This window comes from Mesorhizobium sp. 1B3, assembly GCF_050958605.1.
Lineage (GTDB): Bacteria > Pseudomonadota > Alphaproteobacteria > Rhizobiales > Rhizobiaceae.
Genome location: NZ_JBJHDO010000002.1, coordinates 683373 through 741043, shown reverse-complemented (window position 1 = coordinate 741043; position 57671 = coordinate 683373). Strand labels below are relative to the sequence as shown.

Here is a 57671-nt window from a genome sequence, read left to right as displayed (position 1 = left end):
GCCGCTGGCCAAATCCTCCGTGCTGCTCTACGCGCAGGCCGATCAGGTGGTTGCACTGTTCGAGCGCGACGAGATCGATATCGCCGTATGGTATCCGGATCGCGCCGGCATCGCCGCCGCCAAAGGCCTGCCGCTCGCGGCCGCCTACCCTGTCGAGGGCGCGGTCGCCATCCGCCCGACCGTCTCGATTCCCAAGGGTACCGAGCAGGAAGAGCTGGCGCTCAAGTTCATCGACACCATCCTCGACGCCGACAACCAGAAGTGCTTCTCGGAGCACCAGTTCATCGGTCCGGTCAACAAAAACGTCAAGCTTTCGGACGAAATCTCGGCCATCGTTCCGACCGGCGAAGCGCTGGATAAGATGCTGTTCCTGAAACCTGATGAGATGGCCAAACGCCTCCCCGAGTGGACCCGCCGCTGGCAGCGCGAAGTTCTGCGCTAAGACCGGTTCGCCAGAGTTCGGGATCGCCCTGATACGCGGTGGTAGCCCCGTTCCAGCCAACGTTTGCCGGAGGCAGACACTCCCCTCCGGCTTGATGCCCCGATGCGGTTCAGGGCAATCCTCTGAGGTCGAATGAGCAACGTTTCCCTAGAGCATCTCGTGAAGCGCTACGGCAAGGTGTCCGTAGTGAAGGACGTGTCGCTGGAGATCGCCGAAGGTGAGTTCGTGTCGCTGCTGGGGCCATCGGGCTGCGGCAAGACGACAATCCTGCGCATGGTGGCCGGGCTGATAGAGCCGAGCGCCGGGACCATTACTGTCGGCGGCCGCGATATCACCCGACTGCCACCCAACAAGCGCAATGTCGGGCTGGTGTTCCAATCCTATGCGCTGTTTCCGCACATGACCGTGTTCGAGAACGTCGCCTTCGGCTTGCGCCGCAAGGGCGAAAGCGGGCCCGCGCTGACTACGCGGGTCGAGGAAGCGCTCGCCCTGGTACGGCTTGCCGGCTACGGCGAGCGCTATCCGCGCCAGCTTTCCGGTGGCCAGCAGCAGCGCGTCGCTATGGCGCGTGCTATCGCACCGCGTCCGAGCGTGCTTCTGTTCGACGAACCGCTGTCCAATCTGGACGCCAAGCTGCGCGACGAGATGCAGATCGAGCTCAAGCGGCTGCAGAGCGACCTCAAAATCACGACACTGTTCGTTACCCACGATCAGGCCGAAGCGCTGTCGCTGTCGGACCGAGTCTGCGTCATGAATGATGGCGTCATCCAGCAATTCGCTTCACCGGAAGAGATTTACCATCGTCCGGCCACCGCCTTCGTCGCCGGCTTCATCGGCAAGCCGAACCGGCTCGCCGCGACGGTCAAGGGCGGAACGGTGGAGCTTCCGGGCGGACTGGTGCTGCGCCCGACGAACCTCACCGCAAAGAATGGCGAGGCCGTCGAGGTGTTCATCCGTCAGGAAGCCGTGACCCTGTCCCGCGAGGTAGGCAAGGACGGGGAGGCCGTTCCCGGAACCATCGCGCTACGTTCCTTTTCCGGCGCGCAGGTGCAGTATGTCGTCCGGCTAGGCACGTCGTCTGAAATCGTCGTCGAGGTCCCTTCCTCCGGCAATGCGGCGACCCTTGCCCATGGTGAGGCCGTTTTCGCCCACATCAGACCACAGGACATCATTATCCTGCCTGGCGGGAAAAGCGCATGAAGTCGATGCGCACCGGAATTCTGCTGCTCTCGCCGCTGCTGTTCGTGCTGGTGGCCGCCTTTGTCGTTCCGCTGCTTCTACTGCTGCCGACGAGCTTTCAGGAATACCAGCCGGGCAGCGGCATAGCTCGGGATTCGTGGACGCTCGCCAATTATGCCCGCATCGTCACCGACGAGTTCTATCTCGAAGTGGTGCTGCGCACGATCGGCCTCGGCGCCGCAGTCACGGCGAGTTGCCTGCTGCTCGGATATCCGGTCGCCTATCTGATTGTACGCGGCAACCCGCGCTGGCGGCTGGCGCTGACGCTGCTGGTCATCTTTCCGCTGATGCTCAATCTCGTTGTGCGCTCGTTCGGCTGGATCGTGCTTCTGACTAATCGCGGCGTCGTCAACAACCTGTTGATCGACATCGGCTTGATCGAGAAGCCGCTGAAGCTGATGTTCAACATGACCGGCCTGATGATCGGCCTCACCCACATCTACCTGCCCTTCATGGTGCTGATGCTGGTAGCAGCGTTGCAGAACGTGCCGAGGGACGTTGAGGCGGCAGCTTCGACTCTCGGCTCCAGCCGCCTGCACGTCTTCCGTTCGGTAACGCTGCCGCTGACCGCGCCCGGCATCATCGCCGGCTCGATCCTCGTCTTCGTGCTCACCATCAGCGCGCTGGTGACTCCGCGTATGCTCGGCGGGCCGACCTATCAAGTCATGGCGACGCTTATCTATGACGAGTACATGCAGCTTCTCGACTGGCCGAGCGGCTCGGCGCTGTCATTCGCGCTGGCAATCTCCACCATCCTTATCATCTGGATTTCCAGCCGGATGACCAAACGCTGGGCGGGTTTGGCATGAACGAACAACAACCCGGTTTTGCCGTTTCCTCGCTCGCGCTGCTCGTGATCCTGTTCCTGCAGGTTCCAGTGATCGTGGTGATGCTCGCCTCGTTCAGCGAGACCTCGTACCTGACGATTCCGCCGCAAGGCTGGACGCTGGACTGGTTCAAGGAAGTGCTGACCGATCGTACCTACATCGACGCGATCTGGAACAGCCTTGTCCTTGCCGTCGGGTCGACCGTCATCTCTCTGGTGCTGGGCGTCGCCGCCTCCTATGCCATTTTCCGCAAGATGATACCTGTTTCCGAGGCTCTGACTTCCCTGTTGATGGCGCCTCTCATCATCCCGTCGGTGGTGATAGGCGTGGCGCTACTGCAATATTTTACGCTGGTCGGCATGCGCGGCAGCTTCTGGGTGCTGCTGATCGCCCATGTCGTCATCACCGTTCCCTACATCGTGCGCTCGGCGCTCGCGAGCCTCTCAGGCCTCGATCTTTCTGTCGAAGAGGCGGCGCGCGTGCTGGGAGCAGGCGGCATCACTACCTTTCGGCTGGTGACATTGCCGCTCATCAAACCGGGCCTCGTTGCCGGCGCGCTGTTCTCCTTCGTCACTTCGATGGAGAACGTGCCGGTAACGATCTTCCTGGCGGGGCCGAGGGACACCACCCTGCCCATCCTCATCTTCACCTCGGTGGAGATGGGCGTGAACCCGAGCGTGGCCGCAGTGTCGACGCTCCTTATCATCGGGACGGCTATCGTGCTGCTCGTCGCAGAGCGCTGGACCGGATTCCACCGCTTCGTTTGACGGATACCAGTATGCATCTGACCAGCAAGGGCTTTCCCCTTTTCCTCACCTTCGACCTCGATGCCGAGACGATGTGGACCGCGCGCGACCCCGACTACGCCAAACGTCCCATCCTGATGTCGCAGGGAGCCTATGGCTGGAAGGTCGGAACCGATCGCGTGCTCAACCTTCTGGCGCGGTACGGTCTCAAGACCACCTTCTTCATTCCCGGCATCATCATCGACCAACGCCCAGAGCTGATCGAACGTATTCTTGAAGGCGGGCACGAGCTCGCTCACCACAGCTATACCCACAACTGGATTCTCAACCTGACGCATGAGCAGGAACGAGAGGAGATGCAAAAGGGGTTCGAGACGATCAAACGGGTCTCCGGTCTCGCGCCGCGCGGCTGGCGCTCGCCCGCCGCCGAACTCAGCGACATCTCTATGCAGCTGATGTTGGAATACGGCTTCAATTATTCCTCCAACTTCTTCGACGACGACTCCCCCTACATCCATACCGTCGACGGCAAGCAGACCAAGATCGTCGAGTTGCCGTTCCGCTGGGTGCTCGATGACGCGCCGTTCTTCCAATATTCGATCGTGCTGCCCGGTCGCACCATGCAGGCCCCGTCGGCGCTGCTCGAAGCGTGGAAGGCAGAGTTCGACGTGCTCTACGCCGAAAAGCGCATGATGATGGTCGGCATGCATCCCGAAATGATCGGTCAGCCGTCGCGCATCGGCGTGCTGGAAAACCTCATCAAATACGCGCTGGAGCATGGCGATGTATGGATGGGACGCTGCGACGAGATGGTCGAGGACATGCGTCCGGGCCTGACCGGAGCAACTGCGTGACACCCCCCTTCGCAGGCCGCCGCATCCTCGTCACCGGCGGCGCGAAAGGCATCGGCAAGGCGGCTGTTCTGCGTTTCCTTGCCGGCGGCGCGCAGGTCGCCTGCCTGGACATGGATAAGACAGCGTTGGCCGAGATGGCGCAGCACGGCCTCGTTACGCTCGTGGCCGATGTGACCAACACCGCGTCGGTTGAGACTGCGGTAGCCGAGGCCGCAGCAAAGATGGGTGGGCTTGATGGCCTCGTCAATTCGGCCGGCGTCGATCTCGAATCCAGGCTCGAAGACATGACCGATGCGGCATGGGATCGGCTGATGGCTGTCAACCTGACCGGGCCGATGAAGGTCTGCCGCGCCGCCGCGCCTTTTCTCAAGGCAACCGGCGGCGGCACCATCGTGAACGTCTCGTCCGGCGCTGGATTGCAGCCTTTGAAGTTCCGCAGTGCCTATTCCGCGTCGAAAGCCGGCTTGCAGATGTTCTCCAAGGCGCTGGCGATGGAACTCGCCGAAGCCGGCATCCGCGTCAACGTCGTCTGCCCCGGCGCAGTCGAGACGCCGCTGTTCCGTTCCTCCATCGCCGAGGGCGAAAAGGGCGAAGCGCAACTTGAAGCTGTGCGCGCACGCTATGCGCTCGCCCGCATTGCCGATCCGGACGAAATTGCCGCCGGTATTGCCTTTCTATCGAGCGCCGAGGCCTCCTACGTCACCGGCGTGGCTCTACCGGTCGACGGCGGCCGCACTTTCCACTGAGGATACGACCATGCTGCAGACCGGTCGCTTCAAAGACAAGGTTGCCATCGTGACCGGTGGCGGCGGCGGCATTGGCGCGGGTATCGCCGAACGGCTGCTTGCGGAAGGCGCGCAGGTCGCCGTACTCGACCTCGACGCTAACCCGTTGAAGGCCCAGCTTGCCACCGGCAACGCCACTCGCCTGCTCGCTGTGGAGGGCGACTGCACCGACCTTGCGACCCTGGAAACCTTCCACGCCCGCGTCGTCGGCGAGTTCGGCCCGGTCGACGTGGTCGTCAACAATGTCGGCCAGAGCGGGCGCAGCCGCAGCGCCCAGTTCCATGAATCCAGCGAAGATGTCTGGCGCTTCGTGCTCGAAATCTCGCTGTTCAGTACGATGCGCATGTCGCGCCTGGTGGTACCCGATATGCGCGAGCGTGGTGGCCGCATCGTCAATATGTCGAGCGACGCCGCCTTCGTCGGCGACGCCGGGCTGGTCGACTACGCCTCGGCCAAGATGGGTCTTATCGGTTTCACCCGTTCGCTGGCACGCGAGCTTGCCCCATTCGGCGTCACGGTCAACGCGGTCGCGCCCGGCGCGATCCGTACCCGCGCGCACGACACGATGCCCAAGGAAGTCATCGATCGCATCAAGGCCAACACACCGGCCGGCATGGTCGGCGAGCCGGAGGACGTTGCCGCCGCAGTCGCCTTCCTCGCCAGCGACGAGGCGCGGTTCATCACCGGCCAGAGCTTGCTGATCGATGGCGGGCGTTGGATGATATAGGAGAACAAGCTTGTCCGAACTTGCCGACTTGACTGCCGCCGAGATGGCTGCGGCCATCCGCCGGAAGACGATTTCGCCGGTCGAGCTGACCGAGGCGGTGCTGAGGCGCATCGACGACCGCAAGGATCTCAACGCCTTCATCACCGTTACGGGCGACCAGGCGCTCGAGGAGGCGCGCGCCGCCGAGGACAAGGTCATGCAGGGTGGTGACCTGCCGCCCCTGCATGGCGTGCCCTATTCGGTCAAGGACCTGCTCAACACTGCCGGCGTGCGCACCACCATGGGCTCGCGCCTGTTCGAAGACAACGTGGCAACCACCGATGCTGTATCCGTAGCGCGATCGAAGGCTGCCGGCGCGATCCTCGTCGGCAAGACGACGACGCCGGAATTCGGCCACCTGCAGGCGGCGACCTCGCCGCTGTTCGGCCGCACGCTCAACCCTATCGATCCCAAGGTGACACCCGGCGCGTCCAGCTCCGGCTCCGCCGTTGCAGTCGCCACCGGCATGGGGCCGATCTCGCTCGGTACTGATGGGGGCGGGTCGAGCCGAATCCCGGCGGCCTGCTGTGGCGTCGTTGGCTTCAAGCCGTCGCTCGGCACCATCCCGCATCTGCAGCTTCCGGATTTGTTCGGCGCGAACTCCTATGTCGGGCCGATGGCGCGCACCGTCGAGGACGTAACGCTTGTGTTCGACGCTATCAGCGGGGCGGATTTCCACGATACCTACGGACAGGCGGCAACGCTGCTGCATGAGGGCGGCACGTCGCTTTCCGGCTTGCGGGTCGGCTACATCGCCGAAGGCGGCGCACGCGTCGAGCGCGAGACCGCCGAAATCACCGCCGCGGCGTTGAAGAAGCTGGAAGACGCGGGCGCGATCGTCGAGGAGGCCTTCATCGACTTCAAGTCCTACGAGCCGGTGTTCCTGACCATCCTGCGCGTCGGCCTTGCCGCGCGCACCGGCCCGTTGCTCAAGGGCCGCGAGGACCTCGTTAGCCAGACGCTGACCGACATCATCGCGCTCGGGAACGGCTACTCGGCCGTCGATCTGTCCAATGCTGTTTCGGAGCGGACGCGGCTTTTCCGCGAGTTTCAGGCGCTGTTCGAGCGGTTTGACATTCTGGTTTCACCGACATTGACCGCGCCGCCATTGCCCATCGGTGTCGATCCCAGCGGTGACATCGAGATCGACGGGGTCAATTGCGGTACGGTTCGTGGCGCGTGGTATCCGTTCACCTTCCCGCATAATCTGTCGGGACACCCCGCCATCACCATTCCATGCGGCAACACCGCCGCCGGCCTGCCCCTCGGTCTCCATCTGTGTGCTCCCTGGTATCGCGACCTTGCCCTCCTGCAGGTGGCGAAAGAGGCGCAAGCACTCCTCACATAAACCGGCAGGACCGTCGCCGAACGGCTTTCAACGACACCACGGAGGATCAGCATGTCGTTCAACAGCACCCTCAAGACGGCGCTCGTCGCCCACGCCCTCTTGCTGGGAAGCATCGGGCTGGCTCAGGCGCAGGCCTCCATCCCGGTAATGGACCTGCATACCGGCCCCAACAACGCGATCACAGACGTGCCGGGGATTCTCGTCGGTCACAGCACCCGCAAGGACGCGCAAACCGGCACCACGGCACTGATCTTCCCCGAAGGTGCGCTGATGAGTATGTCGCCGAGCGGCGGTGCACCCGGTACACGTCTGGGTGCCTTGTTGACCGCGCAGCACCAGGATTCACAGCGCGTCGTCATGCATGGTCTGACGCTCAGTGGCGGCAGCATCTACGGCCTCGACACCGCATGCGGCGTGGTGAAGTTTCTCGACGAAAAGGGATGGACCTATGGCGGCCGCGCCCACGTTCCGGGGGCGATCATTTTCGATCTCGGGCGCGGCGACGTCGATGCCCCTCCCGGACGCGGCGACAAGCCGTGTGAAGACGGCTACAACGCCGCCAGCAACGCCAAGGCGGGCCCAGTCGAGCAGGGCAGCGTCGGTGCCGGCACCGGCGCACGCGCGGCCGGCATGAAGAGCGGGCTCGGCACCGCCAGCGCCGTGATGGCGGACGGCACCGTCGTCGGCGCGCTGGTTGTCGTGAACCCGGCCGGCCGTGTCTACAACGTCAACGCCAATTGCGAGCTCTACACGCTGTGGCTCGAACTCGACGATGAGTTCGGCGACGTCAAGGTGCCGCCGAAGGGTTGCTCGACCTCACCGAAAGATGTCGAGTTGATCCGCCCCGGCGAGAACACCACCATCGGCGTGATCGCCACCAGCGCGCCGCTGACGGCCGGCCAGACCGAGCGTCTCGCCATCATTGCCAATGATGGCATGGCCCGCACCATCCGCCCGGCGCATTCCACCGGCGACGGCGACACTGTGTTTGGCGTGACGCTCGGTGACGATCCAGCTACGGTCGAGCAGAAGAGCTTCGTCGAGGCGGATCAGTTCCGCGACATCCTCTCGGTCGCCTCCGACGTATATGCGCGGGCGATTACCCATGCCGTGCTGAACGCCGATCCCGAACTGGGCGAAACATACTGCGTCCGCTTCCCCGGCGCTTGCGGCAGCAAATAGACGCAGCCCGCCTGTCCTGAACCTGACTCTCGCGAGGCGCTACGCCTCGCGGGAATTTTTGAGCTTCCGTGGCAAACTCCAGCGCGTTGCTCGCACTCTCTTCTGGCCGTGAATCGCGGAAGTGTTCTATGTCTTTCCCTACGCAATTCCTGACGGAAAACCGGTTGCTCTAGACCTCTATACCGGCCCGACGCAGTCCCTCGGTGAGCCGGTCGACCTGACCGGGGTCCTTGTAGGGGAGTATCCGCCTCAGCCGTTCGACCGAAAAATCGGGGCTGACTTCAAGCGTTTCCTGCCAGTAGCGGCGCGCTTCGTCCAGGCGGCCCGACAGGCCGTAGAGGCAGGCGAGATAGAAGCGCGTCATGTCGGAATGCGGCGCCAGCGACAACCGGCGCTTGAAGGCGATCTCCGCCTCGTCGAAGCGGCCCAGTGCCAAGAGGGCCCTGCCCAGGAAATGCAGGGAAAGATCGAATTGGGGATCCAGCCGATGAGCTCGCGTATAGAGCGCGACCGCATCCTCGTGCCGCCCCTGGAAATCCCTGACATTGCCGAGCGACGTGTAAGCGTCGGCCAGATTGGGCGCGAGCGCCATGGCGCGTTCCGCGGCTTTTTCCGCCTCATCCCAACGGCGTGTCCATGTGAGCACGATCGCAAGGGCGATGTGCCCCTGCGGCTCGGTATCGTCCGTTTCGATCGCCTTGCGCGCCAGCTCCGCCGCCTTGGTCAGGTTCTCCTCGGACGCGTTGTTCCACTGATTGACGTATTCGGCGAAATACATGACCGACAGCCGGCCGTAGGCCAACGCTACCCCCGGATCCAGCGCGATCGCTTGCTTCAGCATCGAACGTGCCTCGGCGGCGGCTTCGGGACGAAGCTGCAAGGCTACCTGGCGAGCGCGAACGAGAAGATCGTAGACCTCAGGATCGATCTTGCTGTGGGTCTCGCGCCGTGCCTCCTCACTGGCCGTGAGTTTCACCTCGAGCGCGGTAACGATCGTACGGGTGACTTCGTCCTGGACAGCAAAAATATCCTCGAGATCGCGATCGTATCGCTCGGCCCACAAATGCCCGCCGGTCTGTCCGTCGATCATCTGGGCGTTGATGCGAATGCGGTTGGCCGCCCTGCGCACGCTTCCCTCCAGCACATAGCGCACGCCAAGCTCCTGACTCACTTTGCGAACGTCATGCGCCTGGCCTTTGTAAGCAAAGGAGGAATTGCGCGCGATGACGAACAGTCCGGAAACTTTGGAGAGGTCGGTGATGATGTCTTCAGTGATGCCGTCGGCGAAATACCCCTGGTCGGGATCACCCGACATGTTGTCAAAGGGAAGAACCGCGATGGACGGCCTGTTGCGCGGGGCGGCATCCAGCGTCGGCGACAGGATTTCCGCCTGGACTGCCTCGGCGCCTTGCGGCGACCACATCCAGACGCGCAGCGCCCGCTCGATGTTCTTGACCTCGCGGTTGCCTCCATCGACAAAAGTCACGCCGATGCGCCCGCGTAAATGTTCGTGCACGCCGTCCGTGATCACAACACCGCCCGGTTCGGCGAGCCCCTCGATCCGGGAGGCGATGTTGACGCCGTCTCCGAAAAGATCGCCGCCTTCGACCATGACGTCGCCGAGATGCACTCCGATGCGCAGCAGCATTTGGCGGTCGGGCGGAGCATTTTCATTGGCGGCGGCCATGGCCTTCTGAATGTCGAACGCGCATTCGACCGCCCCCACGGCGCTCCCGAATTCGGCAAGGATCGCGTCCCCGATCTCCTTGAAGACCCGGCCCTCATGCCGCAGGACCAGCGGCTCGACTACGTCTCGCCACCGGCTCTTGAGTTCGGCCAGGGTGCCGGCTTCGTCCCTCTCCATAAGTCGGCTGTAGCCGACCACATCGGCGGCCAGGATGGCGACCAGCCGGCGTTGGACGCGTTCGTTGCTGTTCATCTGCGCACTATGTTCCGGGCCCCGCTCCATCACATTTAGTGACGCACCGTGTCGAAGTCCAACAGACAAATGCCGTGGAATGCCTATTTGCTGCCAGGAACCGCGTTCACGGTCCTGATTTTCGTAGCCAAAAAAGGAGATATCTGACAAATTTTTGCCGCAACCAATTGCCTTTGAACCGGTTTTAGCCAATGGCTGCGCCGAGCCCGTCACGGTGGTCGCTGTTCAACGGATAATGCTACATGAATGTTCAGTCTGACCCCGCTCGCCTGCAGCTTGCCCACGAACCGCTGCCGGCCGCGGCCGACGATCCCATACGCGCGACGTATCTTCATGAGGATAGCCTTCGCAAGCTCGGCGAAGCGCTGGCGCGCGGCGAGGCCAAGAACATCGCCGGGCCCGGGGCTTTCGATTTCCAGGCGCGGGTTCGCGACAACGCCAGCAAGATCCTCGCCGCCTATCGCGAGATGAATGACGCGCAAGCGCGGGGCGAAACCGTTACGCCTGCCGCGCAATGGCTGCTCGATAATTTCTATGTGGTCGAGGAGACGGTCTTCCAGATCAAGCGGGACATACCGCGCCGTTTCTACAAGCAATTGCCGACGATCACGCTGCCCAACGGAGTGACGGTTCCACGTGCCCTTGCCATCGCGTGGCTCTACGTCGCCCATTGCGACAGCGCAGTGTCGGAGCGGACCTTCGAGGCGATCGTCCAAGGATATCAGTCGGTCGAGCCCCTACGCATCGGCGAACTCTGGGCGCTGCCCTCGCTGCTGCGCTTCGTGCTCATCGAGAATCTGCGTCGGCTTGCAATGCGCGTCGTGCGCGCTCGCGAGATGCGCCGGATCGCGAACGACCTGGCCGACCGCCTGCTGGCCGCGGCCCCGGACGACGATCCGATCCGCATGCTGGGAGGCTTCACCCAGCACGCCCGCGACACCACCTTCGCCACCCAACTGCTCTATCGCCTGCGCGACGGTTCCCAGCAGGCCGGTCGTGCGCTGATCTGGCTCGAGGACGAACTCGAGAAATCGGGCTCGGACGCCGAGGAGGTCATTCTTGGCGAGCACCGCACGCTGTCCAGCGGCAATGTGACCACGGGCAACATCATCCGTGGCCTGCGCCTGATCAACGACATCGAATGGACGGAATGGTTCGAAGGGATCAGCCGCGTCGACACGCTGCTGCGCGAACAGACGGATTTTGCGACGCTCGATTTCCCGTCGCGCGACCAGTACCGGACCGCCATCGAGCAACTGGCGCGCCGATCCAACCTCGGCGAGCACGACGTCGCCACCCGAGCCATCGAGATGGCCCACTCCGCCGCGGATGGAGCCGGCGTGGATGTCGGTTTCTTCCTCGTCGGACCGCGCCGCCAAGAGCTGGAGGCCGAGCTGGGCTACCATCCGCCCTTCGGCAAGAAGCTGCTGCGCAGCTTCCGGCGAACTGGCTGGACAGGCGTCGTCGGGCCGGTACTGGTCATGACCTTGCTATTGCTGACCATGGCAGGTTCCGCCCTGCTGACGGCCGGCATTCCGCTGTGGGCCGTGACGACGCTGCTCGTCCTCTTCGCCGTCCCGGCGAGCGAAGGCGCGCTGGCCTTCTTCAACACCATCGTCCTTCAATTCCTGAAACCGAGCAGCCTGGTCGGTTACGAATACAAGGAAGGTGTCCCCTCCGACGCGCGCACGCTGGTCGTCGTGCCGTCGCTCATCTCCTCGCGTGACGACGTCGAGGAAAGCATGCGCAATCTGGAGGTTCACTACCTCGCCAACATGAAGGGCGACCTGCATTTCGCCCTGCTCTCGGACTGGCCGGACAGCCAGGAGGAGCAGACCCAGGCCGACCTGGAACTGCTGGCCTACGCGCGCGACTGCGTCGCGCAGCTCAACATGCGCTATCCGGAGCGAGGGCCGCGGTTCCACCTGCTTCACCGCCGGCGTCTCTACAATGAATCCGAGAAATGCTGGATGGGCTGGGAGCGCAAGCGCGGGAAGCTCCACGAGCTCGACCTGTTGCTGCGTGGCGACAGCGACACGACTTTCCTTCCCTCCGACACCCCCCTGCCGGAAAACATCGTTTACGTCATGACCATGGATGCCGATACGCGCATGACCCGCGATGCCGTGGCGCGTCTCGTCGGCAAGCTCCGCCATCCGCTGAACCGCCCCGTCATCGATGCCACGGGCAAGCGCGTGGTGTCGGGTTATTCGATCCTCCAGCCCCGCGTGACGCCTTCTCTCACGACCGGCGACGAGGCCTCGTTCTTCCAGCGCATCTTCTCAGCCAATCGCGGCATGGATCCCTATGTCTTCGCCGTCTCGGACCTCTATCAGGACGTGTTCGGCGATGGCACCTTCACAGGCAAGGGCCTCTATCACGTAGACGCGATAGAGGCCGCCCTGCAGGGCAAGATCCCGGAAAACGCCGTGCTCTCCCACGACCTCCTCGAGGGCGCCTATGCGCGCGCCGGACTCGTCACCGACGTCGAACTGGTAGAGGACTATCCGACGCGCTACGCGGTCGATGCGTCGCGCCAGCACCGATGGGCTCGTGGCGACTGGCAATTGCTGCCCTTCATCTTCGATCCCACTTCGGGTGTGCCAGCCCTGTCGCGCTGGAAGATGATCGATAATCTGCGCCGCTCGCTGACGCCGATCTTCTGGATCCTGGCATCGGTCGCTGGCTGGACCTTCCTGCCCTTTACGCTGGCTGCCCAGTGGCAGGCCCTGCTGATCCTCAGCCTGTTCATGGCGCCCACCTTCGAGATCGTCAATTCGCTGATCCCCGACGGGCGCGAGACCACGGTGCGCGCGCATTTCAGCTCGTTCTTCTACGAGTTCGCCCACGGCTCGGCGCAAGTGGCCCTGCGCGTCGTGCTCATGGCGCATTCAGCCTGGATGATGGGAGACGCCATCATCCGTACGCTGTACCGCCTCTTCGTCAGCCGCCAGAGCCTTCTGGAATGGCGCACAGCCTCGCAGGTACAGAAGAAGGGAGCCAACACGCTCTCTTCCTATTACGGCTTCATGGGCGGAAGCGTCCTGATCGGGGTGCTCGGTCTCGCCGTGCCGGTGATTGCCGACTCCACGGGCGCCTTCGTCGCCTTCATCTTCTTCCTGTTCTGGGCGGGGGCGCCGGCCTTTGCCTGGTTCATCAGCCGCTCGGCCGAGACCGAAGACCGGCTGCACGTGTCGCGCAGCGATCGCGATGTATTGAGGGGCATCGCGCGGCGCACCTGGCTCTTTTTCGAGACCTTCGTCACGAAGGAGGACAATTGGCTGCCGCCGGACAACTATCAGGAGATCCCCTACCCCGTTGTCGCACATAGGACCTCGCCGACCAATATCGGCGTCTATCTCCTGTCGATCATCTCCGCGCGCGACTTCGGTTGGATCAGCCTCGCCAACACGATCGAGAGGCTCGACCAGACGCTATCTACCCTGGAAAGAATGGAGCGCGAGCGCGGCCATCTCTACAACTGGTACGAGACCAAGACGCTCCGGCCGCTCTATCCCCGTTACATATCGAGCGTCGACAGCGGCAACCTCGCCGGGCACCTGATCGCTGTCGCGGCTGCATGCAACGAGTGGGCCATGGCCCCCGCCGCCTATCTGCAGGGCGATTTCGACGGCATGCTCGATACGGTCGCCATTCTCCAGGAAACGCTGGACGAACTGCCGGACGACCGCCGCCAGATCCGGCCGCTGCGCCAGCGCCTGCGCGACCGCATCGCCGGCATGCATCGGGCGGTGCGCATCATCCGCAACGAACCCGAGACGGCGGCGATCCGCACCATCAATCTTGCCGTGCTTTCCGGCGACATCCGCAAGCTGGCCTCGGCGATCCACGCCGAGACGAAATCGAAGGGATCGGAGCAGCTCCTGCTCTGGGCGACCAAGCTCGAGATGACCTGCGAGTTCCATGTCAGCGATGCCCATACCGACGAAAAGGGCGTAGAGGCGCTGCGCGCCCGCCTGCGCGACATCCACGACCGTGCCCGTCTCTTCGCCTTCCAGATGGACTTCTCCTTCCTGCTGCGGAAGGACCGCAAGCTGCTGTCCATCGGCTATCGCGTCGACGAGCATCAGCTCGACGAGGCCTGCTACGACCTTCTCGCATCCGAGGCTCGCCTCACCAGCCTGTTCGCCATCGCCAAGGGCGACGTGTCGACGGAACACTGGCTGCGGCTCGGCCGGCCTGTCACCGAGATCGGCTTCCGGGGGGCGTTGCTCTCGTGGTCGGGCTCGATGTTCGAATATCTGATGCCGCCGCTGGTCATGAAGGAGCCGCATGGCGGCATCCTCAACCAGACCAACAATCTCATCATCAGGAAGCAGATCAGCTACGGCCGCTCGAAGAGCGTTCCGTGGGGCATATCGGAAGCCGCCTTCAACGCGCGCGACCGCGAGATGACTTATCAATACACCAATTTCGGCGTACCGGGTCTCGGCCTGAAACGCGGCCTGGCGCAGAATACCGTCATCGCGCCCTATGCCACGGTGCTTGCCTCGCAATACATGCCCGCGCAGGCCGTCGACAATCTGCAGCGCCTGCGCGCCATCGGCGCCCTCGGCGTCTATGGCTTTCACGACGCCGTCGACTTCACGCCCACCCGCGTACCGGAGGGCCAGACTCACGCCGTCGTCTACAACTACATGGCGCATCATCAGGGAATGTCGGTGGTGGCGGTGGCGAATGTCGTCTTCGAAGGCCGCATGCGCGACCGTTTCCACAGCGACCCCGTCATCGAATCGGCGGAGCTTCTGCTGCAGGAGAAGGCGCCGCGCGACATCCCGGTCACCTTCATCGGCACAGAGACCGCCGAAGAGCAGGCTGCCGAGGTCAAGGAAGAGTATCCGGACACCCGGGTCATCCTCAATCCGGCGCATGCGCTGCGCGCCACAAACGTACTGTCGAACGGCCACTATTCGCTGATGACCACGGCCACCGGTTCCGGCTACAGCCGTTTCAACGAGCTTGCCGTGACCCGCTGGCAGGCCGATCCGGTGGAAGACAGGTCGGGCACCTATCTGTTCCTCACCGACACCGAGACCGGCGATTGGTGGTCGGCGACCGCCGAGCCGAAGCGGACTGCGGGCGAAGCGACGCAGGCGCTGTTTACCGACGACAAGTCAACCTTCATCAAGGCGGTCGGCACGCTGCGCACGGAAGTGGAATGCATCGTCATTTCCGAAGGCAATGGCGAAGGCCGCCGGATCAACATCATCAATGACGGCACGGCGGACCGCCATATCGACGTGACCTCCTTCGCGGAGATCGCGCTGGCTCCTGAGAGTTCGGACAGCGGCCACCCGGCCTTTTCGAAAATGTTCGTGGAGACCGAGATCGGCCGGCAGAATACCACGATCTACGCCTCTCGACGCAGATATTCGCCGAACGATCCCGACATCGCGCTGGCCCATTTCGTGTCCGGCGCCGCCATCCTGTCGCGAGAGACCGAGGCCGAGACCGACCGCAGAGCCTTCCTCGGCCGTGGCCGGACCATCTCCAACCCGGCCGCCTTCGATCGCGACGCCAAGCTTGGCGGCCATGAAGGCTTCGTCCTGGACCCGGTCATGGCGCTGCGCTGCCGCGTGCGCGTGCCGGCCGGCAAGAAGATCTCGCTGACCTTCTGGACGATCGTCGCCGCGCATCGCGCCGAGCTGGACGAGATGATCGGGCGGCTCGATCATGCCGAAAGTTTCCAGCGCCAGGCCATGCTCGCCTGGACCCGCTCGCAGGTGCAGACCCGACATATCGGCCTCAGCCTTGCCGATGCCGCCAATGTCCAGAAGCTCGCGCGCTACTTGATCTATCCAAGTCCCGCCATGCGCCTGCCCGGCGAGGCGATAGCCTCGGGGCTTGGCCGCCAGTCGGCCTTGTGGCCGATGGCGATTTCCGGCGACTATCCGATCTTCGTGCTGCGCATCGCCGACGTCGCCGATCTCGAGATCATCGCGGCCACCTTGCGCATGCAGGAATATATGCGCGCACGGGGCCTGCTCGTGGACCTCGCGATCGTCAACGAACAGGCAGCTTCCTACGTGCAGGACCTGCAGCAGGCGATCGACTCGCTCACCGAAAACAGCCGGCTCCGCGGCAAGGAACTCGGGCCGCGCCAGCATATCTTCGCCGTGCGTCGCGATCTGATGGACGAGAACTCCTACCGGACGCTGCTCGGCGTCGCGCGCGTCGTCCTGCATACCCGCAATGGCACGATCTTCGATCAGATCGAGCGCGCCGAGACCGCGGAGATCCAAGCCCGCCAGGCGGTTCCGCAACCCGTCGCGTCACCGGCGCCTGTGGACGACCAGACGCCGGCTCCCGCCGATATAGAGCCGGTCTTCGAGCACCCGACGCCCGATGGGACCGGGCTCGTCCGCTGGAACGGCTACGGCGGTTTCGATAAAAACGGGCGGGAATACGTGGTCCGGCTCTCCGGCGACCGCGCCACGCCCCATCCCTGGATCAACGTCATCGCCAACGGCAATTTCGGTTTCCACACCTCGGCCGAAGGCGCTTCCTTCACCTGGAGCCGCAACAGCCGCGACTTCCAGGTCACACCATGGACGAACGACCCGGTCACCAACCGGCCCGGCGAGGCGATCTACATCTTCGACCACGCCGATAAGAGCGTGTTCTCGCCCTTTGCCGCGGTGGCTCGCGATCCGGCTCTGGTCTACGAGGCTCGCCACGGCCAGGGCTTCAGCAGCTTCGCGACGAAGCGCGGCCCGCTCGCCGTCGAGCTGACTCAGGTCGTCGACCCGAAGGATCCGGTGAAAATATCGCGCCTCGCCATCCGCAACGCGGGCTCGGATCCGGTGCGCCTGAGGGTTTACGCCTACGCGGAATGGGTGCTCGGCATCAATCGCGCCAAGTCTGCCCCGACCATCATTCCAATGCGCGACGAGGCCACCGGGGCGCTGCTTGCCCGAAACGCCTACAGTCTCGACTATGGCGAACGCACGGCTTTCCTCGCAAGCGACGGCGACGTCCAATCCTTCACCGCCGACAGGCAGGAGTTCATCGGTCATGGCGGCGCCGTGGAACGGCCCGAAGCCGTGATGTCGGGAAGCGACCTTTCCGGCACGGTCGAACCTGGCCGCGACCCATGCGCCGCGCTTGCACGCGATTTGGAGATCGCCCCCGGCGAGGAGGCCACGATGTTGTGGCTGCTCGGCGACGCAGATTCATCCGAAGAGGCGGCGGAGCTGATCCTGCGGCATCGCGCCGTGGACTACGACAAGCGCCTCGCCGACAATCAGGCGGCCTGGGGCGGTTTCCTGGAAACGCTGCAGGTGGAGACGCCGGACGACGCGCTCAACGCGATGGTCAACTACTGGCTGCCCTATCAGGCCGTCGCCTGCCGCATTCGCGCCCGCACCGCCTTCTACCAGGCGAGCGGCGCCTTCGGCTTCCGCGACCAGCTTCAGGACACGCTGGCGCTGCTTCTCCACGAGCCGGGCCTGGCGCGGGCACAGATCCTGAACGCCGCCGGCCGACAATTCCCGGAAGGCGATGTGCAGCACTGGTGGCTGCCGCGGACCGGCGCCGGCGTACGCACGACCATCTCCGACGATGTGGTGTGGCTCGCCTACGGTGTTCACCGCTACATCAGCGTGACCGGCGACGAAGCCATTCTCGGCGAGGAGCTTCCCTTCATCGAAGGGCCGGCCCTGGCGGAGGGCGAGCACGATGCCTTCTTCACGCCCGAGGTGTCGGAAACCACGGCCAGCCTCTATGAACATTGTGCCCGCGGCCTCGATCTCGCCGTCGAACGCACCGGGCCGAGCGGCTTGCCGCTGATCCTGGGCGGGGACTGGAATGACGGCATGAACCGGGTCGGCGAGGCCGGCCGCGGAGAGAGCGTGTGGCTCGGATGGTTCCTGCTCAAGGCGCTTGCCGACTTCATTCCGATCGCGCGCGCGCAAAGGGACCTTGCCCGCGCAGTGCGCTGGCAAAAGCACGAAAAGACGCTCAAGAAGGCGTTGGAGACGGCCGGCTGGGATGGTCAGTGGTACCGTCGCGGCTTCTACGACGACGGCAGCCCCCTCGGCTCGAAATCGTCCGACGAATGCAGGATAGATTCGATCGCCCAGTCGTGGAGCGTACTTTCAGGCCATGGCGACGAAGCCCGTTCACGCACGGCACTCGCCGCCGCGCAGGACATGCTCGTCGACCCCGAGCTCGCCATCGCCAAGCTGTTCACGCCGCCCTTCTCGAAGACCGACAAGGAACCGGGCTACATCAAGAGCTATCCGCCCGGCGTGCGCGAGAACGGCGGCCAATACACACATGCGGCGGCATGGCTGGTCATCGCGCTGGCCAATAGCGGTAAGGTCGAGGACGCCTACCGGCTGCTCACCATGCTCAATCCCGTCAACCATGCCCTCGATGAAGCGGCGGCCGACAGGTACCGCGTGGAGCCCTATGTGGTGGCGGCCGACGTGTATGCCGGCGAAGGGAAACAAGGGCGCGGCGGCTGGACCTGGTACACCGGTTCGGCGGGGTGGCTCTACCGTGCCGCCGTCGAGGGCATTCTCGGCATCCGCCGCGAAGGCGACCAACTCATCGTCGAGCCCGCCCTTCCCTCGGCCTGGGACGGCTTTGCGGCCACGCTGAGGCTCGATGCTTCGATCTGTCGCATCCAGGTATCGCGAAAGGCCGGAAGCAAGGAGCTTACCGTCACCATCGACGGCAAAAAAGCTTCCAAGATCGTCCTGGACGGCAAAGGCGGCGAAAAACATATACTTGTGACGGTACCCGCATAGGTAGCGCAACCTGTGAATGCCAAAATCGAGGGCGCCGAACATTCTTTTGCCGCGCCCTCGTCATTTTTCTTTAAATTCAAACTCTTACCGATCACGCCAGATTAATGCGCGAATCGAACTTTTGTCCTGCAATCGGGAACTGAAACGAACGGCGGGCATTGTGCTGCCGATCCGCAGTACGTATGTGTAGAAATGGTGCAGTGCACAAGTTCGTGACGGGGTAATTGGGGTGTCTTTGCTTGAGATTTACTGGAGAGCGCTAGGTTACCTTGCCGCCGAAAAGCGCAAGGTGACGTTGATCTGTGGCGCCAACATTGCACTGGCGATCATCGCGATCGCCGAGCCCCTGCTGTTCGGCCGCATCATCGATGCGATCTCGCAGAAGGGCGAGGTCATGGAGACAATGGTCCTGTGGGCCGGCCTCGGCATCTTCAACATCATCGCCTTCGTGCTCGTCGCCCGTGGGGCCGACCGGCTGGCGCACTCCACTCGCGCGCGGGTGTTGTCACAGTCATTCGAGAAGGTCATCACCATGCCGCTTGCCTGGCACCACCAGCGCGGCACCTCCAATTCCCTCCACACGCTGCTGAGGGCCGTCGACGCCTTGTTCAGCCTGTGGCTGGAATTCATGCGCCAGCATCTTTCCACCGCTGTCGCGCTCCTCCTGCTCGTCCCTACGGCCATTTCGCTCGATCTGCGCATGTCGATGGTCCTGCTCGTCCTCGGCGGCATCTATGTCACGGTCGGCAGGCTCGTGATGAAGAAGACGAAGCAGGGCCAGACTTCCGTCGAGAGGCATTACCACCGCGTCTTCGCCCATGTCAGCGATTCCGTCAGCAACGTCTCGGTGCTGCAGAGCTACAACCGCATCGCGGAAGAAACGCGCGCCCTGGAGAGATACACCCATGAGCTTCTGAAGGCCCAGTTCCCTGTCCTCGACTGGTGGGCGCTGGCCAGTGCGCTGCATCGTCTCGCCGCGACCGTCTCGATGATGATCGTCTTGTTGATCGGCGCGCTGCTTGTCATGCGCGGAGAATTGCGCGTCGGCGACGTGGTGGCCTTCACTGGCTTCGCTACCTTGCTGATCGGCCGCCTCGATCAGATTAGCAATTTCGTCAACCAGATTTTCGAAGCAGGCGCCAAGTTGGAAGAGTTCTACCGGCTCGAGGATGCGGTTGCCGACCGTCGTGAGCCCGACGGCCAATGCGACATCGAGCGGGTCAAGGGTCATGTCCGCTTCGAGGACGTCAATTTCGCCTTCCCGAACTCGAATGTCGGCGTCGAAAACATCTCTTTCGATGTGCCGGCTGGTAAGACCGTTGCGATCGTCGGCCCGACGGGCGCAGGCAAGACCACGCTCATCAATCTGTTGCAGCGCGTCTATGACCCCGCCTCAGGCCGCATTCTCGTGGACGGTGTGGATACCCGTACCGTAACCCGCAAATCGCTGCGCCACTGCGTCGCGACGGTGTTCCAGGATGCCGGCCTGTTCAACCGCTCTATCGAGGAAAATATCCGGATCGGGCGCGCCGAGGCGTCTTATGACGACGTTCATGCCGCCGCCATCGCCGCGGCCGCGCAGGACTTCATCCTTGCCAAGAGCGAAGGATATGACACGCAGGTCGGAGAACGTGGCGGGCAGCTCTCCGGTGGCGAACGCCAGCGCATCGCCATCGCGCGTGCTATCCTGAAGGACGCACCGATCCTCGTGCTCGACGAGGCGACAAGTGCCCTCGACGTGGAGACCGAAACCCGCGTCAAGGAAGCCATCGACCGGCTGCGCGCGAACCGAACGACCTTTATCATCGCCCACCGGCTTTCGACCGTGCGTGACGCCGATCTGATCATATTCATGGACAAGGGTCGGATCGTCGAGAAGGGCAGCTTCGGGGATCTATCCGCCAGCAACGGCCGTTTCGCCGGCCTGCTGCGGGCCGGTGGCCTGCTCACCGACGACGAGGTCCGTCGCGTCGCCCACATCGCGATCAAGGAAGTCGCCTGAATCAGGCAAGGCGGCTCCCGCCCAGGGGGCTGCGATCCCACGGTAAAGCCAGAGCCTGCGATACAGGCCCTGGGGGCGGCTTGTGGCGGGTCAAACTCCTAACCGTTTCAGAGAGTTACCGCCTGTTATGGGAATTGACCGGTTTATCGGTGCAAATCATCAAAAAAGCCTTCTTTTCCGCCTCCTTTTTCTGATGTCGCGCGTTAAGTGTGACGCCCGCATGACGGCTGTATGAAAGTCGCATGACATTTTTGTCGCGTACCGAGGATATTGATTTGGCCAGGATCATTGCGAAAGCGCGGGAGAAAGATGCCGCACTCTGGCAAGACACCGCGCAGGGCTGGCACGAGGCTTGGCCTGTCCGTCTCGCCATATCCGCGACCATCGCGCTGGTTGTGTCGACTTTGCTCGCGTTTTCCATCGAATTCGTCGCCCGCGGTTCGTTCGCTTCGGCACTTTCTTTCTTTGCCGAGGCGCATCGCCCGAGTTGGACGACCATCGGCCTGTTCCTGCTGTTGACGCTCGGGCTCGACGGGCTCCTTGGACGTCGCTTCCAGTCGATGCTGATCGTTGCCCCTGCTCTGCTTATGCTTGCCTGGATCGGCCAGCAGAAGGTCCATTATCTCGGCGATCCGCTCTATCCGACGGACTTTCTTTATTACCGCCAGATCATCGAGTTGATGCCGCTGCTCGTTCGCGAGCGCCCGCTGACGGGATTGGCCATGGCGACGGGAGCCATCCTGGGTATGGCGCTCTTCGTTTTCGCCTGGCGCTTCTGGCGCGCGCGGTTCGCACCGATTTCGATGAACGGACGCGTGATGCGCATGGTCTTGGCGGTTCCGGCGCTGGCTTTCTTCGTCTCGATCATGGACTACGGCGCATTCTCCTGGACGCGCGACCGGCTCCACATTATCCCGATGATGTGGGACCAGCGGGAAAACTATGCCTTCAACGGCTTCACCCTGGCCTTCGCGCTGAACGTTCCCATGGCGCATGTTCCCGCTCCCGCAGGCTACACGCCGGAGGCCATCGATCGCATCGGCGCAGCGCCACGCGAAGCGGTGATATTGCCGGACGAAAAGCCCGACGTCGTGATCGTGATGAGCGAATCCTTCTGGGATCCGACACGCCTGCCCGGGATCAAGATCTGGCCGGATCCCATCCCGACCACCCGTTCCATGCAATCTGGCCATGTCTTCTCGCCCGAATTCGGTGGCATGACCTCCAATGTCGAGTTCGAGGCTCTCACCGGCTTCTCGAATGCGTTCCTGCCCTATGGCAGCATCCCCTACCAGCAATATGTGCGCGAGCCGCTTCCGTCGCTTGCCACTTTCTTCAGGAATCGAGGGTATCAGACGACGGCCATCCATCCCTTCACGTCCTGGTTCTGGAATCGTGGCGCCGTCTATCAGGCGTTCGGATTCGACAGGTTCCTGTCGGAAGAGAACATGATGCCACTCGCCAAGCGCGGCCCACTGGCATCGGATGCCGCCCTCACCGAGGAGATCATCCGCCGCGCGGATTCGTCCAATCGTCCGGCCTTCATCTTCGCCGTCAGTCTCCAGGGACATGGCCCCTACGAGCCGCATCGTTACAAGGATGTCAGCCACAGCGTGGTGGCGCCGGGCAAAAGCGTGAAGACGAGCGAATCGATCCTCACCTACGCCGAAGGTGCTTCCGACGCCGACAAGAGCCTTGCGAGGCTGATTTCATGGGCAAAGCACCGCGAGCGCCCGACCGTGATCGCGCTGTTCGGGGATCACCTGCCGCCGCTCGGGCCGGTTTATGTCGAAACCGGCTTCATGAAGGAACAGGTGGCGCCGCGTCGCGGCCCGGCCGACGAGATGAAGCGCAATCGCGAGACACCGCTGGTCGTCTGGTCGAACCGCGTCGGCAAGGTCAGGAAGATCGGCACGATCAGCCCCGCCTTCCTGCCGCTGCACGTGCTGAAAGCCGCCGGCATCCGCCATCCCTACTACACCGACTTCCTCGGCGACGTGCACAAGAGCTACCGTGTCGTCGACCGCAACCTGCTGCTGACGCGGGGCGGTGACGCCGTCGCCGACTGGGCTCGCGCCAAGGAGGTCGATCCGTTGATCGGGAATTATCGGTTGCTGCAGTACGACATGATGTTCGGCGACAAGCGCAGCATCCGGCAGTTCTTCCCGGAGATGCACAAGAATCTGCTGGCGTCGTCGTTCTTCTAGTCTTGTCGGGCGGGCAGGATGGTGATGTTTATCGCATAGGTGCGCCGCTTGGCAGAAAGTGTCGCCGTGTCGCCGGGTCCGAGCAGCACGGCGTCGCCCCTTTCGAGCTTCACCGTCCTGTCGCCGTCTTCGATGGAAAGCCCCTCTCCGTCGGCGATGAGAATGGACACCTCGCCGGCTTTCGCCAGGGGCAGCCTTCCCGAGACCTCGACAAGCTGGACCTCACTCTCGTAAAGCCCGCGCCGCGTCATGACGTTGAGGTCGGTGATGGGGCCGGACATCAACATCGCTTCGCTCGGAACATCGGCAGCAAATACGAATGGCTCGCAGCGGCGCGTCATGCCGAACGGCATCCGCCCCTGCACCTTCAGCGTGACGCCGAAGCCGTCGAGCAGGCATAGCGAACGGTCTACCCCGGGAAATATGGAGAATGGACCGTTTTGTTCGACGCGCGCCGTGCTGACGCGCCAGTGAAAGTCGTCCAATCCGGCATCGGGCGGGAAAACGGCGATCTCCGTGGTGATACCACCGCCGTTCTTCCACGGCATTTTCTTGTGATCGGTCGAGCGCAGAATCCGCATCACAATATGTTTAGACATAATCTCCCAAAAGGCAAGAAGCCATGACGGCCACCGCAGACAAAAGAGCCCCGGGCCAGAGAACCCAAGGCTCTTTCGCCGGCTTGCTTCTCGCTACTCCGCGGCCTCGGCAGTGCGCAGGATGCGGGCGCGCGAGGCAAGCGCCTTTGTGGCGTCGACCGACTCCTGAGCTGTGTACCAATACCGCTCCTTCAACTCGATGTTGAACAGGACACCTTCCGGGAAGGTGCATTCGGCCATCAGGCTTTCCCAGGGAATATCGCCCCAGCCGACGGGAAGGTGGAGGTCGCCATGGCCGTAGGCGAGCCTTTCGCCATCGGTGAACATCCAGATGTCGTCCTGGCGGCCGAAGCTGTCATGGACGTGAAGATGCCGCGCATTGGGAGCGAGCGCCTTGATTTCCTCGACGAAATCGGTTCGGCGGCCGTCGAAGTCGAGCTTGAGATAGGCATGGCTGAAATCGAGCGTCGCCATCACGTTGGGATGGCCGATCGCCTGCAACTCGGCGGCAAGCCGTGCCGGCGAGGAGGCCAAAGCCTTTCCCTCGAAACCGGCGAACAGCGTCTCCACGCAAAGGATCAACCCGTGCTGGCGCGCTATCTCCCCGCCCCTCGCCAGCCATTCGCGCTGGCGCTCATAGGCGGCCTCGACACCGTCGCCTTGCTGGCTCCGCACCAGGCCGGAGTGAACCACATAGTTCTCGGCGCCGACTTCGGCGGCAACCTCCAGCGACGCCTCGAGCACTTCGAAGTGCCGAGGCAGCCGCCAGGCCTCGTCCATGAAATTGATCGCAAGCGGCCCGTGCACCGAGTAGGCCACGCCACGGCCGGCGCAGGCGCGCTTCAATGCCTCCAGTTGCGGGCGGCGAATGCGGCCGCCGATGACGATATCCATATCATAGGTCGGCAGCTCGATCGCCTCGACGCCAAGTCCTTCGATCATGTCGAGCTCAGCGCCGAAATCGGAGAGATCGTTCGCGCGTTTGTGGGCGGAAATGCCGGTGCCAGTGGTGCCGTTGGCAAGCATGCAATTGGTCCTTTCGGTGATGAGAGGGACGGTCCTGGAATCGGACCAGCCAGAAGGGACCGTGGCGCCACCCCATGTCAGCCATCTTACGAATCGATGACGTTTCCTTGAAACCGGTCAGGCGCACCGGCACCAAGAGAAGCTCGACATCAGCCGGCAAATGTCATTGAATCTTCACGAAGCTGTCGTCGGACGAGGAGATGCGCTTCATGATCAATGCTTTGCCCATTGGTTTCGTCGCAGTTTGCGCCGCCTTGTGGACGGCGCCGGTTTTTGGGGGCGAATTGACCTCGGCCCAAATCCGTGCCGAGCTCGTCGGGCGCTCCATGGGTTGGTGGGAGCAAAGCGGGTGGTTCCAGGGCCATATCCTGTTTTCCGCAGACGGCTCGGCCGAGATCACCGTCGATCACCCTAACGTCACGGGAGATCGTGGCCGCTGGTTCATCAAGGGCGACGAACTCTGCACCGAATGGGGCGAGATTCGTGCCGCCGAAAAATGCTATACGATCGAACGCGGCTCGGACGGCCGCTTCATCACAAGCGGCGGCAACATCTTCGAAATCCGTGAAACGGGCGTCTGACACTTTTTTGTCCGCGCCGTCATCCGGCGTTGGATTGTCGTCATACTGTCACGGGATCACAACGCGACTGTCATCCGATCTCACTAGGGAGGCCACGTAGCGGGCGTGGTGCTCGTGCCATCTTCCTGGGGAGACGACGAATGAAAAGACTGATCCTGGCCGCGACGGCGGCCACTGCGATGGCCTCCGGCGTTCAAGCCGCCGAGCGCACGAAGTTCGATTTCTGGTACGGGCTAACCGGCGATCTCGGCGAAGTCATCGCCAAGCAGTGTCAGCTCTTCAATGAAAGCCAGGACAAATACGAGGCGGTCTGCACGGGCCAGGGCGGCTACGACAAGGCCGAGCAGAACACGATCGCAGCCTACCGCGCCAAGCAGCAGCCGACGATCGTGCAAATCTACGATGCCGGCACGGTCAATTTCATGCTGTCCGGCGCGATCTACCCAGCCAACAAATTCGCCGAGGACAACGGCCTCGACATCGATTGGAAAGGCTATTTCCCGGGTATCGCCAATTACTACGCGACCTCGTCCGGCGAGATGTGGTCGTTCCCCTACAACTCTTCGACGGCAGTGTTTTATTGGAACAAGGACGCCTGGGCGAAGATCAGCAAGAGCGACGCTCCCAAGACCTGGGCCGAGCTCGGCGAGGATCTTAAGGCCTTGAAGGCAGCAGGCGTCGAATGCGGTTTCGCCGTGGACTTCGACCCATGGATGAATCTCGAGCAGTTCTCCGCCATCAACAACATTCCGGTCGCCTCCATGGACAATGGTTATGGCGGGCTGGGCGCGGAACTGGTCTTCAACGAGACCCCATTTGTCGACCACATGAAGGACTACAAGGCCTGGCTCGACGCAGGCTACGCCAGGATCCAGACCCGGCAGACCGGCAAGCCCCTCATCCAGGCCTTCGCGGATGGCACCTGCGCTTCCACCACCTCTTCGATCGCCAATCACGGCACAGTCAAGAACACCCAGGTCGAAGGCCTCAACTGGGATGTCGCGCCGCTCCCGGTGATCGACGCTTCCAAGCGAACCAATTCGATCGTCGGCGGCGCTTCCCTATGGATCATGGAGGGCAAGTCCAAGGAGGAGTACGAGGCGGCCGCAGCCTTCATGAAATACATCACCGCGCCGGATACTGGCGAAAAATACATCTCGGAGAACACCGGCTACATTCCCGTGACCACCAAGGGCTTCGAACTGCTCAAATCCGAAGGTTTCTACAACGACCCCAAGCACGCCGGCCGCGAGGTTGCGATTGAATCGCTTACCGCTTCGGAAGTCGGTCCGCTGTCGCGCGGTATCCGGCTGGGCAACTTCACCTCGATCCGCGCCGAAGTCGTCGCCGAGATCGAGGCTGCCTTCACCGGACAAAAGGACGTGCAGGCCGCCGTCGACGCTGCTGTCGAGCGCGGCAACCAGATCCTGCGCCGCTACGAGCAGACCTTCAAGGGCGCTGCCCTGCCCTGACCCCCGATCGGCAGCCGCGGGCACTGCTTCGGCAGTGCCCGTTTTTACAGGCGAAAGGCAAGGAGCTCCCGCTTGGAAAAGCGCGTCACCTTCTCCAATCTGTGGTTGGCCGCGGCTTTCATCGCGCCGCAGATCATCCTCATCTTCGTCTTCTTCTACTGGCCTACCGGAGAGGCTCTCTACTGGGCCGTCACCCTAGAGCCGCCCTTCGGCGGCGCCAACGAATGGGTCGGTTTTCAGAATTTCAGGAACGTCTTCGAGGATCCGAAGTATTGGGGTTCCGTTCGCGTGTCCCTGGCCTTCGCCTTCTTCGCCACCGCCCTTTCCCTGGCCATCGCCGCGATGCTCGCACTCTTCGTCGACCGCCGCTTGCCCGGCCACCAGCTTTATAAATTCACCTATTTCCTGCCTTATGCGCTCGCTGCTCCGGCCGTCGGCCTGGCGTTCCGCTTCATCTTCTCGCCGGAGGCCGGTCTCGTCTCGGCAATCAATCGGGTCTTCCCCGATCTCTGGAACCCGGCGCTCGACGGTAACGATGCCTTCATTCTGATCGTCCTGGCACAAGCCTGGATGATGGTCGGCTACAACTTCATCTTCTTCCTGGCGGCGCTCCAGTCGATCCCGCGCACCGTGACGGAAGCCGGCGCGATGGACGGCGCAGGGGTCCTACGCCGCATGTGGGACATCCAGTTGCCGCTGATCACGCCGACGCTGTTCTTCCTGATCGTCATCAACATCACCGACAGTTTCGTGAATTCCTTCGGCATCGTCGACATCACCACCGCCGGCGGTCCGGCACGCGCGACCGATCTCATGGTCTACAAGATCTATGCCGACGGCTTTCAGGGCAAGGACTACTCGCTCGCGGCCGCGCAATCGATCGTGCTGATGCTTCTGATCATCGCGCTGACCTTCGTCCAGTTCCGCTATGTCGAGCGGCGGGTGCACTACAGCTAGGGCGGGATGACAGCCATGATCGAACGCACGCCAATTCTCGATTTCCTGACCCATGCGCTGCTGATCTTCAGCCTCGCCGCCCTGCTTGTTCCGCTCTGGATCGTGTTCGTCGCCGCAACGCACGACTTCCAGACGGTCAACCAAGTGCCGATGCCGCTCCTGCCCGGCGGCCACTTCTTCGAGAATATCTCCGCTGCTTGGGACCGGGGCAATTTCGACCGGGTGATGCTCAATTCGCTCATCGTCGCGGGTGGCGTCACCGTCGGCAAGATCGTGATTGCGGCACTGTCGGCCTTCTCGATCGTCTATTTCAGCTATCGGCTGCGGATGGTCATGTTCTGGCTGATCTTCATCACCCTGATGCTGCCCTTGGAAGTGCGCATCGTTCCGACCTATGCCGTCGCCGCCGACGCATTGCGGCCGTTCCAGTCGATGCTGAACTTCATCGGCCTCGATATCGACCTGCCGCAGTGGAACCTGCTGAATTCCTATTCCGGCTTGATCCTGCCGCTGATCGCAACCGCGACGGGCACCTTCCTCTACCGGCAGTTCTTCCTGACCGTACCCGACGAATTGACCGAGGCCGCCAAGATGGATGGTGCGGGTCCGCTGCGCTTCTTCCTTGAAGTGCTGGTCCCGCTTTCCAAGACCAATATGGCCGCGTTGGCCACCATCATGTTCGTGTGGTCGTGGAACCAGTATCTCTGGCCGCTGCTCATCGTGACCGATCAGCAGAATTTCGCGACCGCGACCATGCAGCTTCAGAAGGTCGTGCCCGGCCCGTCTTTCGGCGAACCGCCGGTGTGGAATGTCGCGATGGCGGCCAATCTGATCGTGCTCACTCCTCCCGTGCTCGTGACCCTGCTTCTGCAGCGCTGGTTCGTGCGCGGTTTGATCCAGACCGACAAGTAAAGGAGGCCGTCATGGCTGATATCGCTCTTCGCGGCATTCGCAAGACCTATGGCAAGACCGAAGTCGTGCACGGTGTCGATCTCGACATTCCGCACGGCGAACTGGTCGTCATCCTGGGCCCATCGGGTTGTGGAAAGTCGACGCTGCTGAGGATGGTGGCGGGCCTCGAAGGCATAACCGCCGGCGACATCTCCATAGGCGGCCAAGTGGTCAATCGGCTGGAGCCACGCGAGCGTGGCTGCGCCATGGTGTTCCAGAATTATGCGCTCTATCCGCACATGACGGTCGCCCAGAACATCGGCTACTCGCTGAAGATCACGGGCGTGCCGAAGACTCAGCGCAACGAGAAGGTCGCCAAGGTCGCGGCCTCGCTCGGTCTTTCGGAATTCCTCGACCGCAAGCCCGGCCAGCTCTCCGGCGGCCAGCGCCAACGCGTCGCCATGGGCCGTGCCATGATCCGCGAGCCGAAGGTCTTCCTCTATGACGAGCCTTTGTCGAATCTCGATGCGCGGCTGCGCGTCGCCATGCGAGTCGAGATCCGCAAGCTTCACCAGCGTCTCGGCACCACCACGCTCTTCGTCACGCACGACCAGGTCGAGGCGATGACGCTCGCCGACCGGATCGTGGTGATGAACAAGGGCGTGGTCGAACAGGTCGGCACGCCCGCCGACGTCTATCAGCGCCCGGAGACGACCTATGTAGCGAGCTTCATCGGCACGCCGGGCCTCAATCTCCTGCCCGGTATCGTCGATATCGACACGGGCGTCATCACGCTCCGAGATGGCCAGCGTCTTGCCTACGACCGGCATCGCTGGCCTGATGTCGGCCATGGCCCGGCGATCGCCGGCTTCCGCGCCGAGGCCGTCAGCCTCGCGCCCAACGGCCTTTCCGGGCGCTTCGACTTCGCGGAGGAGCTCGGCTCCGCACAGCTCATCCACGGCACATTTGCCGGGGAAACCGTGATTGCTCACCTCGCGGATGCAGGCCATCTCTCGCCCGGGGACCCGTTGTCCTTCCATGTCGATCCCGGCAACATCCAGCTCTTCGACGCAGACAGCGGCTGGCGGCTGGCGGGCGAAGCGAGAGTGAAGGGCGAGGCCAGGAAGATTGCGCCCAGGCTGGTCACGGCCTGATTCACCGCATCAAGCGCCTGAATCAAGTCAACAGGAAACCCGGCGAACCATCCGGGATGATTCAGCATTCCTGGACGATGTCGCCTTATACCAACGGCCAATAAGATTGACCGTTCAGGCAGGCCCCTCATCTGCCTGCCGGCATCTTCTCCCCGTCCTTGGAAGGACGGGGAGAAGACCGCTTGTCGCCTCCGCTTTTGCCAATCGCCCGCCGTTGGCGACTGGCGAAACCCAAGCGGCCGTCGTCTCTCTCCCCGCGAATTCGCGGGGAGAGATGTCCGGCAGGACAGTGAGGGGCAACTCGCGACCGGTCAAAGATTAGCGCCCATGGTATTATCCGTGTTGCCGAGCAGCGTGCCGACGCAGTCCGCGACGTCATCCTGCCATGGCCGCGGTTCAACGCCGAACACGGTCTGGAAGCGCGAGACGTCGAGCCGGGAATTAGAGGGGCGAACGGCAGCGGTCTTGTATTCCGCCGTGGTGATTGGTGTCACCGCGGCGGTTGGCCCGCCGCGCTTCGCCGATTGACGGAAAATCTCTTCCGCGAACCCGGCCCAATCCGTGGCGCCTCCCGCGACGACATGGAAGATGCCACGCCAGTCGGTGCTTGTCGGATCAGCAAGGATATGCCGCGCGATCCCGGCAACCGCCGTCGCGAGAAACGCCGCGCTGGTCGGCGTGCCGTGCTGGTCCGAAACGACATTGATCGCGTCGCGCTCACCTGCCAGACGCAGCATCGTCTTGACGAAATTGCGTCCGAATGGGCTGTAGACCCAGGCAGTCCGGAGGATCGCATGCGCCGGGTTCGCGGCAGCGACCGCCTCTTCCCCCGCCAGTTTCGATCGGCCATAGGCGCCGAGCGGCCCGGCCTGGTCGTCTTCCCGGTAGGGGGTCGGCTTTGCGCCGGAGAAGACGTAATCCGTCGAAAAGTGGATGATCGGACACCCCATAGACGCCGCGGCCGAGGCAACATTGGCGGCGCCATCGCGATTGACCGCGAAGGCTTGCTTCAACTCGCTTTCAGCCTTGTCGACATCGGTAAAGGCGGCCGTATTGACCGCGATGTCGGGCCGCACGGAGGAAAAGGTGCGCTCGACCGATTCCCTGTCGGTGATGTCGAGATCCGGTCGTCCGAGAGCGACGATCTCCAAATCGGGCAAGTCGAGCGCGGCAAGTGCAAGTGCAACCTGCCCCTTGTTGCCTGTGACCAGGACACGCGAACGTACCTTCGCTGGGATCATTACCGGTCGATCCTCGCACCGGAAATCTCGGCGCCGGGAAGCCCGTTATAGCCGAAGCCCGTTTCGACATCGGCAAGAGTCGGCGCATCACGGTCCTTGTCGGAAAGGACGAAGGACGAAGCGACGGCCGGCCACTTCACTCCGATCGCCGGATCATCGAAGCGTATCGAACGCTCGTGTTCGGCCGAATAGAAATCCGTGACCTTGTAGATAACCTCCGTATCGGGCTCGAGCGTCAGGAAGCCATGGGCGAAGCCCTTCGGCACCAAGATCTGGTTCCACTTCTCGGCCGAGACGTGAAGCCCCACCCATCTCCCGAAGCTTGGCGAACCCTTGCGGATATCCACCACCACGTCGAAGATGGAACCGCGCACGACACGCACGAGCTTGGCTTGGGCACGCGGCGGCAGTTGGAAATGAAGCCCGCGCAAGGTGCCGGTGACGGCGGACAGCGAGTGATTGTCCTGCACGAAGGCTTCGCTGCCTCCCGGCACCTTCCGCAAGGCTTCGGCATTGTAGGTCTCGGAGAAGAAGCCGCGACGGTCTCCAAAACGCCTGGGAACGATCTCGAAGACGCCGTCGAGCGCCAGTGGGCGTATCTCCATAGGGAGCCTCCATCCGCGAAAAGCTTGCACAGCCAGACAGGCCGGCCTGCGCAAGACTATCGGATCGGCCCGCGAACCGAGAGGCAGCCATGTGGATGAGCTTAGGTCATCCTTCGTCCTTATCCTGGCAGCGCACCTGGACAACGCGGAGGTTGCGGGTCGGCGCGTCAGAGATCATTCGCCTGAGGCAGAATGACCAGATCGCGGATCGTGACGTTGCGCGGACGGGTGAGCATGAACATCACGGCTTCGGCCACTTCGACGGGCTCGATCAGGCCTCCAGCCGCGAGTTCGGCTTCGAGCTTGTCCTTCGGCCAGTCGCTGATCAACGCGGTGACGACCGGGCCGGGAAGCACGGCGCCCACGCGGATGGAGTGTTTGACCACCTGCCGGCGCACAGTGTGGACGAAGGCCTGCACGGCATGCTTCGACGCCGTATAGATCGGCTCCCAGACCACCGGAACGACGCCGGCGATCGAACTGGTGACGATAATGTCGCCGGTCTTGCGCTCCACCATGTGCGGCAGCACAGCGTGGACGCTGCGGAACACCGCATTGATGTTGAGGTTCAGCATGCGGTCCCAGGCATCGGGATCGCCGTCGATGATCTCGCCTCCGACATAGGAGCCCGCATTGGCGTGGAAGATGTCGAGCTGACCCGTCTTTTCCAAAATCGCCGGCATCATGTTTGCGACGCTCGACGGGACCGTCAGGTCGACCACGAGCGGGATGGCGTTCGGACCGAGTTCCGAACAGGCGGCTTTCAGCGCATCTTCCGCCCGGTCGATCAGGACCACGCGCGCGCCGGATGTGATCAAAGCTTTCGCGCATTCGAGACCGATCCCCGAAGCCGCCCCCGTGATCGCCGCTACCTTGCCGGCAATGCCCTGAGCCATTTTCACCTCTCCTCGCAAATCTTCTTTTCGTCTCGTCATGCCGCAAACAGATGCACGACTTTCGGGTCGAACTGGAATTCGACCGCGCTACCCGCCTCGAAGACTTCGTCCTGAGGGATCGCCGCCAGGGCCCGCTCGTTCGACACCGTCTCGAAGCTGACAATGGTTTCCGTGCCCAGCCGTTCGACCAGAGAGACAGTGCCCTTGACCTTGCCGGAGGGCCCGGCGGACGTTTCCCGTTTGAGATATTGCGGCCGCACGCCGAGCACTGCCCGGTCGCCGGGCGCGAAACCGTTTGCCTCGATCGCGACAGCGGGCACGATCGGCGATTCCACCGTAACTGCCTTGCCCGAGACACCAGTCACCTTCACATCGAGGAAGTTCATCCTGGGCGAGCCGATGAATCCTGCCACGAACTTGTTGGCGGGATTCTTGTAGAGGTCGATCGGCGCGCCGATCTGTTGCACGACTCCGCCTTCGAGCACGACGATCTTGTCGGCCAGCGTCATGGCCTCGACTTGATCGTGCGTGACATAGATCATCGTCGCGCCGAGATCCTTGTGCAGTTTGGCGATTTCCATGCGCATATCCATGCGCAATGCTGCGTCGAGGTTCGAAAGTGGTTCATCGAACAGGAAGACGGTCGGCTTGCGGATGATCGCGCGGCCGATGGCGACGCGTTGGCGCTGTCCGCCGGAAAGCTGGCTCGGCTTGCGATCGAGAAGCTGCTCCAGCTTCAGGATGCGAGCGGCCTCTCGAACGCGCGCCTCGATCTCGTTCTTCGGCGTTTTATTCAGCGTGAGGCCGAAGCTCATATTGTCGTAGACGGTGAGGTGCGGGTAGAGCGCATAGGACTGGAATACCATCGCTATGCCCCGCTCCCTGGGCTCCATGTCATTGCAGCGTTTTCCGTCGATGAAGAGATCGCCGGCCGAGATGTCCTCCAACCCCGCGATCATGCGCAGCAAGGTCGACTTGCCGCAGCCCGAGGGGCCCACGAAGACGACGAATTCGCCATCGGCGATGTCGAGGTCGACGCCCCTGATCACATCGACAGGGCCGAATTTCTTCTCGAGTTTCGCTAGCTTTAGGCCGGCCATATCATTGCTCCCGGTGCGTGATGTCGCGAACTGATCGCGCGGTGGCCTGCAAGGCCTCGAACGCGGCGAACCGCCGGTCGTGTGTCTTGGCGATCGCGCCCGTTGCCGGCTGGAATATTTCGCCGATGGAGGACATCGCGCTCATCGCGGCCTCAAGGTCCCGGAACGCGCCGCCCGCGACCGCGCCGAGCATGGCGGAGCCCAGCAGCACCGGCTCCGGCTGGCGCGATGTCGCAACCGGAACGCTCGTGCAATCCGCGAGGAGCTGACGGATCAGCGGATGGCGTCCCGCGCCGCCACTGAGCGCCAGCGTGTCGATCTTCGCACCCTTGGCCCTGCTTGCGACGATGATTTGACGCAGCCCGTAACCTATGCCGAGAACTCCCGCCACGTAGAGTGCGACCAGACTGCGCAAGTCGCGCTCCATGCCCAGGCCGGCAATGATCGCACGCGCACCGGGGTCCGCATGCGGCGAGCGATTCCCGAGAAAATCCGGCACGACGATGAGATCGCCTGCAAGGTGAACGGCATCGGACGGTGAAGGGAGCCCCTCGCGCGCCAGATCGGCCAGCAGTTCCGGCAGCGAAATGCCTCGAGCGGCAGCCTTCTCCCGCGCTTCAGAGGTTGCTGGATGAAGCGACACGATCTGGTCGATCGCGGCTCCCGCGCTCGACTGGCCACCTTCGCTCAACCACAGCCCGGGCACCATCGCGGAAAAATAGGGTCCCCAGACGCCGGGGATAAAGACAGGTTCGGTGCTGCTTGCCATCGTGCAGGCGGACGTCCCGAACACATAAGCCATGCGGGCGAGCGCGGAGCCCTCGTCTCCCTTCGCACCGACCGAACCGACGCCGCCGGCATGGGCGTCGATCAGTGCCGCACCAACCGGCGTTCCAGGCTTCAGGCCAAGATCCCGCGCGGCATCCGCCGTGAGGCCGTCGCCGAGCGGCCGGCCGGCGGGAACGATCTCGGTTCCGATGCGGACGAATTTCTGATCGGCCAGATCGCCCAGCCCGATCTGTCGGAAATAGCTTTCGTCCCATCGCTTCTCGTGGGCGAGATAGGTCCATTTGCAGGTGACGGTGCAGATCGAGCGGGCGAGACTGCCCGTGGCACGCCAGGTGAGGAAGTCGGGCAGGTCGAAGAACTGCCATGCCGATGCATAGGCGTCCGGCAGATTTTCCCTTAGCCAGAGAAGCTTCGGAGTTTCCATCTCGGGCGATATGACGCCTCCGACATAGTCGAGGACGCGATGGCCCGTCTTGTTGATGCGTCGCGCCTGTTCGGCGGCGCGATGGTCCATCCATACGATGATGTTGCGGCTGGCGTCTCCATGCGGGCCGACGGCCACCGGCGCGCCGTTCTTGCCGAGCACCACCAGCGAGCATGTGGCGTCGAAACCTATGCCGGCAATGTCGTCACCATCCGCCTTCGCCGACGCGACCGCTTCCCGGACGCTGTCGCAGACCGCGCGCCAGATGTTCTCACTCGACTGCTCGGCGATGTCCGGGCCGTCCTGATAGAGCGCGATGTCACGCTTGGCTGTCGAAACCATCGCGCCGTCGCGACCGAAGACGCCTGCGCGAGCGCTCCCGGTACCGACATCGATGCCGATGAAATAGTTTCGCCTCATGCGCCGTGTCCGCCTCCTGGGGCGGCCTCCTGAATGATTCGGAAATCTCTCGAAGATCCCGGCCGACAGCTCGGCCGGGATCTTCGATCTCAGGCGGCCGTTTCCAGATCGCCCGGCATTGCCCTGCTTCCATCCGGATTGCGCAGATAGACGCCGCGTTCCAGCTGTTGCCGGCGCAGTTCCTGGACGTCGATGTCGGCCGGGGCACGATTGCCACGAACCGAAATCTTGGCCGCGCGGCCCGCCGCCTCCCCCATCGCCATGCAGGTCGCCATTACCCGGATCGCGCCCATCGCCTCGTGTGTGGCCGAGATGCTCCTGCCCGCGACCAGCAGGTTCGAGATCCTGTTCGGGACGAGCGAGCGATAGGGAATGTCGTAGCAGTCGCCGCACCAGATGAGCGTGCACCCGTCATCCGCCGGTCGGTGGATGTCGATCGGATAGCTCGCAACGGCGATGGCATCGTCGAAATGGCGGCAGGACAGCACGTCCTCCTGCGTCATGACATATTGGCCGACAATGCGACGCGTCTCGCGGATGCCCAGGAAAGGCGCGGTCTTGGTGAAGTAGGCGTTCTCGAAACCAGGCACATAGTTGACGAGGTAGGTGATGATGTCGTCGATCTGGGCCCGGCCCTCGATCTCGCCTTTGGTGAGGCTGCGTGCATCCGTGCCGTCGGTATCCTTGACGCGCGTCATGTTGATCCAGACCTCGCCCTTCTTCAGGCCGGTGATGATGATCGTGCGCTCATTGGGAATCTGGAGGCCGCGTTCTTCCTTGGCCTTGGCCATCAACTCGCGAAGCCCGACGACGATGAACTGATGATTTTGGCCGAAATATTCGGCAGGGATGAAGTCGGTCAGATAGGTGCGCGCCGCCGGGGGCGCATTCGCGATGCTCAGGCGCAGCTTATCGGTGTCGACTCCGCCGAGGCAGAACATCAACGTCGGCGGCTGCATGCCGCCGTTGGCGTTGCCCTTCTCCGTAGGCACGCCGGCGCGGTAGGCGACGTCCGCGTCGCCCGTGCAGTCGATGACGACCTTGGCGAGGACGGCGCTACGTCCGCTCTTGCTCTCGATAATGATGCCTCTGACCGTATCGTTCTCTACGATGGCGCCGGCGAAGAAGGTGTAGAACAGGACGTCGACGCCGGCCTCGGTCAGCATCTCGAGGGCCACCGTCTTCACCGCCTCCGGCTCGACCAAGGTGATGCCCATGTGCAGAGGACAGGGACGATGCTCGCTCGCGCCATCTCGTTCGCTGCGCAGCCGCGAGATGAATTTCTGCGGCAAGCCGTCGATGATCTGGTTGCCCTTCTGGCCGAGGAAGCCGAGCACGGGCAAGCCGATCGTCATGTTGCCGCCCAAGAAGCTGCGGCTTTCGATCAGCCCGACGCGCAGGCCGTCCTCGGCGGCGGCAAGCGCGGCCGTCAGGCCGGAGGGACCGCCGCCGACGACCAGCACGTCGTAGTCGGCGGAAACGGGAATGGTACGTGCAGGCTCCTCGATCGAGCGGACTGCGGAAGGGGACATGGATCGGATCCTCTGATTGTCGTTCTGAGCGGCTGCCGGGCGTCTCGTCCGGCAGCCGTTGCATTTCAGGCTGGCATCAGCGGCGTGACGCGCTCGATGATGGCGGCGACCGCCTCGTTGACCGGCTTGCGGCCGAGAACGGCAAGCTGCACCTCTTCGAGCATGATGCCCTGGGCGCGCGCGGCCTCCGGGAAGGGCGGAAAGGCGCCCCGCGCGCCGGCCAGAACCTTGGCCTCGATCTCGGCCAACGGATTCTTGGCGATGAGGTCGGGATTGGAATAAGTCGAGACACGCACGGGGCCGTTGCCGTTGAGCGCCATGCCGAGCGTCACGCGCTTGCTGGCCACCTCCTTGATGAAGCTCCAGGCGAGCTCCTTGTCGCTGGCATTCTTGGGGATCACCATTGCCCAGGCCTCCACGACGGACGACATCGGCGTCGTGCCCTTCAAATTCGCCGAGACAGGAAATTCGATCGCCTTGATCTTGCCCGGATAGCGGCTCTGTTCGGGATTGTTGAGTTGGGCGTGGCGGGCGAAGGGAAGAACGGTGAAAGCGGCGCGGCCTTGCTGGATCCACGTGACCTGGTCGTCGTTCTTGGTGGTGGCATAGCTGCGCGGCAGCGCGCCGGCCTCGAACATGTCCCTGAGAACGGAAAGCCCCGTCTCCATCGCCTCGGGTTTCGGAACGAGCTTGAAGTCTCCGTCGATGAAATCGCCGCCGAAGGCGCGAGCGAACATCACCGGGAAGACCGCCAGATCGCTGGCGAGCACCATACCGACGACGGGCGTTCCCGCCGACGAAGTGAAGGTGAGCTTCTTTGCTTGCTCTACCAGTTCTTCCAGCGTTGTCGGGGGAGCACCGATGCCGGCTTCTTCAAGCAGCGCTTCGTTATAAAACAGTCCCTGCGTCGCGTGGCGAACCGGGATGCCGATGAGATTGCCGTCGACGGTCATGCCTTTGACCAGGCCGGGCGCGATGTCGTCGAACTCCTCGATCGGATCCTTCGCGAGATAGTCGCCGAGCGGCTCGAACAGGGCCGCGATCTGAGAGGTCGGCCTGTTATCGATCATGTAGCCGACGCTGTAATCGGTCGAGCCTAGGCTCGCCTCCCGGAAAAGGCGATCCTGCAGCGGGTTGGAATCGAAAGTCGTCCAGGAGACGTCGGCGTCCTTGGACGATTTCCAATCCGCGAGAAGATCGTTTCCGCCATCGCCGAGCACGGTCTGGTGGACCTTGTGGCTCAAGACGTTCACCGTCTTCGAAGCGGCGAAGGACGGTCCCGCGGCAAGCGCCGCGGCGCCGCCCAACGCGGTGCCGAGAAATCCTCGGCGGGTCAATGCGAATGTGTTGGCTTTGTACTGCATGTTTACCTCCCTGTCTGCGGTCGAACTAACCCTTGGTCGCGCCGGACGTCAGGCCGGCGACGAGATAACGGTTCATGAAGATGACGAAGAGCAGCACCGGCGCGAGTTGCACGGTTGATGCGGCGAAGAGAATGCCCCAGTCGATACCGTCGATCGAGCCGATCATCTCGGAGATGACAAGCGGCGCCGTCTTGGCACGCGTCGAGGTGAAGATGAAGGCGAAGAGGAATTCGTTCCAGGCGAACACCACGACGAAGACGGCGACGGCGAGGATGCCGGGCGCGGCCAGCGGCACGATCACGCGTCTGAGGACGGTGAGGCGGCCGGCGCCGTCGATCTGTGCCGCCTCGTCCAGTTCACGGGGAATCTGGTCGATGAAGGTGCGCATCAAGACCGTACCCAGCGAGACGAAGAACGTCGCGTAGAGCACTATCAGCACGATGTGCGTATCGTTGAGCTGCATCGCATTGACGATCGGAAACAGCGGAAGCGTCACGACGATCGGCGGGATCAAACGTACCACGATCAGGAAGATCACGCTGCCGTTGAGCAGGCGGCTGTTGTTGCGCGAGTAGACATAGCCGGCGCAGGTGCAGGCGATGACGGCGAGCGCGGTCGCGCCGGCCGTGATGAAGGTGCTGTTGAGGAGCCCGTCGAAGAACATCCCCCAGCGCTCCCAGAGGGAAACGTAGTGCTGGAAAGTCGGCGTGAAGACGTATCGCGGCGGCACGGCGAAGATGTCCTGACCGGGCTTCAGCGACGACATCACGATGAATGCGATCGGGAATAGCGACCACAGGAGGATGGCGGCGACAGCGACGGTCTTGCCCGCCTTTGTAATGAAGCTACGCTTTCGCATCGGCGGCCACCTGTCTGCGGAGGATGAACACATAGCCGGCGCCGAGCAGCAGCGAGGCGAGCACCATGATCCAGGCGGTCGCGGCGGCAGTGCCGAAAGCGTTGTAGCTGAAGGCCTCCTGATAGAGATAGACCGCGACGACCTCGGTCGACCGGGCGGGACCGCCCTGCGTCAGCAGCCATACCTCGGAAAAGATGCGGAAAGCGAAGATGTAGCGGAAGAGAAGTGCAACGATGATGGCCGGCCCGAGCAGCGGGAGCGTGACGCGCCTGAAGGCCTGCCACGGCGTTGCGCCGTCGATGCGCGCCGCTTCGTAGAGATCGGCGGGGATCGCCAGACGTGCCGCATAAAGGATAATGAAGGTGAAGGGCAGATGGAGCCAGATCGTCAGCAGCGCGATCAGGATCATCGCGTGGGTGGGCTCGAACGACCAATCGAGGATCGGCAGGCCCAGGGACTGCAATGCCAGCGTCACCGGCCCCACGTCGGGATCGAAGAGGAACCGCCACATGACGACCGCGATCACCTCGCTGACCGCATAGGGCGCAAGAACGGCGACAAGGAGAAAGCGACGGAACGGCAGGCCGCTCGCAAAGAGAAGAGCCACACCGAGCCCGACTGCCAGCTCGAGATGCACCGCCACGACCACGAGTACGACCGTGTTCCAGAGCGCATTCCTGAATGCGGGATCGGTGACGGTGTCGATGTAGTTCTGCAAGCCGACGAAGGACGGCGCCTGCCCGAAACTGGATGTGTTGAGACTGAGCCAGATCACATAGATCGACGGCACCACGATCACGCTCAGGATCAGGATGTGAACCGGCGCGAGCAAGGGTACGATGCTGGCGATATTTCTTGTACGCAAATGGTTCCTCCCGGCCGTGGCTGGTCTCGCGTCTGGTCGCCGCTCAGGTCGCAGCTTTCGCGACGGTTGTCTTTTCGGTTTCTTGCGCCAGCGGCCCGTCGGCGGGCTGGACGGAGTCCCGCACCTGCAGGCTTACCTTCAGCGCCGCCTGCTGCGGTGCCGAACCGTCTCCCGACATGCGCAGGCGCAGGCGCTCCCACACGAGTTGGGCCATTTCCTCGATGGGTTGGCGGATCGCGGTCAGAGCGGTCTTGCGCGCGCTCATCCAGGGATAGTCGTCGAAGGCGATTACCGAGACGGAGTCCGGAATGTCCATCCGGTGCCTCGCAAGCGCCGACAACACGCTCAGCGTCGTGACGTTGGTGAGACCGATGACCGCGAAGGGATGGCGGTTGTCTTCAAGCCATCGGGCGAAGATCTCCGCGCCACGCTCGCCATTGGAACCGAGTTCGACGACGGTCGGCTCCTGGCCGATGCTCGACCGGACCGCCTCGGCAATTCCCCTGACACGCTCGCGGATCGGCGAGATTGCCAGGTTGGAAGCGGCGACCACAATCCGACGATGGCCGAACTCGACGAGATGCCGCGCGGCGATACAGCCGGCTTCGTGATTGTCGATGGCGACGGTGTCCACGAAGGAGCCCCCTGGCCCGACACGGTCGGCAAAGACCATCGGAAGACGACCCGCTTGTTCAAGCAGCACATCGGGCGCGGTATCGGAGCAAGGCACGGCGATGAGACCCGACGGGCGCCAGCCAAGCAGCGCGCGCAACCGCGACTGTTCGAGCTCAGTGTCATCGCGGGAGCTGGCGACGATCACGTCGTAGCGATCCTGCATCGCCAGCACTTCTATGCGCGAGACCAGAGAGGTGAAGAACACGTCGTCGAGGTCGGGCACGAGGACGCCGACCACGCGCGCCTGGCCGGAGCGCAATTGCGAGGCGGCGCGATCCATTTGGTAAGACAGGTCGCGCGCCGCCTTCTCGACCCGCTCGCGCAGGTTCGCATTCACCGGCTTGGTGCCGCTGAACACATTCGACACCGTCGCGATCGAAACGCCCGCCTTGGCGGCGACGTCCTTGATTGTGACTCTCTTGCGATCCATCTCGCCTGCGAGCAAGCTGTTAAACGTTTTACTGTAAAACGTTTAACAGCCGTAGCGAGACGAAGCAAGCACCGATCTTCGTGCGGTGGATAAAATAGCCAAGATCATGAAATCTGGCGTCTTCAAAGCCGGCTTTCACCGCTCAACTGCTCCGTCGACTCCGGTGCTCTGTGGCGGTCCTGCCTGCCGCGACGTTACCCCCGAAGGGGTGCGTCCGCATTTCGTGCCATCATACCAACGGCCACTAAGATTGACCGTTCGGGCAGCGTATTCTCCCCGTTAAGGACGGAGAAAAGACCGCTTGTCGTCTCAACTCCAATCGTCCGCGGTGGGCGATTGGCGAAACCCCAGCGGCCGTCGTCTCTCTCCTCGGTCGCGGCTATAGGATTCACGCATCTCGGGCGGTACGGTAGAATCGGATGATGGCTGCTGTCACTGCCGTTCGGCCACTTCGTTCTGCACCGTTGGGTGGGTCGCCCACACGGAACGGAATGGATCCTCGGGTCTCGTCACCCTCGCTTCGCTCGGCGCCGGCCCGAGGATGACGAAGCTTCTAGGTCGATGCCAATCGCCAACGTTGGCGATTTGCGGCAGGCCTTCAACGCAATCGTCATCCTCGGACGGGAGCCCGCGCCAGCGGGCGAGCTGATCCGAGGATCCATTCCGTTACGGTTGAGCAACCCACCCAACGGTGCAGAACGAAATGGCCGAGTCGGTACCAGCACCATCCCGCTCTTTGAGCCTTCCATGGGTTGCATGATGTATTTCACCATCCAAGGTGTCCTCCCAGGATGTGTGAATGCGATAGGGTCCTTCGCGGGGAGAGATGTCCGGCAGGACAGTGAGGGGCAACTCGCGACCGGTCAAAGACTAACGCCGCCCATGGGATCATTCCTCGGGCTCGAGCTCTTTTTTCCTACGCGACAGCAGCCGTTTTCCGAGCGCCGCGACTCCGCTGCCCAACACCCGCAAGACCTTGCCGCAAGCCCGCAGAAATCTCGGGAACCGCTTCGACGACCTCGGATGATCGAGATAATAGCTCGAATATTTGTCGAGGAAGCGTTCCGAGCTGCCGAAGGAGCCATATCTGGAGAGCCTCTTGTAGTCGGCCTTGTTGAGCACGACGCCGAGCACCTTGGCGGCGATCTGCGGCTCCGATTGAAGCGTTGAACGAACCAGCGCTCTGGGGGTCGCACCCCATTCCGCGACGAGGATGAACCCGTCGGCCAGAGGTTCGAAGGCCTTGGCGTCCACCACTGGCCCGAGAGGCGGCAGATCGACCACGATGTAATCGAAGATCTTGTGCGCCGCGTCGATGAAGCTCTTCATGCCTCTCGATGCAAGGAGTTCGCTGGTATGGGCGAAATGGCTGTGCACGACCGCGGGCATCATCGCCAGGCGCGTTTCGCGGTCGATCTTGAGCAGCGACTGCCATGGCTGTTTCCCGACGATGGCGTCGATCAGCCCGTGCTGGGCCGGCACCGGCATGCTGCGGCTGAGGGTCGGATTGCGTAGATCGCCGTCGATGAGCAAAGTGCGGGCACCATTGGCGGCAAGCAGGCCGGCGAAGTTGGCCGCCACCGTCGACTTGCCTTCGCCCGGCAGCACCGACACCACGCCGATGACCTTGCAGCCGACACCCTGGAGCACCACGTCGCTCGCGATTTTCGCATTGCGCAGCGTCTCGGCGAAGGACGACGCCGGCGCGTCGATGGCCGTTCGCCTGTGGCCGGTGAGCATGAAGTCACCGGCTTCCCCGCCATACTTGCGGCGACGGCTGCTGCCGAAAATCGGCAGATAGCCCAGGAACTTCATGCCGAGTTCGGAACGCACGTCCTCGCCCAGGCGGAAGAAACGCTCTCTGAATTCGTTGAGCGCGCCGAATCCCGCGCCCATGAAGAGGCCAAGCACCAGCGACAGCGCGAGCACGACCGGCGCCCGCGGACTGTATGGCGTTTTCGGCAAGCTCGCCTCCGAGATCACGCGCACCTTGGTGATCGGGAACGAGCGCTGCTGCGCCGCCTCCTGGTAGCGGGCAAGGAAGCTCTGATAAAGCGTGCTGAGTGCCGTCGCCTTCTGTTCGAGTTCCCGCAACTGCACCATGGACTGGCTGGCCGACGAGGTCTTCCCGCTCAAAACCTCGACATTGTCCCGCAGCGACGTCTCGCGTGAACGTGCCACCTCGTATTCGTTGCGGTAGTTGGAAGTGAGTTGCTGCAATTCCTGGAACATCTGGCGCTTGATATCGGCCTGCTCCCTGCGCAGCGCCACAGCCTGCTGATGGTCGGCGCCGAAGGCTCCCGTGATCTCCCGCTCGCGTTTCGTGACCCCGAGATAACGGGCCTTGAGCTTGCCTATGACCGAGTCCCCAGGTTGATCGGCGGTAATCGCCGCGCTCTCGACGGCCTTTTCCGGTCCGCTGTCGAGGATCTCCTGGAATTGCTGATATTTGGCCCGCGCCCGGGCGGCATCGGCCTGGGCGATGATGAGCTGGCTGTTGAGATCCGAGAGCTGCTGCTCGGAGATCAGTTCACCGCGTGCCGCCGTGAGCCCTTTCTCGGCCCTGAACTGCTCGGCCGCGAGGGCGGCCGCCTTGGATTTGGATTCGAGTTCCTGCAGCCGCCCCTGGAGCCACAACGTCGTGCGTTCGGTCGCGTCGAAATTGGCGTCGAGTTGGTCGGACAGATATGCGCTCGCATAGGCCTGGGTGATGCGCTGCGCCAACACCGGATCAGGTGCCTGATAGGCGAGATTGATGACATAGCTGCGGCCGACACGCTCGACCCAGAGATCGCGCTGCAGCAGATAGGCCGCATAATTGCGCAAGGAATCCGGATCAGGACCGCCCTCCGAAGTGCCTCCCGTGCTCGTCGACCGAAACACCCCGAGTACCGAACGGATCGTTCCCACGATCCGGCGCAGCATGGATGGCTGCGGCTGCATGAACTGTTCGTTCTCCGTCAGCCGTTCCTTGTCGACGACCGCCAGAGCGAGGCGGGTCGATTTCAGGATTTCGATCTGGCTGAGGATCGCCGCATCGGTCTGCATGTTGATCGGCGTCGCCGACACTTCGTCGACGATCTTGTTCAAGCCTTCGTCAAGCAGGATCCGGGTGCTCGCCGAATACATGGGCGGCGTCGTGCGGAGATAGATTATGCCCAGGAGCACGCCGATGGCGGCGCAGATCGTGACGACCTTCGCCTGCCGAACGGCGATGGCCAGCAGTCGCTCGAGATCGATGAACTTGTCATCATCCCGCCCGGGCGCCACGGCCAAACTCTCGTTCAGCATAAATCCGACTTTATTCATGCGCTCGCCAGGCCCCCCGGCCCGCTTTGGACACCGATTGCCCGGCTACCAACCACGCCTGCCGAAGTTGGGCATTTTGTGTTCGCAGCCGCAAAAGAATGTCTTCGCAACCGCAAAAAGCAAGGGTCCGGCAGGCACAACATGTGCTGCATCAGTCGGAATGCCAGGATTTTCCCGAAGACCGTTTCCGATCTTCGGGGCAGTACGGCGCGCCTCGCATCAGGCCGCATCGCTTTTCGCATCGTGATAGGACAGAAGTTCTCGAATGGGGTCAAGCACCGAGTTCCTGATGTCGTTGCGCGCCAGCGCGAAGGCCACATTGGCTTGGATGAAGCCTTCCTTCGAGCCGCAGTCGAACATCCGCCCTTCGAACAATTGGCCATGGAAGGGCTGGGACTGCGATAACCGGACCATCGCATCGGTCAATTGGATCTCGTTGCCTGCGCCGCGCTCCTGATTGCCCAGGATATCGAAAATCTCCGGCTGAAGGATGTAACGGCCGTTGATGTAGTAATTGGAAGGCGCGACCGACGGCGCGGGCTTCTCGACCATCTCCGTGATCTGAAAGCCTGATCCTGCGGCGCGGCCACGGCCGACGATGCCATAACGATTGGTCTCCAGCGGATCGCATTGCTCAACCGTGACCACATTGCCGCCGACACTGTCGTAGAGGTCCATGGCCCCCGCCAGGCAGCCGCGCTTCCCATACGAAACCATATCCGGAAGCAGAAGCGCGAAGGGTTCGTCGCCGACGATGTCGCGTGCGCACCACACGGCGTGCCCGAGCCCGAGCGGCGCCTGCTGGCGCGTGAAGCTGGTCGCGCCGGGCTGCGGCAGCAGGCGGTCGAGAGCCATGCGCTGCTCGTGCTTGCCGGATTGGGCGAGCGTATCGAGGAGCTCGGGCTGAGCGTCGAAGTAATCCTCGATGATCGCCTTGTTTCGCCCGGTCACGAAAACGATGTGCTCGATGCCCGCTTCATACGCCTCGTCGACGGCATACTGGACGACCGGCCGATCGACGATCGTCAGCATCTCTTTCGGCATGGCTTTCGTCGCCGGGAGGAACCGCGTTCCCAGTCCCGCTACCGGAATGACTGCTTTTCTGACTTTCCGCATAGAGAACTCCTTATGCTGGTCTTGTATTCGAAACAGGAAAGATCGAAGCGAACGCCGCTTTCAGGCGGTCCACCCCAAGACGTTTCGCGATGGGCATGCGTAGGTGGCCGATCGCCGCGGGATTGCGCAGCGCCGCTGCCAGCGCCTTGAGCGGCGCCCGGTCCTTGATGTGACGGACGAGTTCAAGGAAAGCCGCCGCATCCTCAAGGCTGCGGGCCCGGCGGTCGAACGCGGCTTGCGCTGCCGGGTCCAACCGGTAGGTGCGCAGGAAGGCAGCATCGGCGGCAATCATGTCCTCGACATGACGATATTCGAGAACCCTCGATATCGACCCTTCGGTTATGTGATAGGTGTAGCCCGTCTCAGGCTCGACGGCGCAGAAGCCCCCCTTGGCCAGAGCCGACGCAAGCAGCAGATAGTCCTCGCCGATCCTGAGCGTCTCGTCATAGACGAGGCTGTTCGCTTCCAGGAAACGTCTGTTGAACACCGGTTTCATGTAGCCGAAATTGAACTTCGACTTGAAAAGCAGATTGCCGTCGATGAAGTCGGCAAGGGAAAGTTCAGGCATGCGCCCGAGCGCGGAGGGCGAAAACATGAGCCTGCAGTCCCGTTCCGCGTCGCGCGCGACCTCGACATTGTCGACCACGATGGAAGCACCCGAGCGCTCAGCCCTGGCGATCAACCTCCACATGCGCTCCGGATGGACCGCATCGTCGGCATCCAGGATAGCGATCCAGCGCCCTTTCGAAGCGCGCAGTCCCGCATTTCTGGCCCCGCCAGGGCCGCGATTCTCCGGCAGGGCGACCAGCCGGATGCGATCGTCGCCGAGGCTTCTCACCACATCCACCGTGAAATCTTGCGAGCGGTCGTCGACGACGACCACCTCGACGCCCACTCCCTGCTGGGCGAGCGCACTACGCACCGCGCGTTCGATCGTGAGGTCGGCATTGTAGGCTGCGATCACGAAGCTGACGTCAGGATCCAATGCCGGCCTCCTGCTTCGGCGCGACATCGCCATATTGTTGAAGCTCGCGCAGGCCGGCGAGACCGCTCACCACGCCGGCATGCATGATGCCACGCAGGGCGTAGCGATTGCGCAGCCGCGGCGAGAACACGAGGGCGCCGGCTGCTACGAAACAATAGAGCGCCTTGGCGCTGGCAAGCGCGACATTCTTGCCTAGAATGATCGGCGACGCCTTGGCATCGAGAAGATGGCCATGCGTCTGGCCGGACCTGAAACGCCGCCGCGCCAGCCAGGAAAGTTGCGCCCTGGCGGCGGGAACGGGCTCGTGGACCCATGCATTCGGAGCAAACGCTATTGTTCCGCCGGCCTCATGAAGACGCGTGAAATATTCGGTATCCTCACCGCCGGAGCGGCCCCGCGCCAGGCTGAAGCGCCGACCGGCGATCGGGCGAGACGCTCGGCGCAAGAGAACATTGCAGGTGTAGCCCGTGAGGATGTCGCCACGTACCCACACCGGCAGGGTCGAATGAAAGTCGCCATCGCGCATCCAGCGGGGCGCGTCGTCTTGGTAATGCGCTCGAACCGGGCCAAGCACGGCATCGGCTCCGGTCGCATCGGCCGTCGCCACCAGTTCCCAGAGCCAATCCGGGGACGCCGTCTCGTCATCGTCCAGGAAGGCGAGAAAATCACCGTCCGCCGCTTCGAGGCAGGCGTTGCGTGCGATCGAGATATTTGCGGCGGGACAGTGGATATAGACGATCGGAAACGGCAGCTCGGAGCGTATCCCGGTAACGAGTTCACAGGCGCTCGGCACATCGTCATTGTCGGCCACGACGACGCGCAAGCGCCATCCCTCCCGGACACGAAGCGAGGCCAGAGAACGCAATGCGTCCGCCAATTCCGGCCGACGGAAGGTGCAGATGCAGAGATCGATCCGCAGGTTGCCAGGCGGTGTTTCGGACGAGGTCATCGTTCCGCCCGCTCCGAATTGCCGAGGCCGAGAAGTTGCAACCAGAACCCGGCGGACCAAGCTAGATGCATCACCATGGCGGGGAAGGCCGCGAGCATTCCGTAAGGATTGCGTTGTCCGATCGCCATCAGCGCACCATAACCAAGACATGCCAGTGCCCACACGAAGGCCGGCACGATCGCGAACCAATGCAGGAACGCCAACGAGGTTCCCGCCACAAGCGGAAATACCGCCAGGGGCAGCATTTGCCGGAATTTCGGAACCATATGATGCTTGAGCAGGTTGCGTGCCCTGCCCCGTCCGTAGCCAAGATACTGCCTGAACAAGCTCGATACCGACGACCTCGGATAGTATGTCATAAAGGTCTTACCCGTCAGCCAGATGCGGAAGCCCGCCACCCCTAGCCGATGGTCGAGTTCGGCGTCCTCATTATGGGTGAAGCTCTCGTCATAACCGCCGACTGCGCGGAACGCCTGTATTCGCATCAGCGCATGGTGGCCATGGTCGGTCCATTCACCACACGATCCGCCATGACGATGCTTGGCGCCGCCATTGCCGAGCCGTGAATTCTGGGCGAGCGCCGTCGCCTTCTGGAAAACGCCGAAACCTCTCGTTTCCATCGCAACGACGACCGAATCCGCGCCCGTCGCCACCGCTTCCTCGATCAGCCGGTCACAATAATCATCTGGATATTCGCCATGCGCATCGACCCGGATCAGATAATCGTAATCGTCTCCATAGCGTTCGACGGTCAGGTTGATCGCCGCACTTTGGATGCGCTTGGGATTGTCCAGCATGACGACCTGCTGATCTCGCGAGGCGACGTCGGCGACGATTCGGCGCGTGCCATCGGTGCTGCCGCCATCGGCGACAACGACCCTGGCGCCGAGCCGGGCTGCCGCGGCTCCGAATTGGGTAAGCAATCCAGCGATATGTGCCGCTTCGTTCAGGCACGGCACCACGATCAGGCAGGTAGGCGCTTTTTCGTCCGGTATGCCCATGTCCTTCCGTCTTTCTCGTCTAGGCCGTAGCCTCGATCGTCGCGGGACCCGACCGGACGGCCGTCAGCGCGCGCAGCTTTCCTACTAAAGCGCGGCAGTCATCGATACCGCAGATCCAGGTTGTGGGATCAATTGATGTGACACGCTGTTTCTCGGCACCGTAGCGACCGGGATCAAGGGTCGAGAACATTGCCGAAAGTGCCGCGACGGACCGCTCGGGCAGCAACAGACCGCACCCTAGCCGCTCGACGAAATTGCCGGTTTCGGTGCCCCTCATGGCGATTGGAACAACCCCGTAGCGGCACCCTTCATAGATTCGGTTCGGCAGCAGCCATTGCGAATTCTGGCCTTCCTCGAAGAAGTCGATCGCCCAGGAGAAATGCACGTCGCCATAGATCGCAGCCAGCTCGTCCGGGTTCCGGTAGACGCCGTGGAACTCAACATATGGTTCGTCGGCGACGACATTGTCGAAGTCGGCAAGCTCGCCACGCGCTGGGCGTCCGCGCAGGACAACTTTTACCTTACCTCCGGCAGCTCGGGAAAAAGCGGAGAGAAGCTCGAGCGAACGGCGGCAACGCAGCGCGCCGAACCAGCCGATACGCCAGGGAGGACCGGCGGGCGCCTGCAGGGCGGCCGGGGTGTCGTCGGCGAGTTCCAGAACCTTGTTTTCGACGAGTTCGATCGGCAGCGCGCTACCGAGCACAGGTCTGAAATGGTGCTTCACGAAAGCAGGCGAACTCGTCACCAGCAAGCCGATGTCGCGGCTGAAGAACTGCTCCGCCTTGCGCATGGCCGCGCCGATCGGATCGGATCGCAGGAGCAGCCGATGGATGTCGAGGCACTCATAGACGATCGGTATGTCCCCCCCCAGGGCTGCGTTGACACGCCTCGCCAAAGCCAGCATTTCGAGATTTCTGGCGACGATGACATCCGGCCTGGCGATGTCCTTCAGCAGCCGGGAGGCACTCAAAGCCGCTTGCGCCACGGCGGCGATACGCTGGGCGAATTTCCCGTCACGGGTTACGCCCAACTCGATGGGCGCAAGACCGTCCACGCGGGCAACCGGCTCCGCTCCGCGCCGGAAGCCGGCCAGGATGACCTCGGCCCCGCCCGCCCGCAGCATCCGAACCCGCCGCCCGACCGCCGGGTCCGAAACGTCATGGACTAGATAGAGCACCCGCAACATCGAACGCACCGTCTCTACTGCAGCTTGCAGGCTACCGACTCCGGAAACTGACAAGGCTCGCCCAAAGGCGTGAAGGCCACCCGATCAACTTCCATGACCAGTTGCTTGCCGGGATCGCTGAAGGGGCCGAGCCACTCCTTGAACGTGTCGCTGCCCCAAAGGCTGAAGAAGATCTTGCTGGGATTGGTGGGCACTTTTGTTGGGTCATCGAGCGTGTGCACCAGCTCGCCGTTCACGTACCACCGTATGCGCCCCTCCTCCCAGACGAAGGCGTAGTCGTTGAACCCCTGATCGGCTCCGCCGGGAACCGCGACTAGCTTCTCGTTCTTGCCGACCCCGTTGACGTAGGAATTGAGCTGAACCTTCCCGGGATCCTTGGTCAGTATCTCGAAGTCGATTTCGTCGTGGGGCTTTTTCTGGGCCGGGCCGATATAGGTGAAGAAGGCCGAATTCACGCCCGAAGCCGCGGGACTGCGCAGCCGGGCTTCGTAGACGCCGTAACCGTAACGCGCCTTCGTCTGCAGTTCGCCGCAGCTATAGTCGCGATCCTTCAGCGTGCGCTTGTTGAAGGTGATCGTCAGGACACCGTCGGCCGCCCTCACGTCGTCCTTGGACCAGGTGCAATTCTGGAATTTGCCGTTGTTCCAACCGTCCGAGACGTACCACCGGCCGAGGTCCAGCTTGTCGAAGTCCTCGACGAAGGCCTTGGGCGCCGTATCCTGCGCCAGCGCCGGTGCTGCGGTAAAAAGAAAAACCGCGACGGCGGCCAGCAGACGCCGAGCCGGGAATGAAGCCGGCGTTGGGACACGGGGACGATCGAGAAGCAAATGCATCGACTGTAGCTCCGTTTGGCTGCGCCCTCCAACGCAGCGGGTTGATGCCGAACAAGGATCCGGCGGCCTCAACTCCTCCCGAATACGCCGTCATTCCGCCTTGGCGGAAACGGGCGTGATGTCGTTGTCCTGCGCGAACCGGCCGACGGTTCGGCGGCAGTCCTCCATGAAAAGCATCTGCTTCTTCAGAGCCGCGATCCGCCTCTCGCAGGACTGCAAGGTGCTGGTGAGTTGCGCCATCCGGCCTGAATCCTGATCCGCCTCGTTCTCCAACGCTTCGAACAGGAAAGCCGCGTCTGCCGCCACGGCGCCGTATCTTTTCTCGAGCCCCGCCTTCTCGCGGTCCATTTCCTCCGATATCGCGCCAAGCATTTCCTGTATGCGTTGGAAGCGCGTGGCATCGGTCTGCCTGTCCCGGTCCGGGTTCCTGATCTTGAAGCCGAAGACGGATTTGATCATGCAGGTCCAAGCTCCCCACGCAGCAGATATCGAACGGTACGCGCCGACGGCTGACGACGAGGCTTAGTCCCCAGTTTGTCGCGAGCGATCCCCGTGACGATAGCAGGAAGTTCGTGCGGATGCCGCAGCCCATGCAACGCCGCATCGAGCATGCCCCCGCGCGCCTTGATGTCCAGGAAGTTGCGCAGCCGGTATTTGTCCCGGACATGACGCTGGTGCCGGCGTAGCTCCGTTCGGGCGCTGGCGGGCAAGTCAGGCAACGCAAGGATCGACCGGTCGGCTTCCGCGAGCCGCTTCAGATCGTCCGTATGATGGCGGCCGCTGAGCGAGTCGGGTCTCACCAAGGCGCCGTAACCGCATGTATCGACCAGCTTGAATCGCGCCCCTGCGGCCAGCGCCCGCGTGTAAAGATCATAGTCTTCGCCCAAGCGCAGCAGCGGGTCGTAGCGTAAGCCGAAGCGCTCCAGGAACGCGCGCCGCATCACCGGCTTGAGGAAACCCAGCTCGCCGCGCTGCAGGCCCGGCCTGGAGATGTTGCCGGCGACGAACTCGGTCAGGCCGAGAAATCTCGGATTGGGCCGGAACGGCGGCACCTGCAGGTCGATAAGGTCGCGGTTGTCGTCGCTGACGAAGACGATGTTGTCCGCGATGAGATCCCAGTCGTGTTTGCCGAGCAAACTGGTGAAGCGTCCCCGCACGAAAACGTCGTCCGCATCGAGGATACTCACGAACGGTAGCGGCGAGCTCTCTATGGCCACATTGCGGGCTTGCGCAGGACCCCTGTTCTCGTCGAAGCGGATCAGTCGCAACCGGCCGCTTCCGTCATCGGCCGACATCGCCGAACGCTGCGTTCCATCGGTGGAAGCGTCGTCGACGACAATGACCTCGCCTACCTCAGGCTCGCGCAGCGCCGACGATATCGCCGTGCCGATCGTGTTCGCGCCGTTCCGGACGGCAATGATCACGCAGACCGGACGTTCGTTCATGCGCCCACTCCCGGCAGCGCTTGTCCCGTCGTCGGCAAGCGAGGCTTGGCAGGCGACCCGCGTTCGAACCAGCGGCGGCAAAGATCGGCGGTCGCGGCCCAGCCAGCTTCCACGGTATAACGGGCGACATCGCGGCCGCAAAGCTCGCGCAGAACGTCCCGCCGGCAGGGCCAACGGATCGCACTGGCCCAGGGGGTAAGCACCATCGCCGCCAGATCGTCGTCCGACGTGGCGCGCAGCACCTTCGGCCCCGTGGGTTCGCCCGCCGCGAAACGCTCGCCGAAAAGGAGCGAAGCGGCCCGGAAGCCGAGCAGCACCGTGTTGCCCAGCCCCTGCCGCTCGGCCTCCATCATGAGCGCAAGGCGTTCCTCGTCCGCCATGTCCCTCACCGATGCGTAAAAATCGAGCACATAGCCGCCGCAGGCCTCTCTGTTGAAGAGAGCCTTGGCGATGCTGATGGCCGACAGGAGCGGCCGGTGCATGCGCGAAATCACAGGCACCCGTGCGCCGGCCATTTCCATTGTTTCGTGCTGCCGGATGAAGGCTGAGGGTTCGCGCGGACTGGGCGAGCCCGGCTGCTGCAGCCTGTAGTGCAGATCCACAGTGACAGGCGGATTGCCTGCTTTCACCATATGTTGCTCGCCGAGGAAAAATCGCCACCAAAGGGAGCGGCAACGGTCCGCCACGGCGAAGCCAGCCGTCTCCAGCACGGCCCGCGCGCGACCGTAGTCGCGGCTGCCAACCAGAATATCGACATCGCCCACCGGCTTGGCGAAATATTCGCCATAGAGGAGCCTTTGCTGGCAGACCCCCTTCATGACCACAAAGGCGATCCCAGCGCTCGTTAGGGCGGCGCTGACAGACAGCGTATCGGCAATGGCGCGGGCATTCATGGCGACAGTCCTGGCCTTGTAACGCTCCACCATCGCACCGAGCGGGTCACGCTCGCCCTTGGGAACCGCGTTCAGGACAGGGGCGCTCAACAGGAGCACCAGCTTGTTGAGGCGTGCCGCGCTGTAAAACGTGGCCGCGTCAAACTGACTCGACGCAATTGGGTCCAAACCGTACGACAATACTCCGAATTTCGCGCGAAGCGCGTATTTCAGGAGCCCGATTTCCTCGCCGCCTTCGGCCGCATGGGCGACCGTGACCGCCGGCTCGTTCGAACCTGTGCCGATCCCCTGCACAGCGCCTCCGTGCAATGCTGCATGTGCGAAGAGATTGTGCATGACAATATGGCTGCTCGTAAACCCCAAAAGAAACACTTTTCTCAAGCAGTTGATATGGGTGCTTGGGACCACGAGACCAGCCCACATACAAGTGTAGGATTATGCACATATAATTAATATATTGAAATATTCTGTGATTTAATAGATCAAACGATCTCTATTTGACCCGACGTCAACCAACGCAAACTTTGCAAAAGCAACAACCAAAGGCTGCAATTGCATCGGCAACGAAGGAGAATATCCTTATTTTTCAAAGCAATATACAGACTTTGGCATAATCGAGGCGAGATGCGATAAAGAAATCAATTATCGTGGCATCACGTCACAAATCGAAAACTCTACTTGATCAAGTTTAGTAGATTGCAATTTATGCTTGACGCACGCTTTGCTGCATGCGCCTATCGCAGCGCAGCACGCAGAATGCTGCCGTTCCGTTAGGAACGCTTCGTCGTCAAAAATGGAGATATGCCATGGAAGACGCAGACAAGAAAAAAGAAGCATATGAAACACCTAGCCTGACCGTTCACGGTTCGATCGAGACGATTACCCAAGCGGGCTTGGGTATCACCGCGATCGACGCGAGCTTTCCCGCTCACACCCCAATCGACGAGCTGACTTTCTCGTGATCGGGGATCGGCCCTTTTCGTAAGGGAGGCAGGAAACAAGCTGAAGCGGAGTTTCAGCCATGAGCTCCGCTTCCTTTCCTGATCCGCTTCGCGGATCGACTATTGGCCCGGTTGAGCTCCGCTGCTGGAAGCCCGGCCTGCTTCTATCGAAAACGAGGTATAGCCTCATGGGCGCCGATTTCGCGGAAGATTTATTGATCCGCGCCAACAGCGATGTCGTCTTCTGCGAATTGGGCGGAGAGCTGGCATTGCTCGATTTGCATTCGAATACCTATTACGGACTGAACAAGGTCGGCGCCCGGATCTGGGAGTTGATTCAGGAGCCCCGGTCGGTCTCGCAGCTATGCGAGGCGATCGTCGAAATGTACGACGTGGACCCGGCGCGCTGCCGTGTCGATGTTGAAGCGCTCGTAACGCATCTCGCCCGTGTCCGGCTGATAGGCTTAAGCAATGAAGGCGCTGCGTAGGTTCCTGGCCCTAAGCGGTTCCGACATGCTGTTTCTCGCCGGTTGCCTGGCGACTGTCGCAACCGTCAGGTTAGGCCTCACCGTCCTGTCCTACAGGAGGATGCGCGCCTGGTTTCAGGCGCCTCCCGTTCAAGGTGTTGCGGCCGCCGGCGAACTCAGACGCGTGGCCTGGGCGGTGCGCAATGCCGCCCGACTTGTCCCGCGCGCATCCTGCCTGACACAGGCCTTGGCCGGGCAATTGATCCTGGCACGTCGAGGCAAGTCCTCGCAGGTGAGAATCGGCGTGGCGCGGGACGACAAAGGCCGCTTCGTCGCACACGCCTGGCTGGTCAGTGAGGATCGAATCGTGCTCGGCGGCGGCGAAGAAGACATCGGCGGCTTCACGCCGCTTGCCGATCTGGACTGGAAAAAACCGTGAGCGGTATCGCGGCGATCCTTGAACGGGCCGGTGAGCGACCGGTCAGCGCCGCAGCCATGCAAGCCCTGCTCCAGATCATGCGCCATCGCGCGCGGGATGGCGCGGCGCAATGGAGCGCCCGCGAGGTCGCGCTCGGCCTCGCCCAACTTCATACGACCCTTTTCGAGCCGGAAGAGCCTTGTCTGGAAGACGACATGGCGATTTCCGCCGATGTACGCCTGGACAACCGCGACGACCTCGTCGAGGCCCTTGGCCTTTCGAACCGTACGCTCTCCGATTCCCGTTTGGTCCTGGCAGCCTATCGACGCTGGGGGGAGGACTGTCCGAACCACCTTCTCGGCGATTTCGCCTTCGTGATCTGGGACGGCAAGCGTAAGCTCGCGTTCTGCGCTCGCGACCATTTCGGCGTGAAGCCGATCTACTACCTTCTCAATGAAGAAAGATTGGTGGTCGCCTCGGAGGCGAAGGCGATTTTGGGATCGACCAACCTCTCCCCCCGCCTGGATGAGCGTCACATCGCGGCAATCCTCGCGGGCTTCGTCGACGAGACCGACGCCACCCACTACCTCGGCATCAATCGTCTTCCACCAGCCCACGCGCTTGCCGTGACGGCCGACAAGATCCGTCTGTGGCGTTATTGGGACCTAGAGCCAGTTTCCCCTCCTTCCGGGCAGGACCATGCCGATCGTTTCCTCGAGCTGTTCGACGCAGCGGTCGCAGCCAGGATGCGGGGCACCAAAGCCATCGGCGCCATGCTCAGCGGCGGACTCGACTCCTCGTCGATCGCCATGATCGCCGGTCGACGGCATCTCGCATCCTGCGGCCGCAAGCTGACGACCTTCTCGCTCGCGTTCGACCAGGCAAGCGGAATGGACGAGCGTCCTTTCATCGATGCCGTGCTCGCGAAAGGCCACTTCGGGCCGGCCTTCGTGCCGGTCAGGGATCATGCGCCCTTTGCCGGGTTCGAAACCATGCTTCGGGAGCAGGAAGGCATCTTCCTCGCCACGGGCCTCAGCGTCAGCCGGCAGCTTTACGCCTTGGCGGCGGACAAAGGCTTGCGTGTGTTGCTCGACGGCCATGGCGGCGACGAAGTCGTGTCTCATGGCTACGGTTTCCTGCAGGAACTCGCGAAGTCCGGGCGTTGGATCGCTCTACGGCGCGAGTTGCGCGCCTACGCGGATACGTATGGCGACGACCGCGATCGGCTTTTCCTCACCTTCTTCAATAACTACGGACCCGGACGACATCTACAGCCGCTGCTCCGGATGGCTCATCGGGCACGCTCCCGTCTCATCCCGAGCCAGTCCGTTACGCCGCATTCTCCTGCATGGCGGCGCTTCGTCAATCCGGACTTCGCCTCGCGGACGGATCTGTCCGAGCGAATCGGAAAGCACACCAGGCAATCACGGGAGGCCTCCCTCAGCGAGGCAACCCACCATCGGTGGCTGATATCGTCGCCTGGGATAGCCCATAGTTTCGAGGTCCTCGACAAGGCGGCCGCGGCGACGGGAATCGAGCCGCGATATCCTTTCTGGGACAAACGTCTCGTCGAGTTCTGCGTGGGGTTGCCGGCCAGCGAGAAACTGAGCGACGGCTGGTCACGCCATGTATTACGGCGCGCGATGGACGAGATCCTGCCTGCCGAGGTCCAGTGGCGCCGCGACAAGGTCGATTTCAAGGCGAATCTGGTGCGCGGGCTGTTGCATCATCACCGCTCCCTCCTCGACAGCGTGCTCGTCCGCGACGTCGATGGGATCGCCGGCTACGTGAATCTGCGCGAGCTTCGCGAAGCGTGCGAACGCATGATGTCGTCTCCCGCCGCGGCGCGCGGCGACGAGGTCCAGTTCATCTGGCGCACCATTTCACTCGCGCTTTGGCTGCGGGCCGGCCGCCAATCGGATATGGCGGCATGAACCAGGCAGATCCGACGCTCGATACTCGCTCCCCGGCGACGCGCGAGGCGCCGGAATATTTTTACCGGGCTTATGGATTGGCGATCCGTTCCGAGCTTGCGCTGCCGGAACTCGAGGCAACGCTGCCTGGACCTGCGGATGTGGTGGTGAGGTTCGCGCAAACCGGGCGCCCCGCGCCGGCTACAGGCTCTGTCTTCGAGTTCGGTGCCGACACGCAGTTTCTGGCCTGGAGCGGAGCCGGCGCATTCCGCATCCGCGGCACCAGGGAGATCGAGATCGAGCGCGCGGCCGGCACCGGTGACAGGCTGTTGGCATTGCCCCTGCTCGGCCCCGTCATGGCCCTGCTTCTGCATCTGCGCGGCAAGCTCGTGCTGCATGCCAGCGCCGTTGCCGCGGGGGATCGCGGCGCGATCTTCCTCGGAGACAAGCGCGCGGGAAAGTCAACGACCGCGGCAGCTCTCGTTGCCGCCGGAAACCGGCTGTTGACCGACGATGTGCTGGCTTTCGACACCATGCCGACTGGCGAGCTCGGTATCCTGCCGGCATATCCCCAGATCAAGCTGGCACCCGATTCGGCTCAGGCGGTGAAGATCGACGCCACGGTCGAACCTCGCATCCATCACGCCATCGACAAGCGCCAGCATCGGCTCCCACAGGGCTTCTCTCATGCCAGCGTAGGCGTGCGGCGAATCTATGTGCTGGAACGTGGCGCCAAGGCGAAAGTCACGCCGATGCCACTGCAGACCGCGCTGCTGGCGTTGCTCCGCTTCTCCTATGTGACGCGGTTCGAGGGGGCCGCGCTCCATGGGGCAAGTGCCGCCGGACATCTACGCCTCTGCGCGGAGCTGGCAGGGTCCGTCGGCGTGCGACGTCTCATCGCCCCTGCCGGTCTCGAGCGCCTCGACGAGCTCGTGACGCTCGTCGAGCGGGACCTAGCAGAGGGTGAACCCTGATGCGCCGTTTCATACCATCGAAGATCCTCGAGATTGCCGCTTTCGGCCGCTTCATCGGCGAACGTGCCGGCAACAGGATCCTGCTCGCCCTTTGCTTCCTGATCCTGGGCAGCCTGACCGAGGGCATATCGATCCTCCTGCTCGTTCCGCTCCTGCACTTGGTCGGGCAAGGCGCCGCGGACGGCTCCTATTCCCTCGCGCTGCCGGCCAACGCCGTTACGCAATGGCTCGTACCGAGCCTCAGGGTCGG

At 62.8% G+C, this 57671-nt stretch carries 46 protein-coding genes (2 of these 46 cut by a window edge); 23 read left to right on the top strand and 23 right to left on the bottom strand.

Annotated features, from left to right (window positions below; genetic code table 11):
- From ACCO56_RS08515 to ACCO56_RS08475, 9 genes are all read left to right on the top strand, one after another.
- On the top strand, positions 1-442 hold the end of the coding sequence (locus tag ACCO56_RS08515) for an ABC transporter substrate-binding protein (RefSeq protein WP_433639555.1). 587 nt of this gene lie to the left of the window's left edge; only the last 442 of its 1029 coding nucleotides appear in the window; its start codon lies off the left edge, out of view; the stop codon is at positions 440-442.
- A 132-nt stretch (positions 443-574) separates the two neighbouring features.
- Positions 575-1642, top strand: coding sequence for an ABC transporter ATP-binding protein (locus ACCO56_RS08510; RefSeq protein ID WP_433639553.1), 1068 nt, complete (start codon positions 575-577; stop codon positions 1640-1642).
- Positions 1639-2490, top strand: a complete 852-nt coding sequence (locus tag ACCO56_RS08505; RefSeq protein ID WP_433639551.1) for an ABC transporter permease — start codon at positions 1639-1641, stop codon at positions 2488-2490. The genes ACCO56_RS08510 and ACCO56_RS08505 overlap by 4 nt, the downstream gene beginning before the upstream one ends.
- Positions 2487-3275, top strand: a complete 789-nt coding sequence (locus ACCO56_RS08500; protein WP_433639550.1) for an ABC transporter permease — start codon at positions 2487-2489, stop codon at positions 3273-3275. Before ACCO56_RS08505 ends, ACCO56_RS08500 begins: the two co-directional genes overlap by 4 nt.
- An 11-nt stretch (positions 3276-3286) precedes the next feature.
- Positions 3287-4108, top strand: a complete 822-nt coding sequence (locus ACCO56_RS08495; RefSeq protein ID WP_433639548.1) for a polysaccharide deacetylase family protein — start codon at positions 3287-3289, stop codon at positions 4106-4108.
- On the top strand, positions 4105-4854 hold the full coding sequence (locus ACCO56_RS08490) for an SDR family NAD(P)-dependent oxidoreductase (RefSeq protein ID WP_433639546.1): 750 nt from the start codon (positions 4105-4107) through the stop codon (positions 4852-4854). The genes ACCO56_RS08495 and ACCO56_RS08490 overlap by 4 nt, the downstream gene beginning before the upstream one ends.
- Positions 4855-4864: 10 nt before the next feature.
- The gene (locus tag ACCO56_RS08485; protein WP_433639544.1) at positions 4865-5620 is read left to right on the top strand and encodes an SDR family NAD(P)-dependent oxidoreductase; all 756 of its coding nucleotides are present in this window, start codon (positions 4865-4867) and stop codon (positions 5618-5620) included.
- Positions 5621-5630: 10 nt separating this feature from the next.
- Positions 5631-7007, top strand: a complete 1377-nt coding sequence (locus ACCO56_RS08480; protein WP_433639542.1) for an amidase — start codon at positions 5631-5633, stop codon at positions 7005-7007.
- Between the two features lie 51 nt (positions 7008-7058).
- Positions 7059-8189 carry a P1 family peptidase gene (locus ACCO56_RS08475; RefSeq protein ID WP_433639541.1) on the top strand — a complete coding sequence of 377 codons (1131 nt, stop codon included), beginning with the start codon at positions 7059-7061 and terminating at the stop codon, positions 8187-8189.
- A gap of 169 nt (positions 8190-8358) precedes the next feature.
- Here ACCO56_RS08475 and ACCO56_RS08470 read toward each other — a convergent pair whose 3' ends face one another.
- The gene (locus ACCO56_RS08470; RefSeq protein ID WP_433639539.1) at positions 8359-10128 is read right to left on the bottom strand and encodes an adenylate/guanylate cyclase domain-containing protein; all 1770 of its coding nucleotides are present in this window, start codon (positions 10126-10128) and stop codon (positions 8359-8361) included.
- A gap of 242 nt (positions 10129-10370) precedes the next feature.
- Here ACCO56_RS08470 and ACCO56_RS08465 point away from each other — a divergent pair, with 242 nt between their 5' ends.
- The 3 genes from ACCO56_RS08465 to ACCO56_RS08455 all read left to right on the top strand — a co-directional run bounded on the left by ACCO56_RS08465 (position 10371) and on the right by ACCO56_RS08455 (position 23111).
- Positions 10371-18902: a GH36-type glycosyl hydrolase domain-containing protein gene (locus ACCO56_RS08465; RefSeq protein WP_433639537.1), complete on the top strand. Its 8532-nt coding sequence runs from the start codon at positions 10371-10373 to the stop codon at positions 18900-18902.
- A gap of 229 nt (positions 18903-19131) precedes the next feature.
- Positions 19132-20904, top strand: a complete 1773-nt coding sequence (locus ACCO56_RS08460; RefSeq protein ID WP_433639534.1) for a glucan ABC transporter ATP-binding protein/ permease — start codon at positions 19132-19134, stop codon at positions 20902-20904.
- A 242-nt stretch (positions 20905-21146) separates the two neighbouring features.
- Complete coding sequence (locus tag ACCO56_RS08455) at positions 21147-23111, top strand: LTA synthase family protein (RefSeq protein ID WP_433639532.1); 1965 nt, start codon at positions 21147-21149, stop codon at positions 23109-23111.
- Here the strand turns inward: ACCO56_RS08455 and ACCO56_RS08450 are convergent.
- A complete protein-coding gene (locus ACCO56_RS08450) occupies positions 23108-23710 on the bottom strand; it encodes a HutD/Ves family protein (protein ID WP_433639531.1) in 603 nt (200 codons plus the stop codon). The two genes, ACCO56_RS08455 and ACCO56_RS08450, sit on opposite strands and share 4 nt — an antisense overlap.
- 93 nt (positions 23711-23803) lie before the next feature.
- Complete coding sequence (locus tag ACCO56_RS08445; RefSeq protein WP_433639528.1) at positions 23804-24736, bottom strand: sugar phosphate isomerase/epimerase family protein; 933 nt, start codon at positions 24734-24736, stop codon at positions 23804-23806.
- Positions 24737-24945: 209 nt separating this feature from the next.
- Here ACCO56_RS08445 and ACCO56_RS08440 point away from each other — a divergent pair, with 209 nt between their 5' ends.
- The 5 genes from ACCO56_RS08440 to ugpC all read left to right on the top strand — a co-directional run bounded on the left by ACCO56_RS08440 (position 24946) and on the right by ugpC (position 29791).
- The gene (locus ACCO56_RS08440) at positions 24946-25317 is read left to right on the top strand and encodes a hypothetical protein (protein ID WP_433639526.1); all 372 of its coding nucleotides are present in this window, start codon (positions 24946-24948) and stop codon (positions 25315-25317) included.
- 140 nt (positions 25318-25457) lie between these two features.
- Positions 25458-26789, top strand: a complete 1332-nt coding sequence (locus tag ACCO56_RS08435; protein WP_433639524.1) for an extracellular solute-binding protein — start codon at positions 25458-25460, stop codon at positions 26787-26789.
- A 72-nt stretch (positions 26790-26861) separates the two neighbouring features.
- A complete protein-coding gene (locus ACCO56_RS08430) occupies positions 26862-27746 on the top strand; it encodes a carbohydrate ABC transporter permease (RefSeq protein WP_433639521.1) in 885 nt (294 codons plus the stop codon).
- A gap of 15 nt (positions 27747-27761) precedes the next feature.
- Positions 27762-28658 carry an ABC transporter permease subunit gene (locus tag ACCO56_RS08425; RefSeq protein WP_433639519.1) on the top strand — a complete coding sequence of 299 codons (897 nt, stop codon included), beginning with the start codon at positions 27762-27764 and terminating at the stop codon, positions 28656-28658.
- Positions 28659-28669: 11 nt separating this feature from the next.
- On the top strand, positions 28670-29791 hold the full coding sequence (gene ugpC / locus ACCO56_RS08420) for a sn-glycerol-3-phosphate ABC transporter ATP-binding protein UgpC (protein WP_433639517.1): 1122 nt from the start codon (positions 28670-28672) through the stop codon (positions 29789-29791).
- Positions 29792-30102: 311 nt separating this feature from the next.
- On the opposite strand, the gene rfbD is transcribed toward ugpC, so the two are convergent.
- The 20 genes from rfbD to ACCO56_RS08320 form a co-directional block, all read right to left on the bottom strand.
- On the bottom strand, positions 30103-31032 hold the full coding sequence (gene rfbD, locus ACCO56_RS08415) for a dTDP-4-dehydrorhamnose reductase (protein ID WP_433639514.1): 930 nt from the start codon (positions 31030-31032) through the stop codon (positions 30103-30105).
- Positions 31032-31637, bottom strand: coding sequence for a dTDP-4-dehydrorhamnose 3,5-epimerase (rfbC, locus tag ACCO56_RS08410; protein ID WP_433639513.1), 606 nt, complete (start codon positions 31635-31637; stop codon positions 31032-31034). Before rfbC ends, rfbD begins: the two co-directional genes overlap by 1 nt.
- A gap of 167 nt (positions 31638-31804) precedes the next feature.
- The gene (locus ACCO56_RS08405; RefSeq protein ID WP_433639511.1) at positions 31805-32533 is read right to left on the bottom strand and encodes an SDR family oxidoreductase; all 729 of its coding nucleotides are present in this window, start codon (positions 32531-32533) and stop codon (positions 31805-31807) included.
- A gap of 35 nt (positions 32534-32568) precedes the next feature.
- Positions 32569-33633, bottom strand: a complete 1065-nt coding sequence (locus ACCO56_RS08400; protein ID WP_433639509.1) for an ABC transporter ATP-binding protein — start codon at positions 33631-33633, stop codon at positions 32569-32571.
- A gap of 1 nt (position 33634) precedes the next feature.
- Positions 33635-35266: an FGGY-family carbohydrate kinase gene (locus ACCO56_RS08395; protein ID WP_433639508.1), complete on the bottom strand. Its 1632-nt coding sequence runs from the start codon at positions 35264-35266 to the stop codon at positions 33635-33637.
- Positions 35267-35355: 89 nt separating this feature from the next.
- Positions 35356-36798 (bottom strand): FAD-dependent oxidoreductase, encoded by a 1443-nt coding sequence (locus tag ACCO56_RS08390; RefSeq protein ID WP_433639505.1) that lies wholly within the window; start codon positions 36796-36798, stop codon positions 35356-35358.
- 65 nt (positions 36799-36863) lie between these two features.
- A complete protein-coding gene (locus ACCO56_RS08385) occupies positions 36864-38162 on the bottom strand; it encodes an ABC transporter substrate-binding protein (protein ID WP_433639503.1) in 1299 nt (432 codons plus the stop codon).
- Between the two features lie 25 nt (positions 38163-38187).
- Entirely contained in the window at positions 38188-39021 is an 834-nt protein-coding gene (locus ACCO56_RS08380) for a carbohydrate ABC transporter permease (RefSeq protein WP_433639501.1), read from the bottom strand.
- Entirely contained in the window at positions 39008-39886 is an 879-nt protein-coding gene (locus ACCO56_RS08375; RefSeq protein ID WP_433639499.1) for a carbohydrate ABC transporter permease, read from the bottom strand. Before ACCO56_RS08375 ends, ACCO56_RS08380 begins: the two co-directional genes overlap by 14 nt.
- 43 nt (positions 39887-39929) lie before the next feature.
- Positions 39930-40991, bottom strand: a complete 1062-nt coding sequence (locus ACCO56_RS08370; RefSeq protein WP_433639497.1) for a LacI family DNA-binding transcriptional regulator — start codon at positions 40989-40991, stop codon at positions 39930-39932.
- Positions 40992-41879: 888 nt separating this feature from the next.
- On the bottom strand, positions 41880-44300 hold the full coding sequence (locus ACCO56_RS08365) for a polysaccharide biosynthesis tyrosine autokinase (protein WP_433639496.1): 2421 nt from the start codon (positions 44298-44300) through the stop codon (positions 41880-41882).
- A gap of 219 nt (positions 44301-44519) precedes the next feature.
- Positions 44520-45416: a UTP--glucose-1-phosphate uridylyltransferase gene (locus ACCO56_RS08360; protein ID WP_433639494.1), complete on the bottom strand. Its 897-nt coding sequence runs from the start codon at positions 45414-45416 to the stop codon at positions 44520-44522.
- A gap of 10 nt (positions 45417-45426) precedes the next feature.
- Positions 45427-46401 (bottom strand): glycosyltransferase family 2 protein, encoded by a 975-nt coding sequence (locus ACCO56_RS08355; protein ID WP_433639492.1) that lies wholly within the window; start codon positions 46399-46401, stop codon positions 45427-45429.
- Entirely contained in the window at positions 46391-47350 is a 960-nt protein-coding gene (locus ACCO56_RS08350; protein WP_433639491.1) for a glycosyltransferase, read from the bottom strand. The genes ACCO56_RS08355 and ACCO56_RS08350 overlap by 11 nt, the downstream gene beginning before the upstream one ends.
- On the bottom strand, positions 47347-48351 hold the full coding sequence (locus tag ACCO56_RS08345) for a glycosyltransferase family 2 protein (RefSeq protein ID WP_433639490.1): 1005 nt from the start codon (positions 48349-48351) through the stop codon (positions 47347-47349). The genes ACCO56_RS08350 and ACCO56_RS08345 overlap by 4 nt, the downstream gene beginning before the upstream one ends.
- Positions 48352-48370: 19 nt before the next feature.
- Positions 48371-49537, bottom strand: coding sequence for a glycosyl transferase family 1 (locus ACCO56_RS08340; protein ID WP_433639842.1), 1167 nt, complete (start codon positions 49535-49537; stop codon positions 48371-48373).
- Positions 49538-49551: 14 nt separating this feature from the next.
- A complete protein-coding gene (locus ACCO56_RS08335; protein ID WP_433639487.1) occupies positions 49552-50370 on the bottom strand; it encodes a glycoside hydrolase family 16 protein in 819 nt (272 codons plus the stop codon).
- A 90-nt stretch (positions 50371-50460) separates the two neighbouring features.
- Positions 50461-50829: a hypothetical protein gene (locus tag ACCO56_RS08330; protein WP_433639485.1), complete on the bottom strand. Its 369-nt coding sequence runs from the start codon at positions 50827-50829 to the stop codon at positions 50461-50463.
- The gene (locus ACCO56_RS08325; RefSeq protein WP_433639482.1) at positions 50826-51815 is read right to left on the bottom strand and encodes a glycosyltransferase family 2 protein; all 990 of its coding nucleotides are present in this window, start codon (positions 51813-51815) and stop codon (positions 50826-50828) included. The genes ACCO56_RS08330 and ACCO56_RS08325 overlap by 4 nt, the downstream gene beginning before the upstream one ends.
- Positions 51812-53044, bottom strand: a complete 1233-nt coding sequence (locus ACCO56_RS08320) for a nucleotidyltransferase family protein (RefSeq protein ID WP_433639480.1) — start codon at positions 53042-53044, stop codon at positions 51812-51814. Before ACCO56_RS08320 ends, ACCO56_RS08325 begins: the two co-directional genes overlap by 4 nt.
- 470 nt (positions 53045-53514) lie before the next feature.
- Here ACCO56_RS08320 and ACCO56_RS08315 point away from each other — a divergent pair, with 470 nt between their 5' ends.
- The 6 genes from ACCO56_RS08315 to ACCO56_RS08290 all read left to right on the top strand — a co-directional run.
- Positions 53515-53670: a lasso peptide gene (locus tag ACCO56_RS08315; protein ID WP_433639478.1), complete on the top strand. Its 156-nt coding sequence runs from the start codon at positions 53515-53517 to the stop codon at positions 53668-53670.
- Between the two features lie 167 nt (positions 53671-53837).
- Complete coding sequence (locus ACCO56_RS08310) at positions 53838-54137, top strand: PqqD family protein (RefSeq protein WP_433639475.1); 300 nt, start codon at positions 53838-53840, stop codon at positions 54135-54137.
- Entirely contained in the window at positions 54121-54555 is a 435-nt protein-coding gene (locus ACCO56_RS08305) for a lasso peptide biosynthesis B2 protein (protein WP_433639473.1), read from the top strand. Before ACCO56_RS08310 ends, ACCO56_RS08305 begins: the two co-directional genes overlap by 17 nt.
- A complete protein-coding gene (locus ACCO56_RS08300; RefSeq protein ID WP_433639471.1) occupies positions 54552-56468 on the top strand; it encodes an asparagine synthase-related protein in 1917 nt (638 codons plus the stop codon). The genes ACCO56_RS08305 and ACCO56_RS08300 overlap by 4 nt, the downstream gene beginning before the upstream one ends.
- Complete coding sequence (locus tag ACCO56_RS08295) at positions 56465-57421, top strand: serine kinase (RefSeq protein WP_433639469.1); 957 nt, start codon at positions 56465-56467, stop codon at positions 57419-57421. The genes ACCO56_RS08300 and ACCO56_RS08295 overlap by 4 nt, the downstream gene beginning before the upstream one ends.
- A protein-coding gene (locus ACCO56_RS08290) for an ABC transporter ATP-binding protein (RefSeq protein WP_433639466.1) crosses the window boundary here: on the top strand, positions 57421-57671 show its 5' portion. It continues 1615 nt past the right edge of the window; only the first 251 of its 1866 coding nucleotides appear in the window; the start codon lies at positions 57421-57423; its stop codon lies beyond the right edge, outside the window. The genes ACCO56_RS08295 and ACCO56_RS08290 overlap by 1 nt, the downstream gene beginning before the upstream one ends.

What these genes read in the sequence shown, in the direction of transcription:
- ACCO56_RS08510 (WP_433639553.1), top strand. Translation starts at nt 575, where the DNA reads ATGAGCAACGTTTCCCTAGAGCATCTCGTGAAGCGCTACGGCAAGGTG.
- ACCO56_RS08505 (WP_433639551.1), top strand. Translation starts at nt 1,639, where the DNA reads ATGAAGTCGATGCGCACCGGAATTCTGCTGCTCTCGCCGCTGCTGTTC.
- ACCO56_RS08500 (WP_433639550.1), top strand. Translation starts at nt 2,487, where the DNA reads ATGAACGAACAACAACCCGGTTTTGCCGTTTCCTCGCTCGCGCTGCTC.
- ACCO56_RS08495 (WP_433639548.1), top strand. Translation starts at nt 3,287, where the DNA reads ATGCATCTGACCAGCAAGGGCTTTCCCCTTTTCCTCACCTTCGACCTC.
- ACCO56_RS08485 (WP_433639544.1), top strand. Translation starts at nt 4,865, where the DNA reads ATGCTGCAGACCGGTCGCTTCAAAGACAAGGTTGCCATCGTGACCGGT.
- ACCO56_RS08475 (WP_433639541.1), top strand. Translation starts at nt 7,059, where the DNA reads ATGTCGTTCAACAGCACCCTCAAGACGGCGCTCGTCGCCCACGCCCTC.
- ACCO56_RS08470 (WP_433639539.1), bottom strand. Translation starts at nt 10,128, where the DNA reads ATGAACAGCAACGAACGCGTCCAACGCCGGCTGGTCGCCATCCTGGCC.
- ACCO56_RS08465 (WP_433639537.1), top strand. Translation starts at nt 10,371, where the DNA reads ATGAATGTTCAGTCTGACCCCGCTCGCCTGCAGCTTGCCCACGAACCG.
- ACCO56_RS08455 (WP_433639532.1), top strand. Translation starts at nt 21,147, where the DNA reads ATGACATTTTTGTCGCGTACCGAGGATATTGATTTGGCCAGGATCATT.
- ACCO56_RS08450 (WP_433639531.1), bottom strand. Translation starts at nt 23,710, where the DNA reads ATGTCTAAACATATTGTGATGCGGATTCTGCGCTCGACCGATCACAAG.
- ACCO56_RS08445 (WP_433639528.1), bottom strand. Translation starts at nt 24,736, where the DNA reads ATGCTTGCCAACGGCACCACTGGCACCGGCATTTCCGCCCACAAACGC.
- ACCO56_RS08440 (WP_433639526.1), top strand. Translation starts at nt 24,946, where the DNA reads ATGATCAATGCTTTGCCCATTGGTTTCGTCGCAGTTTGCGCCGCCTTG.
- ACCO56_RS08435 (WP_433639524.1), top strand. Translation starts at nt 25,458, where the DNA reads ATGAAAAGACTGATCCTGGCCGCGACGGCGGCCACTGCGATGGCCTCC.
- ACCO56_RS08425 (WP_433639519.1), top strand. Translation starts at nt 27,762, where the DNA reads ATGATCGAACGCACGCCAATTCTCGATTTCCTGACCCATGCGCTGCTG.
- ugpC (WP_433639517.1), top strand. Translation starts at nt 28,670, where the DNA reads ATGGCTGATATCGCTCTTCGCGGCATTCGCAAGACCTATGGCAAGACC.
- rfbD (WP_433639514.1), bottom strand. Translation starts at nt 31,032, where the DNA reads ATGATCCCAGCGAAGGTACGTTCGCGTGTCCTGGTCACAGGCAACAAG.
- rfbC (WP_433639513.1), bottom strand. Translation starts at nt 31,637, where the DNA reads ATGGAGATACGCCCACTGGCGCTCGACGGCGTCTTCGAGATCGTTCCC.
- ACCO56_RS08405 (WP_433639511.1), bottom strand. Translation starts at nt 32,533, where the DNA reads ATGGCTCAGGGCATTGCCGGCAAGGTAGCGGCGATCACGGGGGCGGCT.
- ACCO56_RS08400 (WP_433639509.1), bottom strand. Translation starts at nt 33,633, where the DNA reads ATGGCCGGCCTAAAGCTAGCGAAACTCGAGAAGAAATTCGGCCCTGTC.
- ACCO56_RS08395 (WP_433639508.1), bottom strand. Translation starts at nt 35,266, where the DNA reads ATGAGGCGAAACTATTTCATCGGCATCGATGTCGGTACCGGGAGCGCT.
- ACCO56_RS08390 (WP_433639505.1), bottom strand. Translation starts at nt 36,798, where the DNA reads ATGTCCCCTTCCGCAGTCCGCTCGATCGAGGAGCCTGCACGTACCATT.
- ACCO56_RS08385 (WP_433639503.1), bottom strand. Translation starts at nt 38,162, where the DNA reads ATGCAGTACAAAGCCAACACATTCGCATTGACCCGCCGAGGATTTCTC.
- ACCO56_RS08380 (WP_433639501.1), bottom strand. Translation starts at nt 39,021, where the DNA reads ATGCGAAAGCGTAGCTTCATTACAAAGGCGGGCAAGACCGTCGCTGTC.
- ACCO56_RS08370 (WP_433639497.1), bottom strand. Translation starts at nt 40,991, where the DNA reads ATGGATCGCAAGAGAGTCACAATCAAGGACGTCGCCGCCAAGGCGGGC.
- ACCO56_RS08365 (WP_433639496.1), bottom strand. Translation starts at nt 44,300, where the DNA reads ATGAATAAAGTCGGATTTATGCTGAACGAGAGTTTGGCCGTGGCGCCC.
- ACCO56_RS08360 (WP_433639494.1), bottom strand. Translation starts at nt 45,416, where the DNA reads ATGCGGAAAGTCAGAAAAGCAGTCATTCCGGTAGCGGGACTGGGAACG.
- ACCO56_RS08350 (WP_433639491.1), bottom strand. Translation starts at nt 47,350, where the DNA reads ATGACCTCGTCCGAAACACCGCCTGGCAACCTGCGGATCGATCTCTGC.
- ACCO56_RS08345 (WP_433639490.1), bottom strand. Translation starts at nt 48,351, where the DNA reads ATGGGCATACCGGACGAAAAAGCGCCTACCTGCCTGATCGTGGTGCCG.
- ACCO56_RS08340 (WP_433639842.1), bottom strand. Translation starts at nt 49,537, where the DNA reads ATGTTGCGGGTGCTCTATCTAGTCCATGACGTTTCGGACCCGGCGGTC.
- ACCO56_RS08335 (WP_433639487.1), bottom strand. Translation starts at nt 50,370, where the DNA reads ATGCATTTGCTTCTCGATCGTCCCCGTGTCCCAACGCCGGCTTCATTC.
- ACCO56_RS08330 (WP_433639485.1), bottom strand. Translation starts at nt 50,829, where the DNA reads ATGATCAAATCCGTCTTCGGCTTCAAGATCAGGAACCCGGACCGGGAC.
- ACCO56_RS08325 (WP_433639482.1), bottom strand. Translation starts at nt 51,815, where the DNA reads ATGAACGAACGTCCGGTCTGCGTGATCATTGCCGTCCGGAACGGCGCG.
- ACCO56_RS08320 (WP_433639480.1), bottom strand. Translation starts at nt 53,044, where the DNA reads ATGCACAATCTCTTCGCACATGCAGCATTGCACGGAGGCGCTGTGCAG.
- ACCO56_RS08315 (WP_433639478.1), top strand. Translation starts at nt 53,515, where the DNA reads ATGGAAGACGCAGACAAGAAAAAAGAAGCATATGAAACACCTAGCCTG.
- ACCO56_RS08310 (WP_433639475.1), top strand. Translation starts at nt 53,838, where the DNA reads ATGGGCGCCGATTTCGCGGAAGATTTATTGATCCGCGCCAACAGCGAT.
- ACCO56_RS08305 (WP_433639473.1), top strand. Translation starts at nt 54,121, where the DNA reads ATGAAGGCGCTGCGTAGGTTCCTGGCCCTAAGCGGTTCCGACATGCTG.
- ACCO56_RS08295 (WP_433639469.1), top strand. Translation starts at nt 56,465, where the DNA reads ATGAACCAGGCAGATCCGACGCTCGATACTCGCTCCCCGGCGACGCGC.